Annotated in this window: 51 protein-coding genes and 1 pseudogene (1 of these 52 cut by a window edge); 31 read left to right on the forward strand and 21 right to left on the reverse strand. The window is 60.3% G+C overall.

The window, feature by feature from the left end; all coding sequences use genetic code 11:
* Positions 1–57: 57 nt before the first annotated feature.
* Both HJB89_RS13345 and secB read left to right on the forward strand, forming a co-directional pair.
* Positions 58–564, forward strand: a complete 507-nt coding sequence (locus HJB89_RS13345; protein ID WP_311044053.1) for an FxsA family protein — start codon at positions 58–60, stop codon at positions 562–564.
* Positions 565–665: 101 nt separating this feature from the next.
* Complete coding sequence (secB, locus tag HJB89_RS13350; protein ID WP_054185477.1) at positions 666–1,148, forward strand: protein-export chaperone SecB; 483 nt, start codon at positions 666–668, stop codon at positions 1,146–1,148.
* A gap of 96 nt (positions 1,149–1,244) precedes the next feature.
* Here secB and dnaQ read toward each other — a convergent pair whose 3' ends face one another.
* Genes dnaQ through HJB89_RS13375 form a run of 5 tightly spaced genes read right to left on the reverse strand, consistent with a single transcriptional unit; the run spans position 1,245 to position 4,875 of the window.
* Complete coding sequence (dnaQ, locus tag HJB89_RS13355; RefSeq protein WP_221131586.1) at positions 1,245–1,967, reverse strand: DNA polymerase III subunit epsilon; 723 nt, start codon at positions 1,965–1,967, stop codon at positions 1,245–1,247.
* Positions 1,960–2,571 (reverse strand): dephospho-CoA kinase, encoded by a 612-nt coding sequence (gene coaE / locus HJB89_RS13360; RefSeq protein ID WP_207582319.1) that lies wholly within the window; start codon positions 2,569–2,571, stop codon positions 1,960–1,962. The genes dnaQ and coaE overlap by 8 nt, the downstream gene beginning before the upstream one ends.
* On the reverse strand, positions 2,571–3,428 hold the full coding sequence (locus tag HJB89_RS13365; protein WP_221141371.1) for a shikimate dehydrogenase: 858 nt from the start codon (positions 3,426–3,428) through the stop codon (positions 2,571–2,573). The genes coaE and HJB89_RS13365 overlap by 1 nt, the downstream gene beginning before the upstream one ends.
* The gene (locus HJB89_RS13370; RefSeq protein ID WP_207582317.1) at positions 3,421–4,020 is read right to left on the reverse strand and encodes a Maf-like protein; all 600 of its coding nucleotides are present in this window, start codon (positions 4,018–4,020) and stop codon (positions 3,421–3,423) included. Before HJB89_RS13370 ends, HJB89_RS13365 begins: the two co-directional genes overlap by 8 nt.
* A 33-nt stretch (positions 4,021–4,053) precedes the next feature.
* On the reverse strand, positions 4,054–4,875 hold the full coding sequence (locus HJB89_RS13375) for a pyruvate, water dikinase regulatory protein (RefSeq protein ID WP_207582316.1): 822 nt from the start codon (positions 4,873–4,875) through the stop codon (positions 4,054–4,056).
* 77 nt (positions 4,876–4,952) lie between these two features.
* Here HJB89_RS13375 and HJB89_RS13380 point away from each other — a divergent pair, with 77 nt between their 5' ends.
* The 9 genes from HJB89_RS13380 (at position 4,953) to HJB89_RS13420 (ending at position 14,132) form a co-directional block, all read left to right on the forward strand.
* Positions 4,953–5,201 carry a hypothetical protein gene (locus HJB89_RS13380; protein WP_221150046.1) on the forward strand — a complete coding sequence of 83 codons (249 nt, stop codon included), beginning with the start codon at positions 4,953–4,955 and terminating at the stop codon, positions 5,199–5,201.
* 73 nt (positions 5,202–5,274) lie between these two features.
* Positions 5,275–6,321, forward strand: coding sequence for a uroporphyrinogen decarboxylase (gene hemE, locus HJB89_RS13385; protein WP_221150047.1), 1,047 nt, complete (start codon positions 5,275–5,277; stop codon positions 6,319–6,321).
* A 2-nt stretch (positions 6,322–6,323) separates the two neighbouring features.
* On the forward strand, positions 6,324–6,860 hold the full coding sequence (gene hemJ / locus HJB89_RS13390; protein WP_207582314.1) for a protoporphyrinogen oxidase HemJ: 537 nt from the start codon (positions 6,324–6,326) through the stop codon (positions 6,858–6,860).
* A 197-nt stretch (positions 6,861–7,057) separates the two neighbouring features.
* Positions 7,058–8,323: a transcription termination factor Rho gene (gene rho / locus HJB89_RS13395; protein WP_207582313.1), complete on the forward strand. Its 1,266-nt coding sequence runs from the start codon at positions 7,058–7,060 to the stop codon at positions 8,321–8,323.
* Between the two features lie 188 nt (positions 8,324–8,511).
* A complete protein-coding gene (gene mnmE, locus HJB89_RS13400; RefSeq protein WP_221150048.1) occupies positions 8,512–9,822 on the forward strand; it encodes a tRNA uridine-5-carboxymethylaminomethyl(34) synthesis GTPase MnmE in 1,311 nt (436 codons plus the stop codon).
* 69 nt (positions 9,823–9,891) lie between these two features.
* Complete coding sequence (gene mnmG / locus HJB89_RS13405) at positions 9,892–11,769, forward strand: tRNA uridine-5-carboxymethylaminomethyl(34) synthesis enzyme MnmG (RefSeq protein WP_221150049.1); 1,878 nt, start codon at positions 9,892–9,894, stop codon at positions 11,767–11,769.
* 23 nt (positions 11,770–11,792) lie between these two features.
* Positions 11,793–12,410, forward strand: a complete 618-nt coding sequence (locus tag HJB89_RS13410) for a 16S rRNA (guanine(527)-N(7))-methyltransferase RsmG (protein WP_207582310.1) — start codon at positions 11,793–11,795, stop codon at positions 12,408–12,410.
* 19 nt (positions 12,411–12,429) lie between these two features.
* Positions 12,430–13,224, forward strand: a complete 795-nt coding sequence (locus HJB89_RS13415; protein WP_207584403.1) for a ParA family protein — start codon at positions 12,430–12,432, stop codon at positions 13,222–13,224.
* A 26-nt stretch (positions 13,225–13,250) separates the two neighbouring features.
* Positions 13,251–14,132 (forward strand): ParB/RepB/Spo0J family partition protein, encoded by an 882-nt coding sequence (locus HJB89_RS13420; protein WP_207582309.1) that lies wholly within the window; start codon positions 13,251–13,253, stop codon positions 14,130–14,132.
* Between the two features lie 31 nt (positions 14,133–14,163).
* On the opposite strand, the gene holA is transcribed toward HJB89_RS13420, so the two are convergent.
* Genes holA through leuS form a run of 3 tightly spaced genes read right to left on the reverse strand, consistent with a single transcriptional unit; the run spans position 14,164 to position 18,356 of the window.
* Entirely contained in the window at positions 14,164–15,204 is a 1,041-nt protein-coding gene (holA, locus tag HJB89_RS13425) for a DNA polymerase III subunit delta (protein WP_221150050.1), read from the reverse strand.
* Positions 15,205–15,214: 10 nt separating this feature from the next.
* Positions 15,215–15,736 carry an LPS assembly lipoprotein LptE gene (gene lptE, locus HJB89_RS13430; RefSeq protein ID WP_207582307.1) on the reverse strand — a complete coding sequence of 174 codons (522 nt, stop codon included), beginning with the start codon at positions 15,734–15,736 and terminating at the stop codon, positions 15,215–15,217.
* Positions 15,726–18,356 carry a leucine--tRNA ligase gene (gene leuS / locus HJB89_RS13435; RefSeq protein ID WP_221150051.1) on the reverse strand — a complete coding sequence of 877 codons (2,631 nt, stop codon included), beginning with the start codon at positions 18,354–18,356 and terminating at the stop codon, positions 15,726–15,728. Before leuS ends, lptE begins: the two co-directional genes overlap by 11 nt.
* A 201-nt stretch (positions 18,357–18,557) precedes the next feature.
* Here leuS and HJB89_RS13440 point away from each other — a divergent pair, with 201 nt between their 5' ends.
* The 3 genes and pseudogenes from HJB89_RS13440 to HJB89_RS13450 all read left to right on the forward strand — a co-directional run.
* Positions 18,558–19,217: a YggS family pyridoxal phosphate-dependent enzyme gene (locus HJB89_RS13440; protein ID WP_221150053.1), complete on the forward strand. Its 660-nt coding sequence runs from the start codon at positions 18,558–18,560 to the stop codon at positions 19,215–19,217.
* A gap of 112 nt (positions 19,218–19,329) precedes the next feature.
* Complete coding sequence (locus tag HJB89_RS13445; RefSeq protein ID WP_221150054.1) at positions 19,330–21,240, forward strand: propionyl-CoA synthetase; 1,911 nt, start codon at positions 19,330–19,332, stop codon at positions 21,238–21,240.
* Positions 21,233–21,331: pseudogene (locus tag HJB89_RS13450) on the forward strand (flagellin); the annotation flags it as partial. The gene HJB89_RS13445 and the pseudogene HJB89_RS13450, both read left to right, overlap by 8 nt.
* Before the next feature lie 79 nt (positions 21,332–21,410).
* Here the strand turns inward: HJB89_RS13450 and HJB89_RS13455 are convergent.
* On the reverse strand, positions 21,411–22,115 hold the full coding sequence (locus HJB89_RS13455) for a DUF1013 domain-containing protein (RefSeq protein ID WP_007632151.1): 705 nt from the start codon (positions 22,113–22,115) through the stop codon (positions 21,411–21,413).
* A gap of 229 nt (positions 22,116–22,344) precedes the next feature.
* Between HJB89_RS13455 and acs the strand changes: the two genes are divergently transcribed.
* Entirely contained in the window at positions 22,345–24,300 is a 1,956-nt protein-coding gene (gene acs / locus HJB89_RS13460; RefSeq protein WP_221150055.1) for an acetate--CoA ligase, read from the forward strand.
* A gap of 185 nt (positions 24,301–24,485) precedes the next feature.
* Here the strand turns inward: acs and HJB89_RS13465 are convergent, their stop codons facing one another.
* Positions 24,486–24,710 (reverse strand): DUF1674 domain-containing protein, encoded by a 225-nt coding sequence (locus HJB89_RS13465; RefSeq protein WP_207582303.1) that lies wholly within the window; start codon positions 24,708–24,710, stop codon positions 24,486–24,488.
* Positions 24,711–24,820: 110 nt separating this feature from the next.
* Between HJB89_RS13465 and htpX the strand changes: the two genes are divergently transcribed.
* From htpX to purH, 4 genes are all read left to right on the forward strand, one after another.
* Positions 24,821–25,783 carry a zinc metalloprotease HtpX gene (gene htpX, locus HJB89_RS13470; RefSeq protein ID WP_207582302.1) on the forward strand — a complete coding sequence of 321 codons (963 nt, stop codon included), beginning with the start codon at positions 24,821–24,823 and terminating at the stop codon, positions 25,781–25,783.
* A complete protein-coding gene (locus HJB89_RS13475) occupies positions 25,774–27,162 on the forward strand; it encodes an RsmB/NOP family class I SAM-dependent RNA methyltransferase (protein ID WP_221150056.1) in 1,389 nt (462 codons plus the stop codon). The genes htpX and HJB89_RS13475 overlap by 10 nt, the downstream gene beginning before the upstream one ends.
* A gap of 172 nt (positions 27,163–27,334) precedes the next feature.
* Entirely contained in the window at positions 27,335–29,008 is a 1,674-nt protein-coding gene (locus HJB89_RS13480; protein WP_221150057.1) for a heparinase II/III family protein, read from the forward strand.
* Positions 29,009–29,159: 151 nt separating this feature from the next.
* Entirely contained in the window at positions 29,160–30,773 is a 1,614-nt protein-coding gene (gene purH / locus HJB89_RS13485; protein ID WP_207582299.1) for a bifunctional phosphoribosylaminoimidazolecarboxamide formyltransferase/IMP cyclohydrolase, read from the forward strand.
* Between the two features lie 74 nt (positions 30,774–30,847).
* Here the strand turns inward: purH and HJB89_RS13490 are convergent, their stop codons facing one another.
* Both HJB89_RS13490 and HJB89_RS13495 read right to left on the reverse strand, forming a co-directional pair.
* Positions 30,848–32,236 (reverse strand): MFS transporter, encoded by a 1,389-nt coding sequence (locus tag HJB89_RS13490; RefSeq protein WP_221131594.1) that lies wholly within the window; start codon positions 32,234–32,236, stop codon positions 30,848–30,850.
* Between the two features lie 24 nt (positions 32,237–32,260).
* Positions 32,261–37,036, reverse strand: a complete 4,776-nt coding sequence (locus HJB89_RS13495; protein WP_221150058.1) for an NAD-glutamate dehydrogenase — start codon at positions 37,034–37,036, stop codon at positions 32,261–32,263.
* 275 nt (positions 37,037–37,311) lie between these two features.
* On the opposite strand from HJB89_RS13495, the gene pdxY reads away from it, so the two are divergent.
* The 3 genes from pdxY to HJB89_RS13510 all read left to right on the forward strand — a co-directional run bounded on the left by pdxY (position 37,312) and on the right by HJB89_RS13510 (position 40,629).
* A complete protein-coding gene (gene pdxY / locus HJB89_RS13500; protein ID WP_207582296.1) occupies positions 37,312–38,187 on the forward strand; it encodes a pyridoxal kinase PdxY in 876 nt (291 codons plus the stop codon).
* Positions 38,188–38,258: 71 nt separating this feature from the next.
* Positions 38,259–38,900, forward strand: a complete 642-nt coding sequence (locus tag HJB89_RS13505) for a carbonic anhydrase (protein WP_207582295.1) — start codon at positions 38,259–38,261, stop codon at positions 38,898–38,900.
* Positions 38,901–39,009: 109 nt separating this feature from the next.
* The gene (locus HJB89_RS13510) at positions 39,010–40,629 is read left to right on the forward strand and encodes a GGDEF domain-containing protein (RefSeq protein WP_207582294.1); all 1,620 of its coding nucleotides are present in this window, start codon (positions 39,010–39,012) and stop codon (positions 40,627–40,629) included.
* A 51-nt stretch (positions 40,630–40,680) separates the two neighbouring features.
* Here the strand turns inward: HJB89_RS13510 and HJB89_RS13515 are convergent, their stop codons facing one another.
* The 3 genes from HJB89_RS13515 to HJB89_RS33605 form a co-directional block, all read right to left on the reverse strand.
* A complete protein-coding gene (locus tag HJB89_RS13515; protein ID WP_207582293.1) occupies positions 40,681–41,502 on the reverse strand; it encodes a lytic transglycosylase domain-containing protein in 822 nt (273 codons plus the stop codon).
* 271 nt (positions 41,503–41,773) lie between these two features.
* The gene (locus HJB89_RS13520) at positions 41,774–42,808 is read right to left on the reverse strand and encodes an aspartate-semialdehyde dehydrogenase (RefSeq protein WP_207582292.1); all 1,035 of its coding nucleotides are present in this window, start codon (positions 42,806–42,808) and stop codon (positions 41,774–41,776) included.
* A 111-nt stretch (positions 42,809–42,919) separates the two neighbouring features.
* The gene (locus HJB89_RS33605; RefSeq protein ID WP_207582291.1) at positions 42,920–43,132 is read right to left on the reverse strand and encodes a hypothetical protein; all 213 of its coding nucleotides are present in this window, start codon (positions 43,130–43,132) and stop codon (positions 42,920–42,922) included.
* Between the two features lie 87 nt (positions 43,133–43,219).
* On the opposite strand from HJB89_RS33605, the gene HJB89_RS13530 reads away from it, so the two are divergent.
* The 5 genes from HJB89_RS13530 (at position 43,220) to HJB89_RS13550 (ending at position 49,675) form a co-directional block, all read left to right on the forward strand.
* Entirely contained in the window at positions 43,220–44,974 is a 1,755-nt protein-coding gene (locus HJB89_RS13530; protein WP_221115395.1) for an alkaline phosphatase, read from the forward strand.
* A 201-nt stretch (positions 44,975–45,175) separates the two neighbouring features.
* A complete protein-coding gene (locus HJB89_RS13535; protein WP_221131599.1) occupies positions 45,176–45,637 on the forward strand; it encodes a hypothetical protein in 462 nt (153 codons plus the stop codon).
* Positions 45,638–45,643: 6 nt separating this feature from the next.
* Complete coding sequence (locus tag HJB89_RS13540; protein ID WP_207582288.1) at positions 45,644–46,336, forward strand: ABC transporter ATP-binding protein; 693 nt, start codon at positions 45,644–45,646, stop codon at positions 46,334–46,336.
* Positions 46,333–47,601 carry an ABC transporter permease gene (locus tag HJB89_RS13545; RefSeq protein WP_221150059.1) on the forward strand — a complete coding sequence of 423 codons (1,269 nt, stop codon included), beginning with the start codon at positions 46,333–46,335 and terminating at the stop codon, positions 47,599–47,601. The genes HJB89_RS13540 and HJB89_RS13545 overlap by 4 nt, the downstream gene beginning before the upstream one ends.
* A gap of 187 nt (positions 47,602–47,788) precedes the next feature.
* Positions 47,789–49,675: an MFS transporter gene (locus HJB89_RS13550; protein ID WP_207582286.1), complete on the forward strand. Its 1,887-nt coding sequence runs from the start codon at positions 47,789–47,791 to the stop codon at positions 49,673–49,675.
* A gap of 34 nt (positions 49,676–49,709) precedes the next feature.
* On the opposite strand, the gene lpxE is transcribed toward HJB89_RS13550, so the two are convergent.
* Together lpxE and leuB are read right to left on the reverse strand one after the other, a co-directional pair.
* Positions 49,710–50,462, reverse strand: coding sequence for a phosphatase PAP2 family protein (gene lpxE / locus HJB89_RS13555; RefSeq protein ID WP_207582285.1), 753 nt, complete (start codon positions 50,460–50,462; stop codon positions 49,710–49,712).
* A 278-nt stretch (positions 50,463–50,740) separates the two neighbouring features.
* A complete protein-coding gene (gene leuB / locus HJB89_RS13560; protein WP_207582284.1) occupies positions 50,741–51,853 on the reverse strand; it encodes a 3-isopropylmalate dehydrogenase in 1,113 nt (370 codons plus the stop codon).
* A 168-nt stretch (positions 51,854–52,021) separates the two neighbouring features.
* On the opposite strand from leuB, the gene HJB89_RS13565 reads away from it, so the two are divergent.
* Positions 52,022–52,954, forward strand: a complete 933-nt coding sequence (locus HJB89_RS13565; protein WP_207582283.1) for a pyridoxal-phosphate dependent enzyme — start codon at positions 52,022–52,024, stop codon at positions 52,952–52,954.
* A gap of 61 nt (positions 52,955–53,015) precedes the next feature.
* Here the strand turns inward: HJB89_RS13565 and leuD are convergent, their stop codons facing one another.
* From leuD to HJB89_RS13580, 3 genes are all read right to left on the reverse strand, one after another.
* A complete protein-coding gene (gene leuD, locus HJB89_RS13570) occupies positions 53,016–53,624 on the reverse strand; it encodes a 3-isopropylmalate dehydratase small subunit (RefSeq protein WP_164007297.1) in 609 nt (202 codons plus the stop codon).
* A gap of 236 nt (positions 53,625–53,860) precedes the next feature.
* A complete protein-coding gene (locus HJB89_RS13575; protein ID WP_207582282.1) occupies positions 53,861–54,283 on the reverse strand; it encodes a glyoxalase/bleomycin resistance/extradiol dioxygenase family protein in 423 nt (140 codons plus the stop codon).
* Positions 54,284–54,392: 109 nt separating this feature from the next.
* The gene (locus tag HJB89_RS13580; RefSeq protein WP_164007301.1) at positions 54,393–54,626 is read right to left on the reverse strand and encodes a hypothetical protein; all 234 of its coding nucleotides are present in this window, start codon (positions 54,624–54,626) and stop codon (positions 54,393–54,395) included.
* A gap of 140 nt (positions 54,627–54,766) precedes the next feature.
* On the opposite strand from HJB89_RS13580, the gene HJB89_RS13585 reads away from it, so the two are divergent.
* On the forward strand, positions 54,767–55,672 hold the full coding sequence (locus tag HJB89_RS13585) for a CoA ester lyase (protein WP_221115401.1): 906 nt from the start codon (positions 54,767–54,769) through the stop codon (positions 55,670–55,672).
* Positions 55,672–55,878 carry a DUF1737 domain-containing protein gene (locus tag HJB89_RS13590; RefSeq protein WP_207582280.1) on the forward strand — a complete coding sequence of 69 codons (207 nt, stop codon included), beginning with the start codon at positions 55,672–55,674 and terminating at the stop codon, positions 55,876–55,878. The genes HJB89_RS13585 and HJB89_RS13590 overlap by 1 nt, the downstream gene beginning before the upstream one ends.
* Positions 55,879–55,901: 23 nt before the next feature.
* Here HJB89_RS13590 and HJB89_RS13595 read toward each other — a convergent pair whose 3' ends face one another.
* Positions 55,902–56,339, reverse strand: a complete 438-nt coding sequence (locus HJB89_RS13595; RefSeq protein WP_164007305.1) for a metallopeptidase family protein — start codon at positions 56,337–56,339, stop codon at positions 55,902–55,904.
* Between the two features lie 161 nt (positions 56,340–56,500).
* Between HJB89_RS13595 and HJB89_RS33230 the strand changes: the two genes are divergently transcribed.
* On the forward strand, positions 56,501–56,625 hold the 5' portion of the coding sequence (locus HJB89_RS33230; RefSeq protein ID WP_246762705.1) for an ImuA family protein. It continues 820 nt past the right edge of the window; only the first 125 of its 945 coding nucleotides appear in the window; its start codon is at positions 56,501–56,503; the stop codon falls past the right edge of the window.

Genomic DNA, 56,625 nt, shown 5'->3' on the forward strand with positions numbered 1-56,625 from the left:
TGGCTGGCATCTTCGCCAGCGCCAAGAGGAGACCGGCAAGCCCGGGACATGACGACCATGCGTTTTTCGATCCTGCCAGCTTTCATTCTGCTGCTGCCACTCGCCGAAATTGCCGGTTTCGTCGTCGTCGGCCGGGCAATCGGATTGTGGCTGACGCTCGCGCTCGTGATGCTGGGCGTCGTTCTCGGGATGGTTCTGCTGCGCCGGCAGGGCATCGGTATTTTGCGCCGCATGTCGAGCGAAGGACGAAACGGGGTGATGCCGGGGCGCGACCTGTTGCGGCCGGCGATGAACGTCGTTGCCTCGCTGCTCTTGATCATTCCCGGCTTTCTCACCGATATCATCGCGATCCTCATTCTCATCCCGCCGGTGCGCGAGTTCCTCTGGCAGGCAATCGCCAAACGCTTCGTCGTCGTCAATGCCAAGGGCGGCTTTTCTGCCGGCCCGCAACCCGATTTCCGCGACCGCAAGCCGAACTCGAAGGTGGTCGATCTCGATGACGAGGACTATCATAGGGAGCCGGACCGCAACTCGCCGTGGTCCGGCAAACATCTCGGCGATTGAGGCGCTTCGACCGATCAACCGCGGCAAGCGCCCAGGGTTGTAAGCCCCTCCCTGAAATGTTAGATGGCGGCACCATTCCCATGCCCCTCGAGGAAAAGCCAATGGCAGACGATAACAACAGCAACGGTGCGGCCAGCCCCACCCTTTCGATCCTTGCGCAATATACCAAGGATCTCTCCTTCGAAAATCCGGGTGCGCCGCGTTCGCTGCAGGCCCGCGACAAGGCCCCGACGATCAACATCAATGTGAACGTCAACGCCAACCCGCTTTCGGATACGGATTTCGATGTCGTGCTGTCGCTGAATGCCGAAGCCAAGGACGGCGACAAGACGGTTTTCCATACCGAACTCGCCTATGGCGGCGTCTTCCGCGTTGCCGGCTTCCCGCAGGAACACATGCTGCCGGTTCTCTTCATCGAGTGCCCGCGCATGCTCTTCCCGTTTGCCCGCCAGATCATCGCCGACGTCACCCGCAACGGTGGTTTCCCGCCGCTGATGATCGACCCGATCGACTTCACGCAGATGTTTGCCCAGCGCGTTGCCGAAGAACAGGCCCGCGCCAAGGTAGAAGCCGTTCCGAACTGAGCGGATCTTTCATCTTGGAAATGTCGATGCCCGGGCTGGTCCCGGGCATTTTCAATTGAGGCTGGTTCAATTGAGGCCGGTTTAATTGAGGCCGGTTTAATTGAGGCTGGCGTATTTCGCCCAGATGCCTTTTTCACCAAGCTTGGCGACAAGCGCCTCATGCGCCTGCGCCTCGGATGGGCTCAGGCGGGGGCCAAGCGGGCGGGGCCGCTCAAGCACTCCGGCAATCACCACACCGTCTTCCTCCGCCCCATCGCCGCGGCCGTTCTGACCAGATGTAGCGCTCATGCTCAGGCCGAAAGCTGCCTGCCTGCCGCCGATCATCTCGATATAGACTTCGGCGAGCAGTTCGGAGTCGAGCAGCGCGCCGTGTTTGGTGCGGTGCGAATTATCGATGCCGTAGCGCCGGCAGAGCGCGTCCAGCGAATTCGGCCCCATCGGATTCTTGCGCCGGGCCATCGACAGCGTATCGACGACCCGCTCCGGCAGGATCGGCGGCAAACCGATCCGCGCCAATTCGGCATTGATGAAACCCATATCGAAGGTGGCGTTGTGGGCAATCCACTTCGCATCGCCGAAGAAGGTAAGGATTTCTTCGGCGACCTCAGCGAAAGGCTTCTTGTCCTTCAGGAATTCATCGGTGATGCCGTGCACGGCGAGCGCATCCGGGTGAACCTTCTGATCGCCGGGATTGATGAAGATATGGATCACGTTGCCGGTCGGAAAATGGTTGAAGAGCTCGATGCCACCGATTTCGATGATACGGTCGGCGCGGTTGTCGAGACCGGTGGTTTCCGTATCGAAGATGATCTCACGCATTCCGGAAATCTCCCTTGGCAATCCGCGTTTTCAGGTCGGCGACGATATCGAGCACCCGTTTTTTCGTGACCGCGATCCTCTGGCTGCTGTCGATCAGATAATCCGCCCGGTGGCGTTTTTCCGTGTCCGGCGTCTGGCGTGAGAGAATCATCTCGAATTTTTCCTCGGTCATGCCTTCCCGCGCAAGCACCCTCTCGCGTTGAATCTGTGGATCGGCGCTGACGACGACGATGACATCCACTCTTTGCTCAGCGCCGGTTTCGAAGAGCAAAGGAATATCGAGCAATACCATCTCCGCGCCGGCAGCGCGCTGCCGCGCCAGAAATTCCGCCTCACGCTTGCGAACCAGCGGATGGACGATCGCTTCCAAGCGCTTGAAGCCATCCGGATCGAGAGCAAGCTGGCGGCCGAGTTCATGTCGGTCGACCGCTCCATCCTTCATCGTTCCAGGAAAAGCAGCATCCACCAGCGGTGCGGCCTCGCCGGTATAGAGATCGTGGACCACCGCATCAGAATCGTTCAACGGGATTCCCGCCTCGGCGAAGAGCTTTGCCGCCGTCGATTTTCCCATGGCGATGGAGCCGGTAAGACCAATCGTCAGCATCAGTGAGCTTCCATATCGGCGATGATGAGTGCACGCAGTGCCGCGTCGACGACGGGACGCCGGCCGAACCATTTCTCGAAGCCGGGCACGGCCTGATGCAGCAGCATGCCGAGACCATCGACGATGGAAAATCCCTGCTCTTCCGCCTGTGCCAGGATCGGTGTTTTCAAAGGGACATAGACGATGTCGGTCACGACGGCATCGGCTGAAAGCGGCGTGAAGTCGAGTTGTGGCGCCGGCTCGCCGTCCATGCCGAGCGAGGTGGTGTTGATGAAGAGGCCGGCACCCTTCATGACTTCGGCAAGTGCTGCGGCCGGGTGGGCATAAACCTTCGGGCCAAAACGATCTGCCAGTTCACGCGCCCGTTCGACGGTGCGGTTGACGACGTGGATCTCTCTGAAACCGCGGTCACGGACCGCCTGGATGATCGCCCGGCTGGCGCCGCCGGCGCCAAAGACGACCGCCGTCTCATGCCGGTCCCAGCCCGGATGGCGTTCGTCGAGATTGGCGATAAAGCCGCGACCATCGGTGTTCGTCGCGTGCAGGGCGCCATCCTCCAGCCAGAGCGTGTTTGCGGCGCCGAGCTCACGCGACAGCGCGTCGGGTTTATCGGCAAGCCGGAATGCCAGTTCCTTGTGGGGAATGGTGACATTGCCTCCGGCAAAGCCGGAACTGCCATCCTTCAGCGAACGGATGAAATCGGCAAAGGCCTCGGGGGCTACTTCATGCGCGCAGTAGCTGCCTGGCAGGCCGAGCGTCTTTAGCCAATATCCGTGGATCAACGGCGAGCGCGAATGCTTGATGGGAAAGCCCGTGACAAACGCTTTCGGCCCGAATGTTTCACGTGAATCACCCATCGATCGCTCCGAGGTCTCGCAATTTTTCCAGAAGCGGCAGCATCGGCAGGCCGAGAATGGTGAAATAATCCCCCTCGATCTTCTCGAACAGCTGAATGCCCTCCCCCTCCAACTGATAGGCGCCGACGCTGGAAAGCGCCCGTTCGCCGACCCGCGCCAGATGTCTGGCGATGAAATCCGCCGCCAAGGGCCGCATCGTCAGCTCCGCATGGGCGAGATGTTGCCATAGGACCGCGCCGTTGCTGACGATCGCGACAGCACTGTTCAACCGGTGGGTTAGGCCGGACAGGGCCTGAAGGTGGTTGGCGGCGTCGACCATATCAAGCGGCTTGTGGAAGACGCGGTCGCCGAGCGACATTGTCTGATCCGAGCCGATGATCAGTCTATCCGGAAAACGGCTGCTGACATCCTCGGCCTTGGCCTTGGCCAGGACGAGGGCCACCGCATCCGGCTTGGCGCCGGCTTCTTCCAACGGCGCTTCGACTGCCCGTTCATCGATGCTTGCGGCATGCGCCTCGAAGGATAGACCGGCATTTTCCATCAGCATCCGCCGAAAGGGGCTTGACGATGCAAGGATGAGTTTCTGCGTCATGGGTTCCTCGGAGTGCCGGCTGCCGGTCAGCGCTTAGCGCAGCTTTGGGCGCAGGGCAACGATGGCCGCGGCGGTTTCCTCGATTGAGCGGCGAGTGACGTCGATCAACGGCCAGTTATGGCGAGCGCAGAGCGAGCGGGCATATTTCAGCTCCTCGGAAATCGAAGCGCGATCGGTATAGTGTTCGCGATCGAAGCCATGCGTGGCGCCGAGTATGCGATTTTCCCGCACCTGGGAAATACGGTCGGTGGTGGCGATCAGGCAGACGATCAGCGGTTTGGTGGCGATGAACAGGCTCTCTGGCAACGGCACACCATAGACGATCGGAATGTTCGCCGTCTTGATGCCGCGGTTGGCGAGGTAAATACTGGTCGGTGTTTTCGAGGTGCGGCTGATGCCGATGATGACGACATCGGCATCGTTATAATCATCCGGCATCTGACCGTCATCATGATCCATGGTGAAATTCAACGCTTCGATACGCGCGAAGTAGCCGGCATTCATCACATGCTGGGCTCCGACCCGACGGCTTGATGGGGCACCGAGATAGATCTGGAACGCATTCATGACCGGCTCCAGCACATTCACCGAGGCAACGCCCATCTCGACGCAGCGCTCATCGATCAGGCTCGCAAGCTCCCGGTCTACGATCGTATAGAGCACGATGCCCGGTGCATCGTCGATCGCCTGCAGAACCGGCAGCAGCTGCTTGCGATTACGGATCAGCGGATAGACATGTTCGATCGGCTGGGCGGATCGGAACTGTGCCGATGCGGCGCGGCCGGCGGAGATCAGAGTCTCTCCCGTTGAGTCAGAAATCAGATGCAGATGAAAGAAGTTCGTTCTGTTCTCCACGTTATTTTCCGCTGCCTGTTGAAAAGACTGGATGAAACAGAGCTAAGGCGGCGAGGCAGTGTCGGGCAAGGGAAAACATGGCTGCTTATCCACATTTCGAATTTTGCGGATCGGTTTCTGCCGGGTTTGTGGAAAACGGGGAACAGCTGGATTTGTCGAGAACAGGTCCACAGTTTATCCACAAGCATCGGGAAATCGTCCGTCCGCAAGGATCTGAAATCATTTTCAGATTCAGCTTCTCCCCGGACTTTTGGCCAAATGACAAAATCCTTCCGATGTTTTTTGCCCGCGCGCGACAAATGGCATCGGCGGTGGATGGATTTTAATCCTTGATAGACACCGACTCTAAGAAATAGAAACCTTTTAAAATATCTTTGATTTTTTATAGGGAAGAAGCGCTTGAACGACACGCGCCGAAAGATCATGAGGGTTCTCGAGGGCGAAAGCCTCTCCCCTCCTCCCCTCTGGCTGATGAGGCAGGCGGGACGTTATCTCCCGGAATATCGGGAGACGCGGGCAAAGGCAGGAAGTTTTCTCGATCTTTGCTATACGCCCGATTACGCCGTCGAAGTGACATTACAGCCGATACGCCGCTATGGCTTTGATGCGGCCATCCTGTTTTCCGATATCCTCGTCATCCCCGATGCAATGAAGCGGAATGTGCGGTTCACGGAGGGCCGTGGCCCGGAGATGGATCCGATCGATGAAGACGGTATCGGCAGGTTGAATGGGGAAGCGGTTGTCGATTATCTCAGCCCGGTTCTGGAGACGGTGCGACGGCTGCGAGAGGGGTTGCCAGCCGAAACCACCCTGCTCGGCTTCTGTGGCGCGCCCTGGACGGTTGCGACCTATATGATTGCTGGACACGGCACGCCGGATCAGGCCCCTGCCCGTCTCTTCGCCTACAGGCATCCCCGCGCCTTCGAACATCTGCTGATGCTGCTTGCCGACGTCTCGGCCGATTATCTCGTCGCTCAGATCGATGCCGGCGCCGACGCTGTGCAGATCTTCGATTCCTGGGCTGGCGTTCTCGGCGAGAGAGAGTTCGAGGCCTTCGCGATCAGGCCGGTTGCGCGAATGATCGCTTCGGTCAAATCCCAGCGACCGCACGCCCGCATCATCGCCTTTGCCAAAGGTGCCGGCTACCAGCTGAAGACATATCGGCAGAAAACGGGCGCGGATGCGATCGGTCTCGACTGGTCGGTGCCGTTGGCCTTTGCCGTCGAACTTCAAAAGGACGGACCGGTTCAGGGCAACCTCGATCCAATGCGCGTCGTTGCCGGCGGCCGGGCTCTGGAAGACGGTATCGACGATATTCTGCAACACCTCGGCCACGGGCCGCTGATCTTCAATCTCGGTCATGGCATCACACCGCAGGCCGACCCCGAGCATGTGCGCCGGCTGGTCGATCGCGTTCGGGGCGGCTGGATGCGAGGCGGGAAGTGATGATGGAAAAGCAGACCGATCGCAGGGCCGGCAGCTACGCCCGCCGGCGTGCGCATTTTGCGCTGGCCTTCTTCGCGCTGATGGCGGTCGGACTTTTTGCCTGGAACCCGGATAATCTCTATCTCTGGATCAAGGCGCTGCATATCATCGCGGTGATTTCCTGGATGGCCGGGTTGTTCTACATGCCGCGGCTGTTCATCTATCACACCGATGCCGAACCGGGTTCGGTGCAATCGGAAACCTTCAAGGTGATGGAACGCCGGCTGCTTCGAATCATCATGACGCCGGCGATGATGTTGACCTGGATTTTCGGCCTCTATCTCGCCTGGTCTGTCTATGGATTCCAGGGCGGCTGGCTGCATGCCAAGATCGGTCTCGTCGTGCTGCTGACCGGTGTTCATATGTTCTTCAGCCGCGCCGTCAGAGCCTTCGAACGGGACGAGAACCGCCGCTCCGCACGCTATTGGCGGTTCATGAACGAGGCACCGACACTGCTGATGATCGCAATTGTGATTCTCGTCGTGGTGAAGCCGTTCTGAGGCAAACTCGCCTCCCGGTTAAATTTGCTTCATTTTAAGCAGCCCTCTTGCGGCGGCGATTGCGAGTCGCTATTTTCCGCGCATCTCATCTACGTGGCATGTGTGTAGAGTTCAGTCGTTTGCGAGCCCTTCGCAGTACCGAATACGACCCAACATCGCCTTCCCCCTTCGAAATTGAAAAGAGTATTGGTCACTTCATGGCTGAAATGAAGCTTCAGGAACTCAAGAGCAAATCCCCGACGGATCTTCTGGCTTTCGCCGAATCGCTCGAGGTCGAGAATGCCAGCACGATGCGCAAACAGGAATTGATGTTTGCCATCCTCAAAATGCTTGCTAGCCAGGATGTCGAAATCATTGGTGAAGGCGTCGTCGAAGTGCTGCAGGATGGTTTCGGCTTCCTGCGTTCCCCTAATGCAAACTACCTGCCGGGTCCGGACGATATTTATATCTCTCCGTCACAGATCCGCCGTTTCTCGCTGAAAACGGGCGATACGGTCGAAGGCCCGATCCGCGGGCCGAAGGAAGGCGAGCGCTATTTCGCGCTGCTCAAGGTCAACACCATCAATTTCGATGATCCCGAAAAAATCCGTCACAAGGTTCATTTCGACAATCTGACGCCGCTCTATCCGAACGAGCGCTTCAAGATGGAACTCGATATCCCCACCACGAAAGATCTGTCGCCGCGTGTGATCGACCTGGTGGCGCCGCTCGGCAAGGGTCAGCGCGGATTGATCGTCGCACCGCCGCGCACCGGTAAGACCGTGCTGCTGCAGAACATCGCCCATTCGATTACCGCAAACCATCCGGAATGCTATCTCATCGTTCTGCTGATCGATGAACGCCCCGAAGAAGTGACCGACATGCAGCGCTCCGTCCGCGGCGAGGTCATCTCCTCGACCTTCGACGAACCGGCTGTGCGTCACGTCCAGGTGGCCGAGATGGTCATCGAGAAAGCCAAGCGCCTTGTCGAACATGGACGCGACGTTGTCATCCTGCTCGACTCGATCACCCGTCTGGGCCGTGCCTACAACACCGTCGTTCCCTCCTCAGGCAAGGTGCTGACCGGCGGTGTGGACGCCAACGCACTCCAGCGGCCGAAGCGCTTCTTCGGCGCGGCGCGTAACATCGAGGAAGGCGGTTCGCTGACGATTATCGCAACGGCGCTGATCGATACCGGCAGCCGCATGGACGAAGTGATCTTCGAAGAATTCAAGGGTACCGGCAACTCCGAAATCGTCCTCGATCGCAAGGTCGCCGACAAGCGCATCTTCCCGGCGATGGACATCCTGAAGTCCGGCACGCGTAAGGAAGACCTGCTTGTTCCACGTCAGGATCTGCAGAAGATCTTCGTGCTCCGCCGCATTCTCGCGCCGATGGGCACGACAGATGCAATCGAATTCCTGATCGACAAACTCAAGCAGACGAAGACCAATTCCGACTTCTTCGACTCGATGAATACGTAGTCCTTAGCCGGATTCATCTAGAGCGCGTCCGATTGATGCGCCTTAGATGCATGGCGTTATCCTGGAACCGGCACACGCTTCCGGATGACATGCGTTCATGAGAGCTGGAGGCATTGTCATGATGTCGCCAGCTTTTTCTATTTGAGAGGATCGATTCAGATTCCAACCGACGGAACAGCGACAAGGCCATGGCGAACGATACGATATATGCGCTCTCGAGCGGTGCCCCACCGTCGGGCGTTTCGATCGTTCGCATCAGCGGCCCGTCGACTAGGGATCTGTTGACCGAGCTTGTCGGATCGGTTCCGGCAGGCCGATATGCGACCTACCGAACGATTCGGATTCGTAACAAACAGCCGATCGACAATGGCCTGGTGCTGTTTTTTCCTGGCCCGCACTCGTTCACCGGCGAGGACGTTGCCGAGTTGCAGATCCATGGCAGCAAGGCCGTGCTGGCGGCGCTATTTCACGCCTTTGCCGATGTTCCAGGTGTTCGCATGGCGGTCGAAGGTGAATTCTCGCGCCGGGCTTTTGAAAATGGCAAACTTGATCTGGTCGAGGTCGAAGGGCTTGCCGATCTGATCGGCGCCGAAACCGAGATGCAGCGACGCCTTGCGATCGAACAGAGCGCCGGCGGGCTTTCGGCTATTTACGATTCGTGGGCGGAACGATTAACCCGTGCCAGGGCGTTGGTCGAAGCGGAACTTGATTTTCCCGACGAGGACGACGTTCCCGGTTCGGTGTCCGATATGGTCTGGACCGATATGGAGACGCTTCGGCGCGATATTGAACATCACCTGGCAGCGACTTCGGCCGGCGAGGTTATCAGGGATGGCTTCAAGGTCGTCATTGCCGGCGCCCCGAATGCGGGAAAATCCAGCCTGCTGAACGCTCTGGCGCGCCGCGACGTGGCGATCGTGACGGAGATGGCCGGAACTACGCGCGATGTCTTGCAGGTCGATCTCGACATTGGCGGCTACCTGATAAAGCTCTACGACACTGCGGGCCTGCGAGAGGCGGATGACAGGGTTGAAATAGAAGGCGTGCGCCGCGCCCGCCTTGCACTGCGCGACGCTGACCTCGTTCTGTTGCTCGTCGACATGGTCAACCCCGTCGTCCCTGATGACTTGGACCCGGCGTCTTCGCATGTTACGGTCGGCACGAAGAAGGATCTTATTGATACCTCGGATCATTACGATCTGCAGATCTCGACGGCGACAGGCGATGGCTTGCCGGAATTGCGGCGGTTGATTGGCAACATTGTTGCCGAGCGTTTTGGCGGTCTGTCCATGGCGATCCCCAGCCGCCAACGGCATAAGGATTCGCTGGCGAAATGTTTGTCGGCGGTAGAGGCAGCGATTTCGGAAACAAACGTGAGTCTTGAGCTACGTACCGAGCAGCTTCGAATTGCCGCCGAGTTTCTTGGCAGAATTACCGGCAGAGTGGATGTCGAACAGTTGCTCGGGGTGATCTTCTCGGAGTTTTGTATCGGCAAATGATTCACGTGAAACGCTGAGGCATATATGCGCGGTTTCACGTGAAGCGCCTGCCGGGTATGGAGTTGATATATGACTGACAATGTCTACGACGTGATTGTCATCGGCGGCGGCCACGCGGGGTCAGAGGCTGCCAATGCAGCTGCGCGCCTCGGCGCAAGAACCGCCTTGGTGACGCATAAACGCGACACGATCGGTATCATGTCATGTAATCCGGCGATCGGTGGGCTGGGCAAGGGCCATCTGGTTCGCGAGATCGACGCCATGGATGGCCTGATGGGGCGTGTCGCCGATGCCGCCGGCATTCAGTTCCGGATACTGAACAAGAAAAAGGGCGCAGCTGTCCGGGGACCGCGGACGCAAGCCGATCGAAAACTCTATCGTCTGGCCATGCTGGCGGCGATCGAAGCGACACCCGGTCTGGAGATCGTCGAGGGCGACGCGTTCGATCTGGATGTGACCGATGGGCGGGTTACCGGCGTCATCATGAAGGACGGTCGGACCTTGAGGTCACCGGCGGTCGTTCTGACAACCGGCACTTTTCTTCGCGGCCTTATTCATATTGGTTTGGAGAAGACGCCGGCTGGTCGTGTCGGGGAAGCGCCGTCGATCGGGCTATCGGCGACATTGGCCAGGCTTGGATTGCGGTTGGGACGGTTGAAGACGGGCACACCGGCGCGGCTGGACGGAAAGACCATCGACTGGCAAGCTGTCGGTCGACAAGGTGCTGACGAGGAGCTGGTTCCCTTCTCCTTGATGACCGACGCGATCACCACCGAGCAGGTCGAATGCGGGGTGACCAGAACCACTGAAGCGACACACCGGATCATTGTCGATAACATCATGCGATCGGCAATGTATTCCGGCCAGATCGAAGGCGTCGGGCCTCGCTATTGTCCTTCCATCGAGGACAAGTTGGTCAAATTCGGAGAGCGGGATGGACACCAGGTCTTCCTTGAGCCCGAAGGTTTGGACGACGATACCGTCTATCCAAATGGCATCTCGACATCCCTGCCAGCTGAAGTACAGGCTGCATTCATCAAGACAATCCCCGGCTTGGAAACAGCGAGAATCATTCAACCCGGTTATGCGATCGAATACGATCATGTCGATCCAAGGGAGTTGACGCCGTCGCTCGAGGTCAAGCGGCTGAGAGGCCTATTTCTCGCCGGTCAAATCAATGGCACTACCGGCTATGAAGAGGCGGCCGCACAAGGTTTGGCCGCCGGGTTAAATGCTGCACTGCGAAGCAGCGATTCGGATCCGTTTCATTTTAGCCGCACAAATTCCTATATCGGGGTGATGATCGATGACCTCACCTCTCGTGGCATTACGGAACCGTACCGAATGTTCACATCGCGCGCCGAATATCGGCTGACTTTGCGGGCTGACAATGCCGATGTGCGCTTGACACCTCTGGCGATGCAGCTTGGATGCGTGAGCAGCGAACGAAGGCAGCGATTCACCCGTTATCAAACCGACATCGATACAGGTCGGGCGCTGTTACAGTCGCTGACGGTTACACCGACCGAGGCGCGACACGCAGGTTTGAACATCAATCTCGACGGTCAGCGGCGAAGCGCCTATGACCTGCTCTCTTATCCGAATTATGATTTCGATGCCCTTCGAAATGTTTGGCCCGAGAAGTTCGGTACGATTGTGCCTAAGGTGGCGGAAGCATTGGAAATCGAAGCGGGCTATTCCGTTTATTTGGATCGTCAGGCCGCGGCGATTGCCGATCAGCAGCGCGATGAAGAACGGCACATACCGGCCGATTTCGACTATGCCTCGCTCTCTGGCCTCTCGAACGAGCTTAAGTCGAAGCTTGGTGCTGCCCGCCCGTTTAACATTGCCCAGGCTGCAATTGTTGAAGGCATGACCCCCGCGGCAATCGCATTGCTGCTCGTGCACTTACGTCGACGCCAGCCTTTCTCGCGTCATAGCGCCTGACAACAAGATTTGAGAGTCTTAGAATGGAATTAAACGGTTTGCGTGTTTCACGTGAAACACAGGAACGGCTGCAACATTTTGCGGCGCTCTTTCAAAAGTGGGCAAAGACCATCAATCTGGTGGCGCCGTCGACGCTCGGCGACCTCTGGGACAGGCACATTGCGGACAGCAGCCAGGTGTTTCAGATCCATCCCAAGCCGACGACCTGGGTCGACCTCGGGAGCGGAGGTGGCTTTCCAGGCGTCATCACGGCGATCTTTCTGGCCGAACTTCGGGATGGTTGGGTGCATCTGGTCGAGAGCAATCATAAAAAGGCGGCCTTCCTCAGAACTGCGTTGCGCGAGACACATGCGCGCGGGAGCGTGCACAGCATTCGAATCGAAGATGCGCATGCTGAGATCGGCGGATGCGGGGCTATTTCAGCTCGGGCGCTTGCCGACCTCGACGGTCTCATGGGATATTCCGCCCCGTGGATGTTGGATAAGGAAGACTGCCGCGGTTTTTTTCATAAAGGCCGGGATTACCTGAGGGAAATCGACAAAGCACGTGGTCGGTGGGAATTCGATCTGTTAGAACATAGAAGCGCCGTCGAGCATGAATCTGTTGTATTGGAAATATCGAATCTCCGGCGCTTGGTTTAACAGATCGGATATTGCGGCAATGGCTGGCGAACGACACCGGATTATCACCATCGCAAATCAGAAGGGTGGGGTTGGCAAAACAACCACCGCAATCAATCTCGCAACAGCGCTTGCTGCTATTGGCGAGCGCGTCCTGATCATCGATCTCGATCCGCAGGGTAATGCCAGCACCGGCCTCGGGATCGACCGCCGCGATCGCAAGCTTTCCTCTTATGATCTGATGATCGGCGAGCGCGGAATCACTGAGGTGACGCTCGAGACAGCCGTTCCCAATCTGTCTATCGTTCCTTCGACGATGGATCTTCTCGGTGTCGAGATGGAGATCTCCCAGCAGAGCGATCGGGTGTTCAAGTTGCGCAAGGCCCTGTCTTCGCCCGAGGCACAGGCGTTTTCGTATATTCTTCTCGATTGCCCGCCCTCGTTCAATCTGCTGACGATGAATGCCATGGCGGCCGCGCATTCGGTGTTGGTGCCGCTGCAATGCGAATTCTTTGCTTTGGAGGGATTAAGCCAGTTGCTTGAGACTGTCAGCCAGGTTCGGCGGACGGTTAACCCACGCCTGGATATTCAGGGAATCGTCTTGACGATGTTCGATGCGCGCAACAATCTTGCCCAGCAAGTGGTCAATGATGTACGCACTCATCTCGGGGAAAAGGTTTACCACACGTTAATTCCGCGCAACGTGCGGGTTTCCGAGGCGCCCTCTTACGGCAAGCCGGCTATTCTCTATGATCTGAAATGCGCGGGCAGCCAGGCCTATTTGCAACTTGCCTCGGAGGTCATCCAGCGCGAGCGCCAGAGACTGGCGGCGTGATTATCATTTCAGAGGTAATTTAGGTCATGAATGACGATGTATCGAAAAGGCGATTGGGCCGCGGCCTTGCGGCTCTGATTGGCGAAATGGATCAGCCTGTCCCGGTTGAAGCTGACCGGACGATCAGTGCCGACAGGATGATCCCGATCGAATTCGTCAGTCGTAACCCCCGCAATCCTCGTCGTTTCTTCGATGATACTGAACTGCACGATCTTGCCAGTTCCATTCGTCAACACGGCATCGTTCAGCCAATTGTCGTACGGACGATGGACCGCGATCGCTATGAAATCATCGCTGGCGAGCGACGCTGGCGTGCTGCCCAGCTTGCCGGGCTGATTGACATTCCCGTCATTGTCCGCGACGTGGATGACAAGACGGCGCTAGAGATCGCCATTGTCGAAAACGTACAGCGCGCGGATCTCAATGCTCTCGAAGAGGCGTTGGGCTATGAGCAACTTATTGCTGAGTATGGCTATACGCAGAACGACCTTGGCGAGATTATCGGCAAGAGCCGCAGCCACGTGGCAAATTCGTTGCGCCTGTTGAAGCTGCCCGATCCGGTTCGCGACCTTCTTGCAGCCGGCAGCTTGTCGGCTGGGCATGCACGGGCGCTGGTTTCGACGCCTGACCCGACAGGTCTAGCCCGTACGATCGTTGCCAAGGGCATGTCGGTGCGCGACGCGGAAAAGCTGGCGCAGAATAATATCAAGGCGCAATCGGAGCCGCAACTGGCCGTCTCTCGGCGAGATCAGAAGGATTCTGACACGCTGGCCTTGGAGCGGACCCTTTCCGATGCACTCGGCCTCGATGTTGCGATTAATCACAAGACCAGCGGCGGCCAGATCAAAATTTCCTATAAGTCGCTAGAGCAACTCGAAGAAGTCTGCCGTTTGCTTGAGAGACGCTAATGCACGCCGCCCGAAATTCCGGGATAGCGCGTTAGGCAGATTTACGCCCGGATTGAAGGGTGGTGGAGAGAAGCGTTTGCATCGCAACGCTATCCTCCAGAACCTGTCGCCGTCGGCTCTGCAAGATCGCGGCCTGCAGACGATTGGATTCACGAGCGATGCTTTCCGCTGTCCATTGGCGTAGCGCCTGTTCGATGATCGGCTTGCGGCGGAAATGCAGGTGACGACCCATGGTCTGCATGATCTGGGGCGCCTGCAGGCGCTTTTCTTCCATTTCGGCGCGCATCGTATCGAGAAGCTGAAACTGTTTCAGGCATGCCTGGAGCACGAGAAAGATCGCGGTTTTCGAGCTGCTGATCTTCTGCATGGCGTGCATAAAACCGTTGAGATCGCCACTCAGGATAGCGTCGACCGCATCGTCAACGGAGATCGCACTGGCATCACCGATTATTTCGGTAACGTGATGTTCCTCGACCGTATCGAACCCGCGACAATAAAGGGCAAGCTTGCGCACCTCGTTGCGTGACGCGATGCGGTCACCGCCGATCAATGCGATCAGCGCCTGGCGCGCAGCCGGGGTGATGCCGAGCTTCTCCGCGCCGAGTTCAACGTCGATCAGGGCATTCAGGGCACGGCTGTCATCGGCGTAAGACGGGATCGTCATGATCGATCGCGCGGCCTCGGCCGTCTTGCGCAGCAAGGAGCCCTTCTTCAAGTCACCAGCCTCGACAATCAGATGGGCGGCTTCAAGTGGCTTTTCAGCCAGCAACGCTAAGGGATCGACAAGATATTTTTCATTGGCGGCGCCGCGGATCCAGATCAGCTTCTCACCGCCAAACAGCCCGATAGACTGAGCTTCGTCGAGCAGCCGTCCCGGATCCTTCTGCAGGTCGCCGATATCGAGCTTGGTCAGCGAGAAGGGATCATCGAGGGCGACACCGGTCTCGCCGGCAAGCAGAGCAGCACGCTCAGAGACGAGGCCGCGGTCGGGGCCATAGATGACGAATATCCGATAGTTCCGCACCGATTTCTGCAGGAAGGTCTCGAATTCGTGGGATTTTAACTCTGCCACATCACCGCCCTCAGCGGCTGAGCGCAGCGGCGATATCGGCTCCCACGAATTCCGCCACCTGATCCGCCGCGCGGTTCTGGGCATCACGGATTGCCCGCTGCTTGGCAAACTCCTGGTCAGGGAAATCCACCAGCGCCGTGGTTGCACGGCTGCCAGCCTTGATGACGTGATTATCGGTCGCTGCGCGCAGCGTATAGGTGACGCTGACGGTCACACGACCGGCTCGCGAGGTATCGGCCGAATCCCGAAGCAGAGTATCGGCGACAGACGAAGTTGTATGCATCTCGACCTGAAATTCCGGCTTTTCAGGTTCGCCGGCCCCACGCGAGGCTATAAAAATCAAGCGATTGCGGACTTGCTGCTCGACCCGGCTGCCTGCCGGGGAAAAGCCGACCGAGGAAAGCTTTTCGGTGAGACCGGAATTTTCCGAGTAGAGCGGCCGAACCTGGCAGGCAGAGAGAAAAGCCGTGGAGGCCAGGATCATGGCGATGCCGGCATTGCGGACCAGCTTGTAAGCGATATCAGACGACAATGTTTACAATCCTTTGGGGAACCACGATGATCTTCTTCGGTGCCTGTCCGTTGAGCGCGTTTTTCACCGCATCCAGCTCCAGCACGGCGTCGGTGACGGCATTCTGATCTGCGTCGCGAGAAATTGTCAATTCAGCGCGTTTCCTGCCGTTGATCTGTACGGGCAGGACGACATCATTTTCGATGACGAGCGTCTCGTCGTATCGCGGCCAGTCGGTTCGGGCAAGCAGCCCTTCATTGCCGAGTGCCGTCCAGCATTCCTCAGCCAGATGCGGCGTCATCGGCGCGACCAGCTGGATCAGGATCTCGGCGGCATCACGCACTGCTGCGCGATAGGTGACATCACCCTCGCCCGTCGCAACCCTGGTCATCGGCGCGGCCAGCGCGTTCACCAGTTCATAAATTCGGGCGACCGCCTTGTTGAACCAGAGCTTGTCATAATCGTTTTCGACAGCCTTCAGCGTCTTGTGAGCGGCCTGCGAAATCGACAGCGCTTCCCCCTCGGTTGCCGGCGCAGGCGCGACGGTCGAGAGTGCCTCCGCGGCTTCAGAAATCAACCGCCACAGACGTTGGGTGAAACGGTGGGCGCCTTCGACGCCGGCCTCGGACCAGATGACATCACGCTCCGGAGGGGAGTCGGACAGAACGAAGAAACGGGCGGTATCGGCGCCATAGGAGGCGATGATATCGTCGGGGTCGACGACGTTCTTCTTCGATTTCGACATCTTCTCGATCGAGCCGATCGCGACTTCTTCGTTGCTCGTCAGGAGAAAAGCCCGGCGTTTGCCGTCAAGCTCGTCGATGCGGATATCGGCCGGTGCCACCCACTCGCGGCCGGCGCCGGCGTCACGGCTATAGGTTTCATGGACCACCATACCCTGGGTGAAGAGACCCTTGAAGGGTTCGGTGGCGGCAACATGGCCGGTCTCGCGCATGGCGCGGGTGAAGAAGCGGGAATAGAGCAGGTGCAGAATCGCGTGCTCGATGCCGCCGATATACTGGTCGACCGGCAGCCAGCGGTTAGCCGCCTCAGGATCGGTCGGTTTTCCCTCCCAGGGCGCGGTAAAACGGGTGAAATACCAGCTCGAATCGACGAACGTATCCATCGTATCCGTCTCGCGGCGGGCGTCCTTGCCGCAGGTCGGGCAGGAGACGTGCCGCCAGGTTGGATGACGGTCGAGAGGATTGCCCGGCTGGTCGAAGGTGACGTCGTCGGGCAGCTTGACCGGCAGGTCCTTCTTCGGTACCGGCACGACGCCGCAATCATCGCAGTGGATGACCGGGATCGGGCAGCCCCAATAACGCTGCCGGGAAATGCCCCAGTCGCGCAGACGGAAATTGACCTTGCGCTCGCCCTGCGGCGTATTGCCCAGCGAAGCGGCCGACAGCCGGTCGGCAACAATATTGAAGGCTTCCTCGGTCGTCTTGCCGTCGAGGAAGCGCGAATTGATCATCACACCCTCGCCGTCATAGGCGGTGTCGCCGACGTAAAAGCTTGCCGCATCGCCATCCCTCGGCATGACGACAGGCACGACCGGTAGGCCATATTTCCGAGCAAAATCAAGGTCGCGCTGGTCGCCCGCGGGGCAGCCGAAGATCGCGCCCGTGCCATAATCCATCAGGACGAAATTGGCGATGTAGACCGGCAGCTCCCAGGAGGGATCAAGCGGATGCCGGACGCGGATACCGGTATCCATGCCCTTCTTCTCGGCGGTCTCGAGGGCGGCGAGCGACGTGCCGGCGCGGCGGCACTCCTCGCAGAAGGCTTCGATCTCCGCGTTCTTAGCGGCGGCATCCTTTGCCAATGGATGATCGGCGGCAATTGCCAGGAAGGAGGCGCCGAAGAGCGTGTCCGGCCGAGTCGTATAGACGGTGACTTCGCTTTCGCCGGCAGGTGCCGTTTCCGGCACGATCTCCCAGCGGATCGTCAAGCCTTCCGAGCGGCCAATCCAGTTCTTCTGCATCAGGCGCACTTTTTCCGGCCATTGGTCGAGCGTATCCAGCGCGTCCAGCAGGTCCTGGCTGAAATCGGTGATCTTGAAGAACCATTGCGTCAATTCGCGTTGTTCGACCAGTGCGCCGGAGCGCCAGCCGCGGCCATCGATCACCTGCTCGTTGGCGAGCACGGTATTGTCGACGGGGTCCCAGTTGACCTTCGACTGCTTGCGGTAGACCAGGCCCTTCTCCAGGAAATCCAGGAAGAGATGCTGCTGATGCTGGTAATATTCGACATCGCAGGTGGCGAATTCGCGGCTCCAATCCAGCGACAGCCCCATGGCCTTCAGCTGCGCCTTCATCGAGCCGATATTCTGGTAGGTCCAGGAGGCCGGATGCACGCCGCGCTCCATGGCGGCATTTTCCGCCGGCATGCCGAAGGCGTCCCAGCCCATCGGATGCAATACGTTGTAGCCGCGGGCGCGTTTATAGCGGGCAACGACGTCGCCCATGGCGTAATTGCGGACATGGCCCATATGGATGCGCCCCGACGGATAGGGGAACATTTCGAGGACGTAATATTTTTCGCGCGGATCGGAATTGTCGGTCTCGAAGACCTTGTCTTCATTCCATTTCTGCTGCCAGCGGGGCTCGGCGTCGCGCGGATTATAACGTTCGGTGGCCATGGTATTCGAAATTCCGGAAAATCAGGGGAGGTTGGTCGAGACCTTCACCATGAAACCACCGTAGCGTCAAGTTTTGCAGGCGCTGCAAGCGGCTGATCTTCATCCCGGCTGGGGGATTTCGCGAGAGCGGGTCTTGGCAAGCACAGATTGGCTGGTTAGTTCATTGCCAATCCTTTCATGCTGGTATGTCGAGGCAGAACGATGGAACTTCAAGAGCGCTTGAACGACGTGCGGTCGCGGATTGCGACTGGGGAACGCCAGGCGGGTCGTCCGGCTGGTTCCGTTCAGCTCGTCGCGGTGTCGAAGACCTTCGAGGCGGAGGCGATCGGCCCGGCCATCGAAGCCGGACAGTGTGTCTTCGGCGAGAACCGGGTGCAGGAAAGCCAGGGCAAATGGCCGGCGCTGAAGGCCGAGCGGCCGGATATCGTGCTGCACCTGATCGGACCTCTGCAGTCGAACAAGGCGGCGGATGCGGTGGCGCTCTTCGATGTCATCGAGACGGTGGACCGGGCAAAGATCGCCCGCGCGCTTGCCGAGGAAATGAAGCGGCAGGGCAAGACGACGCGGCTCTACGTCCAGGTCAATACCGGGCTCGAACCGCAGAAGGCCGGTATCGCTCCTGACGACACACCAGCTTTCGTCACCCTCTGCCGCGAAGAACTCGGTCTTTCCATCGAGGGTTTGATGTGCATTCCGCCGGCCGAGGAAAATCCTGGGCCGCATTTCGCCTTGCTGGCAAAGCTCGCGCTCAAATGCGGGGTCGAAAAACTGTCCATGGGCATGTCGGGCGACTATGAGACGGCGATCGCCTTCGGCGCCACCAGCGTGCGCGTCGGATCGGCGATTTTCGGCGTGCGCTAAAGCAGGCCGGCCCGCCCTAAACTCATCCTGTTCCGATACGCTGCTTTGGTCGGGCTTCCCGTCCCGCCCTCCCCCGCTTAGATTGAGGCTTGCATGTCCTGGGGAGGAGCAGATGCAGAACGGCTATGATCAGGCCTATGCGGCTTGGAAACGCGATCCCGAAGCCTTCTGGCGCGAAGCAGCCGACGATATCGACTGGTTCAAACCGCCTGAACAGGTATTTTCATCCGACGAAGGCGTCTATGGCCGTTGGTTCTCAGGGGCCGAAACCAATACCTGCCACAATTGCCTGGACCGGCATGTGGCGGCCGGGCGCGGCGGCGAGACGGCGGTGATCTTCGACAGTGCGATGACCGGCGAGAAGCGCCGTTTCAGCTACGACGAAGTCCTTGACGAGGTAAAAGCCATCGCCGCGACACTGATCGACCTCGGCATCGGTAAAGGCGATCGTGTCATCCTCTATATGCCGATGGTCCCACAGGCCGTGTTTTCGATGCTTGCCTGCGCCCGCATCGGTGCCGTTCACTCGGTCGTCTTCGGTGGCTTTGCCGCCAGCGAGCTTGCGGCCCGTATCGATGATTGCGGTGCGAAGCTGGTGATCACCGCGAGTTGTGGGCTCGAGCCTGGCCGCATCGTTGCCTACAAGCCTCTGGTCGACCAGGCGATCGAGATCGCGCATTCGAAGCCGGAGCGCTGTCTGGTGCTGCAGCGGCCGGAGCTTCGGGCAGATCTCGCCGGAGGTCGCGACCAGGATTTCGAGGCGGCGGTGGCGCGGCATCGCGGCGCCGAGATCGACTGTGTTCCGGTCACGGCGACCGACCCGCTCTACATCCTCTATACCTCGGGTACCACCGGGCAGCCGAAGGGCGTCGTGCGCGACAATGGCGGCCATCTGGTCGCGCTCAATTGGTCGATGCGGAATATCTATGGCTTGAAGCCGGGAGAGGTCTTCTGGACGGCTTCGGATATCGGCTGGGTCGTCGGACATTCCTATATTGTCTATGCCCCGCTGATATCGGGCGTAACCACGGTGATCTACGAGGGAAAACCGGTCGGCACGCCGGATGCCGGGGCATTCTGGCGCATCGTTTCGGAGCATAAGGTGCGTGTTCTCTTCACCGCGCCAACGGCATTCCGCGCCATCCGACGGGAAGACGGTGACGGTGAACTGTTGCGCCTATATGCGATGCCGGATTTACGGGCGCTGTTTCTTGCCGGCGAGAGGGCGGACCCGGAGACGCTGAAATGGGCGGAGCGCATGCTCGCCATACCCGTCATCGATCACTGGTGGCAGACGGAGACCGGCTGGCCGATCGCAGCCAATCCGCTCGGCCTCGGCGCCCTTCCCGTCAAGCATGGTTCGCCGGCGCTGCCGATGCCCGGCTATGACATTGCGGTGCTCGACGATGCCGGCCATTCGACCGAGGCGCGGACGCTCGGCAATATCGTCGTGAAGCTGCCCCTGCCGCCCGGTTGCCTGCCGACCCTCTGGAATGCCGACGAACGTTTCCGATCGGCCTATCTCGACGAGTTTCCGGGCTACTACAAGACGGCCGACGCCGGTTATATCGACGAGGATGGCTATCTCTTCATCATGTCGCGCACCGACGACATCATCAATTGCGCCGGTCATCGGCTCTCGACCGGGGCGATGGAGGAAGTCTGCGCCCGCCATCCCGATGTCGCCGAATGCGCGGTGATCGGCGTGATCGATACGTTGAAGGGCCAGGTGCCGTGCGGTTTCCTGGTGCTGAAACGGAATGTTTCCCGCGACACGATGGCAATCGAATCAGAGGTCGTGGGGATGATTCGCGATTCGATCGGACCTGTCGCCGCCTTCAAGATGGCCATCATCGTCAACCGTTTGCCGAAGACCCGCTCCGGCAAAATCCTGCGCGGCACGATGCAGAAGATCGCTGATGGCATACCCTGGAAAATGCCTGCAACCATCGATGATCCAATGGTTTTAGAGGAAATTTCCGAGGCGCTGCGCCAGCGCGGTCTAGGTTCCCTGCCGATGTGAATCGTTGCAGACGCAGCAGCAGCTTGCCATCCAGTCACTCTCGATCGCCAACAGCTCGGCGCAGAACATCTTCACCCTGTTCCGCAGCTAATTCGAAACAGGCAATCCGCAACAAAAAACCCCGCCGGTCAGCTCATACCGGCGGGGTTTTTCATGAGATCGTCGATGCCTCAGTACTGATCGTCGTCTTCGTCCTTCGGCGCCGAGCGCAGCGAACTCAGCTTGCGGAAGACGGCATCGGCGTCGATTTCCTTTTCCTTTTCCTCCTCGCGCTCGTAGCTCGGGGTCAGGCGCTCGGTTTCCTGAGCGGATTGCAGCGTCGCGCCGAGCTCGGCGGCGGTCGGCAGCGGACGGCCCTTGGAAGCCTTTTCCACTTCCATGTCGAGATCGATCTGGCTGCAGAGGCCGAGCGTTACCGGATCCATCGGCGCCAGATTGGCGGAGTTCCAGTGGGTGCGCTCGCGGATCTGCTCGATGGTCGATTTCGTGGTGCCGACGAGGCGGGAAATCTGCGCGTCCTTAAGCTCCGGATGGTTGCGAACGAGCCAGAGAATAGCGTTCGGGCGGTCCTGACGCTTGGACACCGGCGTATAACGCGGGCCGCGGCGCTTGGATTCCGGCACCCGCACCTTCGGTTCGGAAAGCTTCAGCTTGTGGTTCGGATTGGCTTCGGCGCGGGCGATCTCGTCGCGGGACAGCTGTCCGGTCGAGATCGGGTCGAGGCCCTTGATACCCTGCGCCGCTTCGCCATCGGCGATTGCCTTGACTTCGAGCGGATGCAGTTTGCAGAACTGCGCGATCTGATCGAAAGACAGTGCCGTATTGTCGACGAGCCAGATGGCTGTCGCCTTCGGCATGAGCAGTGTTTGAGCCATGGATATAGTCCTTCTATCGTCCGCGCCGGTCGCGGTCCGTGGATTGTCACCACAATGTCCGGGAAATATGCCGCTATATAACCGCACTGTCGCAGAATTGCAATTCTTCCGAAATCAAATGACCTTTGTCTAATTGCCGTGGCGATCCGAGCTGCTATGAATTGCCGTGATTTGAATCCGGGCCCTAAAACTCACCTGGCCCGTCGCATGTCCCATGAGGAGGAGTTGCATGTCGGAGAAGATCTATCCGGTCACGAAGCCGGTGAAGGCGCGCGCCCTGATCGATAAGGAAAAGTACCTGAAATGGTACGAGGAAAGCGTCGAGAACCCCGACAAATTCTGGGGCAAACACGGCAAACGGATCGACTGGTTCAAGCCCTATACCAAGGTCAAGAACACGTCCTTTACCGGCAAGGTCTCGATCAAGTGGTTCGAGGACGGTCAGACCAACGTCTCCTACAATTGCATCGACCGCCATTTGAAGACCAATGGCGATCAGGTGGCGATCATCTGGGAAGGCGACAATCCTTATATCGACAAGAAGGTCACCTATAACGAACTCTACGAGCACGTCTGCCGGATGGCGAACGTGTTGAAGAAGCACGGTGTCAAGAAGGGCGATCGCGTCACAATCTACATGCCGATGATCCCGGAATCGGCCTATGCGATGCTTGCCTGCGCCCGCATCGGCGCGGTGCATTCGGTGGTCTTCGGCGGCTTCTCGCCCGAGGCGCTGGCCGGACGCATCGTCGACTGCGAATCCACCTTCGTCATTACCTGCGACGAAGGTCTGCGCGGCGGCAAGCCGGTGCCGCTGAAGGACAATACCGATACGGCGATCCATATCGCGGCCCGCCAGCATGTGCATGTCAGCAAGGTGTTGGTGGTGCGCCGCACCGGCGGCAAGACCGGCTGGGCGCCCGGCCGCGATCTCTGGCATCATCAGGAGATCGCGACGGTGAAGGCGGAATGCCCGCCGGTGAAGATGAAGGCGGAAGATCCGCTGTTCATTCTCTATACCTCAGGCTCGACCGGCAAGCCGAAGGGCGTGCTGCACACGACGGGCGGTTACCTCGTCTATGCGGCGATGACGCATGAATACGTCTTCGATTACCATGACGGCGATGTCTACTGGTGCACGGCCGATGTCGGCTGGGTCACTGGCCACTCCTATATCGTCTATGGGCCGCTCGCCAATTGCGCGACGACGCTGATGTTCGAGGGCGTGCCGAATTTTCCGGACCAAGGCCGTTTCTGGGAAGTCATCGACAAGCACAAGGTCAATATCTTCTATACGGCGCCGACGGCGATCCGTTCGTTGATGGGCGCCGGCGACGAGTTCGTCACCCGTTCCTCGCGAGCGTCGCTGCGCCTGCTTGGCACCGTCGGCGAGCCGATCAACCCGGAAGCCTGGGAATGGTATTACAATGTCGTCGGCGACAAGCGCTGCCCGGTCATCGATACCTGGTGGCAGACGGAAACCGGCGGCCACATGATCACGCCGCTGCCTGGCGCCACCGATCTGAAACCCGGCTCGGCGACGGTGCCGTTCTTCGGCGTCAAACCGCAGCTGGTCGACAATGAGGGCAAGGTGCTGGAAGGCGCTGCCGACGGCAATCTCTGCATCACCGATAGCTGGCCCGGCCAGATGCGCACGGTCTATGGCGATCATGATCGCTTCATCCAGACCTATTTCTCCACCTACAAGGGCAAGTATTTCACCGGTGACGGCTGCCGGCGCGATGCCGATGGCTATTACTGGATCACCGGTCGTGTCGACGATGTGCTCAACGTCTCCGGCCACCGGCTCGGCACCGCCGAGGTGGAATCGGCACTTGTCTCGCACAATCTGGTTTCGGAAGCCGCGGTCGTCGGTTATCCGCATGCGATCAAGGGCCAGGGGATCTATTGCTATGTGACGCTGATGGCCGGCCATGAGGGTACGGATGCGCTGCGCCAGGATCTGGTGAAACACGTGCGCGCCGAAATCGGCCCGATCGCGCAGCCGGACAAGATCCAGTTCGCGCCCGGCCTGCCGAAGACCCGCTCCGGCAAGATCATGCGCCGTATCCTGCGCAAGATCGCCGAAGACGATTTCGGTGCTCTCGGCGATACCTCGACGCTCGCCGATCCAGCCGTCGTCGACGATCTGATCGCCAACCGGCAAAACAAGGCGACCGCCTGAGATATCGAGCCGTTCCGGCCCAGGTTGCTGGGACGGCTCACCTTACTTCCACAATTGGATGCGTGGCCAGCCGTTCAAGAGAAAGTCGCCGGCAAGACTACGTTAGCCGGATTCTCGGCAAATGAACCAGCATTTCGCCGAGCGCATGCGCGCATCCAGGTCCCGACCGAGGCGAGAAAATTTACCTAGAAATCGATTGCCCGGCCATTGATCTCATAATCGCCGAAGCGGGCCGGCTCGGCTCCGCCGCGGCCGCCGGTCTCCGGCGGCAGCTCCGGCGGCTTCTGGTTCTTTCGCCGCTCCTCGGCTTCGGCGAGCGCACGTTCGGCAGCCGGGGACAGCATCCTGCGCGGCGGCTCCGATCCCTCGGCCGTCGGCGTTTCGCTATTGTCGTTATCGGCGTCCTGCATGGCATCTCCTGCCGGAAAATATTGAAAATGGCTGGCGAATAACCAAATCATAATGCGCCGGCGGCGGGATTGAAAGCTTGTGACGGCGAAATCGGAGATGGAGATCCGCAATGAACCTCGTTCGCACTGCCATGTTGCTTGCCTTCATGACGGCGCTTTTCATGTTTGTCGGCTTTCTGATCGGCGGTCGCGCAGGCATGATGATCGCATTCGTCATCGCCGCCGGGATGAACTTCTTTTCCTATTGGAATTCCGACCGCATGGTGCTTTCGGCCTATCGCGCCCAGGAAGTCGATGAACGCAACGCGCCGGAATTCTTTGCGATCGTGCGGGATCTCGCCCGCAATGCCGGCCTGCCGATGCCGAAGGTCTATCTCTACGACAGCCCGCAGCCGAATGCCTTCGCCACCGGCCGCAATCCCGACAACGCAGCCGTCGCCGCTTCCACCGGCCTGCTCAGCGCTTTGTCTGCCGAGGAGGTCGCGGCCGTGATGGCGCATGAGCTGGCCCACATCCAGAACCGCGACACGCTGACGATGACGATCACGGCAACGCTTGCCGGGGCGATCTCGATGCTTGGCAATTTTGCTTTCTTCTTCGGCGGCAACCGTGAAAACAACAACAATCCCCTTGGATTCGTCGGAGTTCTCCTTGCTATGATCGTGGCGCCGCTTGCCGCCATGCTGGTGCAGATGGCGATCAGCCGGACGCGTGAATATTCGGCGGACCGCCGGGGCGCCGAAATCTGCGGCAATCCGCTCTGGCTGGCTTCGGCGCTCGGCAAGATTGCCCGCGGCGCTGCCCATGTGCCGAACGCGGATGCCGAGCGCAACCCGGCGACGGCGCATATGTTCATCATCAATCCGCTCTCCGGCGAGCGTATGGACAATCTGTTTTCCACCCATCCAAACACGGAAAACCGCATCGCTGCGCTACAGGACATGGCGCAGGGCGGCATGAACGTCTCGACGCCGCCGGTTCGGGCTGCTAATCCGTCGCGCAAATCGCGCTCTGTTCCGGATACGGGTCTTGGTCGCGGTGGTTCGCAACCGCCAAAAGGTCCATGGTCTTGAATTCAGACGGCACAAAGAAACCATTCCGCAAGCATAAGCCGTCCACCGAGCGATCTGCGCCGGCCAAACCCGGAATGCAGGCGCGGGCTGCGGCGGCAAAAATTCTTGCGGCCGTCGTCGATCGCAGACTACCGCTCGACGGCGCTCTCGACCATGAACATGGCAATCCGGCCTACCGGGCGCTCGGCGAAAACGACCGGGCGCTTGTCCGTGCCATCCTGAACACGACGCTGCGCCATCTGCCGCGCATCGATGCCGCGATTGCAGCGCTGCTGGAATCGCCACTGCCGGAAGGGGCGCGGGCGCTGCACCATGTGCTTGCAATCGGGGCGGCGCAGATTCTCTATCTCGACGTGCCGGATCATTCGGCCGTCGATCTTGCCGTCGAGCAGGCCAATCAGGATCCGCGTAATCGGCGTTTTGCCAAGCTGGTCAATGCCATTCTCCGCCGGCTCGGCCGCGAGAAGGAGCAGGTGCTCGACAAGATCGGCCAGGTCGCGCCGATGCCGGCCTGGTTCATCGCCAGGCTGGAAAAAGCCTATGGCCGGGACGCGGCGCTGGCGATTTCGGAATCTCAGCTTCAGCCGGCAGCGATCGACCTGACCGTCAAGTCCGACCCCGAAGGCTGGGCAAAGCGGCTGCACGGCGCTGTCCTGCCGACCGGCAGCGTGCGGCTTGCCGCCTTCGATGGCGGCATTCCTTCGCTCCAAGGCTTCGACGAGGGCGCGTGGTGGGTGCAGGATGCGGCTGCAAGCATCCCGGCTCAGCTTTTCGGCGATCTCTCGGACAAACGGACCGCCGATCTCTGCGCCGCGCCGGGGGGCAAGACGGCGCAGCTCATTCTTGCCGGCGGCGCAGTCACCGCACTCGACCAGTCGGAAAGCCGGCTGAGACGGCTGCGGTCGAACCTCGACAGACTCGGTTTGAAGGCGGAGACGATTGCAGCAGATCTGACGACGTTCGAGCCGGCGGAGCGTTTCGATGCGATCCTGCTCGATGCCCCCTGCTCGTCCACCGGCACGACACGCCGGCACCCCGACGTGCTTTGGACCAAGGGAGCTGAGGATATCGCCAGGCTGGCGGCGCTGCAGGAACGGCTGCTGCGTCATGCGCTGACCCTGCTGAAGCCGGGCGGCACGCTGATTTTTTCGAATTGTTCGCTCGATCCTGTCGAGGGTGAGGACGTCGTTGCCCGTGTTCTTGCCGACACCGGTGCGGTCCAGCGTGTTCCGATCGATCCCGGTCGCTGGCCGGGCCTTGAAGCGGCGATCACGCCGCTCGGTGAATTCCGCACGCTTCCGACCATGCTGAAAATGCCCGATGGCATCGCCTCCGGCCTTGACGGCTTCTATGCCGCCGTGCTGCGGCGCGTGGCCTGATTGCGGGCTTGGGTGCCCGGTGTCAGGCAGGTCCCGTCCAAAAACCGCAGCGATCCCAGCTAAGCATGAATTTGCGTATATTCTAACCTTGTCACGAATTAATTCATTGCGGACGATGAAATCGGCCACTTTTCACCTATTCTTAACCACGAGGGTCAATAGACAATAGAATATGCAGTCCGGTCGGCGTTTTGCGAGCATGTATGTTCGGGAGGCTTGGCGGCGCGCCTTGCGCCGCGTCGCGTTGCTGCGCCTGAAGCTCCTCCGCCATTCGATCAACGCGCCCGAGCGTCTCATCGTCGCGCCGACCGATCTCCGCAGCATCGATTCGCATGTGGCCGACGAAATCCTCAACGGACGGTTTCTCCTGGCCGGGCGGATGTTGGAAACGAGTGGAAAGTCACCCTTCACCTTCACCCTGCCCTCGCGCCCCTTCGCCATCCGCCTTCACAGCTTCGGCTGGCTCCGGCACATGCGGGCGAACAAGACGGAGCGCAGCTCGGCTGCAGCCCGTGCGATCGTCGACAGCTGGCTCTCCATCCATGCCGGCCGCATGGAGGGGATTGCATGGGAGACCGACGTCACCGCCCAGCGCGTCATCGCCTGGCTGTCGCATTCGCCGGTGGTGTTGCAGAATGCCGACCGCGGCTTTTATCGCCGCTTCATGAAGTCGCTGGCGTTCCAGGTGAGGTTCCTGCACCGCATGGCGCCGTATACGCTTGGCGGTCTGGAGCTGTTTCGGCTGCGTATCGCGCTCGCCATGGCCTCGGTTGCCATGCCTGCCCGCGCATCCACGCTCAGAAAGGCGGCGCAGGCGCTCGACCGCGAATTCGATAGCCAGATTCTGCCGGATGGCGGCCATATCTCGCGCAATCCGCGCGTCGGCCTGGAATTGCTGCTCGATCTGCTGCCGCTAAGGCAAACCTATGTCAATCTCGGCCACGACCTGCCGCAGAAGCTGATTTCCGGCATCGACCGCATATACCCGGCATTGCGGTTCTTTCGCCATCAGGACGGGGATCTGGCGCTGTTCAACGGGGCGACCTCAACGTTGGCAAACGAGCTGATCTCCGTACTGCGCTATGACGAGACCGCCGGCCAGCCGTTCAAGGCCTTGCCGCATTCCCGCTATCAGCGGCTTTCCGGGGGAAAGACAGTAATCATTGCCGATGCCGGCACGCCGCCTTCGGGAGGCGCACTTCGGACCGTACATGCCGGTAGCCTCTCCTTCGAAATGTCGTCCGGCCGTCACCGTTTCATCGTCAATTCCGGTTCGCCGAAATTTAACGGGCACCGTTATGTCCAGATGGCGCGCACGACGGCGGCGCATTCGACGGTTATCCTCAACGACACCTCGTCCAGCCGTTTTTCGCCCTCGCCTTTCCTCAATCACGCGATCACCGAACCGGTGAGAACAGTCACCGTCGAGCGTTCCGAAACGGAGGATGGGCGCGACGGCATCAAGCTTAGCCACGACGGTTATCTCAGAGCGTTCGGGTTGTTGCATGAGCGTGAGCTGACACTCAATGCCGCAGGCTCGATCGTCACCGGCCGCGACCGGCTCGTCGTCCGGGAAGGATATGAGCATGACGAGCCGCTGAAGGCTGTCGCCCGTTTTCATATCCATCCGTCGATCGTCCTACATCAGGGTGACGGCGAGTCCGTGCTGCTGACGGCGCCAGACGGTGAAAGCTGGCTGTTTTCCGCACCCGGCAATGAAGTGCTGATCGCCGAGGACATCTTCTTTGCCGACAGCTCCGGCATTTGCGGTTCGGACCAGATCGAAATCGACTTCGATCTTGCCGAGAAGACGGAAATCCGTTGGTTTTTGTCCCGTAAGGGATAGCACCTGTTTGCGCGGCGACGAAGCTGTGCTAACGCGGCCTCAGAATGCGAGCGTCCTGGAGCAGGATGGTCTTGGGCCCACGTCGGCCTGAAATCCGAATCCTGCTCTAAATTAAGCGGATGTCTCCCGAAGCCCGGATGGAGAAGGTTTCATGGCCGTCATTTCCAAGAAAATCCCCGCCCCCGACAAGATCGAAATCAAGACCGCCCTCCTCTCCGTCTTCGACAAGACCGGGATCGTCGAACTGGCCCGAGCACTGTCTGCCAGAGGCGTGCGACTGCTCTCGACCGGCGGCACCTTCAAAGCGATCGCTGCTGCCGGCCTTGCGGTCATCGATGTCTCCGAAATCACCGGTTTTCCCGAGATCATGGACGGGCGGGTCAAGACGCTGCATCCGACGGTGCATGGCGGCCTGCTGGCGATCCGCGACGATAGCGAACACCAGGAGGCGATGAAACAGCATGGCATCGAGGCCATCGACCTCGCCGTCATCAACCTCTATCCCTTCGAAGAAGTGCGCGCCGCCGGCGGTGATTATCCGACAACCGTCGAGAATATCGATATTGGCGGGCCGGCGATGATCCGGGCATCGGCCAAGAATCATGCCTATGTGACGATCCTGACCGATCCGGCGGATTATGCCGAGTTCACAGAGCAGCTTTCCGCAGATGAGGGCAAGACCGCCTATGCCTTCCGCCAGCGCATGGCCGCCAAGGCCTATGCCCGCACTGCGGCCTATGACGCTATGATTTCCAACTGGTTCGCAGAAGTGCTGTCGATCGACACGCCTCGCCACCGCGTTATCGGCGGCGCGCTGAAGGAAGAGATGCGTTACGGCGAAAATCCGCACCAGAAGGCGGCCTTCTACGTCACCGGCGAGAAGCGCCCGGGTGTTTCGACGGCTGCCCTCCTTCAGGGCAAGCAGCTCTCCTACAACAATATCAACGATACCGATGCCGCCTATGAGCTGGTCGCCGAATTCCTGCCTCAGAAGGCGGCTTGCGCCATCATCAAGCATGCCAATCCCTGCGGCGTCGCCACCGGATCAAGCCTGGTCGAGGCCTATCGGCGGGCACTCGCCTGCGATAGCGTTTCCGCCTTCGGCGGCATCATCGCGCTCAATCGGACGCTGGATGCCGAAACGGCCGAGGAGATAGTCAAGCTCTTCACCGAAGTGATCATCGCGCCTGATGTCACGGAGGAAGCGAAGGCGATCGTCGCCCGCAAGCCGAACCTGCGGCTGCTGTCTGCCGGCGGCCTGCCCGATCCGCGCGCCGCGGGCCTGACAGCAAAGACCGTTTCCGGCGGCCTGCTGGTCCAGAGCCGCGACAACGGCATGGTCGAGGATCTGGAGCTCAAGGTCGTCACCAGGCGGGCGCCGACGGCGCAGGAGCTTGATGATATGAAGTTCGCCTTCAAGATCGGCAAACATGTGAAATCGAACGCCGTGGTCTATGCCAAGGACGGCCAGACGGCCGGTATCGGCGCCGGCCAGATGAGCCGTGTCGATTCCGCCCGCATCGCCGCGCTCAAAGCCGAAGAGGCGGCCAAGGCGCTCGGCCTTGCCGTGCCGATGACGCATGGTTCGGCCGTCGCCTCCGAAGCCTTCCTGCCGTTTGCCGATGGTCTTCTGTCGATGATCGCTGCAGGCGCGACGGCGGTTATCCAGCCGGGCGGCTCGATGCGCGACCAGGAGGTCATCGATGCCGCCGACGAACATGGCATTGCGATGGTCTTTACCGGCATGCGCCATTTCCGGCACTGAATGCGTGGCGGAAATGCTCTATCTCTTTGTTTTTACCCAATTCCGGATGTAAAATCATCCCGTCCCAGGTATTGCTAGGCCCGATCGGCCGGATAGGGCGTGCGGACGAGCAGCACCAGGCCGCCGGCGAGAAACAGGATCAGCGTTGCCATTCCAAGCCGCGGTGATCCACTCATATAGGTGACCAGCGAGAAGAGCAGCGTCGCCATGAAACTCGTGGCGCGCCCCGAAAGCGCGTAGATGCCGAAATAGCGACCGGCTTCCTCCGGGCTGACGCTACGGGCGAGATAGGAGCGCGAGGAGGCCTGCACCGGCCCGAAGGCAAACCCGATCAACAGACCATAGAGGATATAGGCCTTTTCCGCCGCAGTGCCGAAGAGGCCGCCGGAATCCGCCGTCGGCAGCGGCATCAGTCCGAACAGGGTATAACCCGGCCCTGTCGAGATGATGCCGATGGTGGCGAGGAGCAGCATGGTGAGGCTGATGACGACGGTCACCTTCGACCCGACACTCTTGTCGATACGCCCGGCAATCAGGCAGCCGAAAATCGCGACGACGTTGAGGATGATGCCGTAGATGCCGATCTCGATCGTTGCCCAGCCGAACATGCCGGCCGCGAAGATGCCGCCGAGGATCAGCAGCCCGTTGACGCCGTCCTGGTAGATCATCCGGGCGATGAGGAATTTGAGGATGCCGCGGCGCTCCTTCAGTTCACCAAGCGTGTTTCTCAGCTCTCGCAGGCCCGAACGGACGGCGGTGCCGAAGGGAAGACCCCTGCCGACATCCGGCGTGAAGAAGAACATCGGCAGGATGAAGATCAGATACCAGACGGCCGAGATCGGCCCGGTGATGCGTGCATCCTCTCCGGTCCGAGGATCGAGACCAAATAGCGGATCGAGGCCTAGGATGGTCTTGCCGGTCTCGGGGCTTGCCGCCAGCAACGTGACGACGGCGATGAGCACGATGATGCCGCCGAGATAACCAAGCCCCCAGGCGGTGTTGGAGAGCTTGCCGACCTCGTGCTTGGCGACCAGGCGCGGCATCATCGAATCGTTGAAGACGATCGAAAACTCGGCCGAGATCGAGGCGAGGATCATGAAAATCGCGGGATAAATAACAGCCGAGCCGGGGGCTGCGAACCACAGGCAGAAAAGGCTGGCGATCTTGATGATCGCAAAGAAGCCGATCCAGGGTTTGCGTGCGCCTGACTGGTCGGCGATCGAGCCGAGAATGGGCGAGAGCAGGGCGATGATCACCGATGAGATCGTCGCCATGTTGCTCCACGTCGTCTGCGCGGAAACGGGGTCATCGGTCAGGCGGGAAACGAAATAGGGTCCGAAGATGAAGGTAGTGACCACGGTAAAGAAGGGCTGGGCTGCCCAATCGAAGAACATCCACCCCCAGATGCCCTTCTCCGTGGCCTTCGGGGGCTGCGTTCCTGTCCAGTCAATGCGATTCAACATCCGCTCCTTTTTCAGCGGACTGTCTCACCTCACCCGGTCGCGCGCAAGATCGGTCAGGATACCTGCAGCAACGGTAATACGCGCAAGGTTAGGATCGCCGCTGTCGCTGAGGCTCGAAAGCTCTTCGACGATGCGGTTGATGCGGATACGATCCTGCGCATGCCAAGCCTGAACCGGAAGCTTCTCCTTGCCGTGATCGGACAGGGCCGAGATGACGATGTCGCGTCTTGCGCTGGCGATCTGGTCGATGCTGCGGGCAAGCGCCAGGTTCTCGTAATGGTCGGAAGTGAGGATCCGCCCGCCCGCTGCCAGCAGCCGGGCAATGCGGAAAGTCTGCGACACTGCGAAGTAGTTTTCGGCGGCCCGCACTAAGGTCTCGCCGGTGCGCTCGGCAATCTGCATGATCTCCGGCACCAGCGCAAAACTTTGGAGATTGGCGATCTCGGCTGCGAGTTTTTCGGGCACGCCTGCCTGACTATACTCCGCCTGCCGGGCGGCGGCATCGCCGGCCGATTGTTCGGCAAAGGCAGGCCTCAGCTTCTTCAAGGCAGCCTGGAGCCGGCTAATCACCTCCGCCATATCGGCCTTGGTCATGCCGGTCTTCAAGAGCAGGCGTGTCAAGACGGTAAAGCTATGGCTTATTTCCTCGTAGATGCGGTTCTGCATCTCGCCCGATATCCGGCCGTCGAGCGCATCCGTTTCGGCCCAGAGCCTGTTCAGGTCGAAACCGTCGCGGGCAACGATCGCCGCGCGCACCACCTCCGGTGCCGAGGCCGCCGTCGCGTCCATCATGGCGACGGTGAAGCTCGGCCCGCCGCGGTTGATCGCCTCGTTGGCAAGCACGGTCGCGACAATTTCGCGCTTCAGCCGGTGGCCGGCGATATCGCCGGCATTCGACTTCTGCATCTTGACCGGGAAATAATTCAAAAGCGTCGCGGTAAAATAGGGATCGTCCGGCAGATCGCTGGCGGCCAGCGCATCGAAGAGCACGATCTTGGCGTAGGATACCAACACGCCGATTTCCGGCCGCGTCAGCGGCTTGCCGGCGGCATAGCGTTCAGCAAGGCTCTGCTCGTCCGGCAAAGTCTCGACCTTGCGGTTCAGCTGGCCGGCGGCCTCGAGCACGCTCATGAAACGGCCGAGTTCGAGACCGTTTGCCGTGCCCTTGCGTTCCGTCAGCGAGATCGCCAGCGACTGCAGGTAGTTGTTGCGTAGCACCAGGATCGCCACTTCGCTGGTCATCGAGGACAGAAGCTGGTCGCGTTTTGCCCGCGTCATGCGCCCGTTATGCATGGCGGCTGCCAGCGCGATCTTGATGTTGACCTCGACGTCCGAGGTGTTGACGCCGGCCGAGTTGTCGATGGCGTCGGAATTGCAGCGCCCGCCCTTGAGACCATAGGCGATGCGGCCCTTCTGGGTGACACCGAGGTTTGCGCCCTCGCCGATCACCTTGGCGCGCACTTCGGCCGCCGTGACGCGGATCGGGTCGTTGGCGCGGTCGCCAACTTCGGCGTCGGTTTCGGGCGCCGCTTTCACATAGGTGCCGATGCCGCCGAACCAGAGCAGGTCGACCGGGCTCTTCAAGATCGCCGTGATGATTTCGAAGGGCGTCGCCACGGCCTTGTCGAGGCCGATCGCGGCAACCGCTTCCGGGGTCAGAGTGACCGATTTCGCCGCGCGGGAGATGATCATCGCACCTTTGGAGAGCACGGTTTTGTCGAAATCCTGCCAGCTTGACCGCGGCAGGTCGAAGAGACGCTGGCGCTCGGCCAGCGTCTTTTCCATATCGGGATCGGGATCGATGATGATGTCGCGGTGGTCGAAGGCGGATATGAGGCGGATCTTCGGAGAGAGCAGCATGCCATTGCCGAAGACGTCGCCGGACATGTCGCCGACGCCGGCAACGGTGAAGGGCGTCGTCTGGATGTCGATGTCCATTTCGCGGAAATGGCGCTTGACGGTTTCCCAGGCGCCGCGGGCAGTGATGCCCATCTTCTTGTGGTCGTAACCGGCCGAGCCGCCGGAGGCGAAGGCATCGTCCAGCCAGAAGCCGGCTTCTTGGGCCAGCGCATTGGCGGTATCGGAGAAGGTTGCGGTGCCCTTGTCGGCGGCGACGACGAAATAGGGATCGTCACCATCGAGCCGAACGGTGTCCTTCGGCGCCACAATCTCGGCGCTCGATATATTATCGGTGATCGACAGCAGCGTGCGGATATAGGTCTTGTAAGCCTCGCGGCCGGCATTGAAGATCTCGTCGCGGCTGCCGCCGATGGGGAGCTTCTTCGGATAGAAGCCGCCCTTGGCGCCGACCGGCACGATGACCGCGTTCTTCACCTGCTGGGCCTTGACGAGGCCGAGCACCTCGGTGCGATAATCCTCGGCACGATCCGACCAGCGCAGGCCACCGCGCGCCACCTTGCCAAAGCGCAGGTGCACGCCTTCGACTTCGACGCCATAGACGAACATTTCGCGGAAGGGTTTCGGCTGCGGCAGGCCGTCGACCAGGTGCGGATCAAGCTTGAAGGCCAGCATCGACTTTGGGGAGCCGTCTGGATTCTTCTGGAAATAATTGGTGCGAAGCGTCGCATCGACGATATTGACGTAACGGCGCAGGATACGGTCGTCGTCAAGACTCGGCACGTCGGCAAGCTCGGCCTCGATCGCCTGGTGCAGGTCGGCAAGCTTCTTGAGGCGGGCCTTCTCGGAAAGCGTGGTATCGAGCGTGTCGTGGAACAGCCGGAAGATGGCGGCGGCGACAGCAGGATATTTGTCGAGCGTGGTTGCGATGTAATCCTGCGAATAGGCAATGCCGGCCTGGCGGAGATAACGTGCATAGGCGCGCAGCACGTTCGTCTCGCGCGCTGAAAGCCCGGCCGAAAGGATCAGCCGATTGAAGCTGTCATTGTCGATCGTGCCGGCGAAGGCGGCGACGAAGGCTTCTTCGAGGGCAGCGCCGTAGCGCTGCAGGTCTATGTCGCCACCATTGCGGGCCTCGAGCTCCATATCGTGCAGCACGACGAGTTTCGTTTCTCCATCGGCGGCCGGCACCCCAATGTCGAAGGTGCGTTCGCTGACGACATTGAAGCCGAGATTTTCCAGAAGCGGTACGCGGCGCGACAGCGCCAGCTGGCCGCCGGCGTGGAAGATTTTCAGCGAGAGGATGCGGCCCCGTTCTTCCGGACGATGGTAGAACTGGATGCGAAGCGGCTCGCCAGCGGCGCAGGCGCCGATATCGGCGAGGTCGGCAACGGTTTCCTCCGGAGTGAAGGAATCCTGGAAGGCCTGGTCGACCGATATCTTCGGCGCCTTGGCCCCGGCCAGCGCCTCGAAACGGTCGTCCCAACGGGCGGTGATTTCGCGGATCACCTGCTCGAGCTTTGCCTGCGGAATACGCGGCGTCTTGCCGCCGGAGCGGCCGATGATGAAATGCACGCGCGCCACGCCGCCTTCCGGGAAAGCCGGATAATAGGCGGAGACACGACCGTCATAGACAGTCTTCAGATAGGTGCCGATCCGCTCGCGGACGATCGAGTCGTATTCCTCGCGCGGCACGTAGATGATCACCGAGACGAAGCGGTCGAAATGGTCGATGCGCGGCAGGACACGCACGCGCGGACGGTCGGCCAAGTCATTGATCTGTTCGGCAAAATTTGCAAGCAACGTGGTGTCGATCTGGAAAAGGTCGTCGCGCGGATAAGATTCCAGCGTGTTGTCGAGCATGCGGCCGGAATGGCTCATCGGGTCGAAGCCGAAATGCTCCTTCACCTTTTCGATCTTGGAACGCAGCAGCGGGATTTCAGAGGCGAGCGACGTATAGGCCGTCGAAGTGAAGAGCCCGACGATGCGCAGTTCGCCGGTGACGTTGCCCGCAGCGTCGAAACGTTTGACGCCGACATAATCCATATAGGCCCGGCGATGGACGATCGATTTCACATTTGCCTTGGTGACGATGAGGAAATCGGGGCCGTCGAGGAAGGCCAGGATCTCAGGCGTCGTCGTCACGGCGTCCTTGCCGGTGCGCAACACCAGCACATCCGGGTTGGAGAGCATGCCGAGGCCAGCACCCTTGTCGCGTTCGACCCTGGCATCGGAACCTTTGCCGGAATAGACATATTCACGCATCCCGAGGAAAGTGAAATTCTCATCGCGCAGCCATGTCAGGAAGGCGATTGCCTCATCGCGATCAGCCTTCTTCCGGGTGGTGCCGTTGGCTGAGAGCTCGGCGATCACCCCGTCGATCTTGGAAAGCATCGGCTTCCAGTCGGACACCGACAGGCGGACCTGCTCGAGCACGGTTTCGACACGTTTGACGAGATCTGCGGCCTGGGCGAAGTTGAGCGGCGCAATGTGGAGCTGGATATGGCTGACGCGGTTGGCCGGGTCGCTCGGATGATCGGCGGAATAAATCGCCGGCGCCTTACCTTTTTCCATGATCAGGATGGGATGCACGGCCATGAACAGGTCGCGATAGGTGCTCGTCACTTCACCCATGACCGATTCAAACAGAAAAGGCATGTTCCGGTCGGTGACCGATAGCACCGAAACGGCAATGCCATCTGGCGTCACATCGGCAATGGTGTCGATGCCGACACGAGGCGCCTTGCCATTCCAGGCGGCAAGTTCCTTTGCCGAATGCACGGCGGAGAGCGCCAGCATCTCAGGCGTATAGAGTTCGAGATCGTCATTGCTGGCCCGGCCGAAGAGTATTTCCGGATCGAGATGCGCCTCGCCCGTCGCCTTGGCGATCTTGCGTGCGCTTTCGATCTGCTTTTCCCGTTTCGGATTGTTTCTGGCAGCCATGGATCGCCTCCCGCAATGGACTGATTTTCTGCAAGCTAACAGAAGATTCTTCGAAAAAATCTCTAAAATGGAGGCCCGAACGATTGTCTTGATGCTTTTTTGACCCTCAAAATAGGAAATGAAGAGGGATTTTTTCGCTTTCCTGGCCAAAACGAACGGGGAAGCCTCTTTTTAGTTTTCGTTTCGCCTACATTTCCATGCCCACGTGAAGAATGGTTGACAGCGCGCCGTCAAAAAGATCATCAAAACGCGATCATCATTCGGACCTCGGTATCATGTCGGAAAATGCAGCGGGCGCAGTCATTGTCATCTCCAGTCATGTGGTGCGCGGCTCGGTCGGCAACCGGGCGGCGGTCTTTGCACTGGAGACGCTCGGTCATCCTGTCTGGGCGCTGCCGACCATCGTGCTTCCCTGGCATCCCGGCCACGGCCGCTCGACGCGGCTGACATTTGCGGAAGCGGATTTCGACGCGGCGATCGACGATCTAATCCGCGCGCCCTGGATCGGCGAAGTCAGGGCGGTGCTTTCGGGCTATTTCGGCAATGCCGCCCAGGCGCGTTCCGTCGCCCGGCTGATCGCTGCGCTCCGGCAAGATAATCAGGAACTGCTTTATGTCTGCGATCCCGTCATGGGCGATCTCGGCGGCCTCTACGTGCCGGAAGCGACCGCAGAGGCTATTCGCGATCATCTCATCCCGCTCGCCTCGCTGGCGACGCCGAACCGCTACGAACTCGCATGGCTTTCGGGGGCAGCGCTTGAAGACAACAGCGCGATCATGGAGGCGGCGCTGGCGCTCGGACCATCGCGCATGCTCGTCACCTCGGCCGTGCCGATGATGGCGGGCGGTACCGGCAATCTCTATCTTTCCGGCCGTCACGCGCTTCTTGCCGAGCACCGCGTCGTCGAAAATCCGCCGAATGGGCTCGGCGACCTGCTTGCTGCCGTCTTCCTGTCGCGCCTGCTTTCCGGCCTCGAGGACGAAAAAGCGCTTCAGCTTGCCACCGCCAGCGTCTTCGAGGTGCTTGCGCGCGCCGTCAAGCGCGGCAGCAACGAATTGATGTTGGCAAGCGATGCTTCCAGCCTTTCGACGCCGATGGCCATGGTGCAGATGCGCCGGCTCGTGCATCCGGCGCAGCGGCGGAAAAAATGACACATCGGCCAATGCGTTCATTTTGCAGTGCAGCAGTTGATCTTGTCTTCCGCGCGCGCTAATCCAGAAGCATGCAGCGTTTTCCAAATCCTCTTCTGGACGGCTATCGCAACTTTATGAGCGGACGTTATGCCGACGCCCGCGACAGGTATCGGCAGCTTGCCGAAAACGGTCAGAGTCCCCATACGCTGGTCATTGCCTGTTCGGATTCACGTGCGGCACCGGAGCTGATCTTCGATGCCGGCCCGGGCGAGCTCTTCGTCATTCGCAACGTTGCCAACATGGTGCCGCCTTACGAGCCGGACGGTCACTTCCATTCGACGTCGGCCGCGCTCGAATTTGCCGTGCAGGCGCTGAAGGTCTCGGATATCGTCGTGATGGGCCATGGCCGCTGCGGCGGAATCCGTGCAGCGCTCGATCCGAACGCCGAGCCGCTGTCGCCCGGCGATTTCATCGGCCGCTGGATGTCGCTGGTCAAGCCCGCCGCCGAGCAGATCCAGAGCAACGATGTGATGACGGCGGCCGAGCGGCAGACGGCGCTGGAGCGTGTCTCGATCCGCAATTCGATCGACAATCTCAGAAGCTTTCCCGACATCAAGGCGCTCGAGGAAGCAGGAAAAATGCACCTCCATGGCGCATGGTTCGATATCTCCACAGGCGAACTCTGGGTGATGGATGCTGAGACTCGTGACTTCATTCGTCCAGAAATCTAGGGCCAGAAATCTAGGGATCCGCCGCTTTATCAGTTTATTAAGAATTGCTGCTAAGATGCCGTCAATTGGTCGCGCACGACCGACGTTTTGATCACCGTGGCGATTGGCGATGAAGTTCGAAACCATCAAAAGGGTTATCCTGGCCGCCATCATGCTGCCCTTCGTCTTCATGCTCATTGAAGGCGTCGTCGTCATAAGGTCTTCGCTCAGACAATACAGGGATCTCGAAAAGGACAGGCAGTTCGCCGACGTGCTTGCCCGCGGCGGGTCGATCGCCGCCACGGAGATCCTGAGTGAAATTGGCGCCACCCGCCTCTACCTCGCACGTCCCAACAACGCGACTGCCGCCGACATGCAGAGAAGCCGGGTGACGCTCGATCGCGAGCGCTTGGCCTTCTATGCCACGCTGCCCTCCCGCGATGCGCTCGACCCAGGGCTGGCCGGCGAATTATCGATTCTCAGCCTTGCCTATAGCCGCATCGTTGCCGCCCGCAACGCCGTCGACCAGGGCCTTTACGCCGGCAGCGATCCCGGTTCTATCTACTGGTATGCAGCTCTCAAGCAGCTTGCCGTCGTCGACACGCTTTCACCACTGATCAGCGATCCGGTGCTGCTTGAGAAATCCAACCAGCTGATGGGTATTCTGCTGACCTATTACGGCGAAAGACTGATTACCGGCGTCGGCACCCGCTACCTCGATCACCGTGTTTCCGCGCGGTTTCCGGTGGAGCTGTTCGTACAGGGCAAGGTAATGCTCGGTGAGGGCATGGACCACATGGTCTTTCATTCCACGGCGCCGATCGTGCGCGACATCGTTGCCTATCTTGCCCGTAGCGACCAGGTGAAGGCGAATGCGATCACCGATGCGATCCTTGCCGGATCGCAGCCGACGCGCGTAGTGCGCGACGTCTGGGCTACTGCGCAGAGCGAACGCATGATCTTCCTGCAGCAGAAGATGGTCGAGGCCGCAAAAGATATTCATGAGACCGGCGAAAACTTGTCGACGCGCGCGCATATACATCTGACGCTGATCCTGGGGCTGTGTGCCGGCCTGTTGCTTCTCGCCACATTGGTGATGACGCTGGCGGCAAGGGGCCTGCGCCTGATCGACCGGCTGACGCGGGATCGCGAGACACTGGTCAGCGAGTTGCGCAACGCCGCCCAGACCGATCTTCTGACTGGCTTGTACAACAGGCGCGGCTTCGAGGTCGCCGCATCGGCGCTTCTGACGCAGGCCGAGCACGGGTCGCGCTGGATCTCCGTCGTCCTCTTCGACCTCGATCATTTCAAGAAGGTCAACGATATCAACGGGCATGATGCCGGCGATGCCGTGCTCCGGCAGGTCGCGGGCGTCGCGCGTCAAAATTTTCGCTCCTTCGATCTGCTGGTGCGCCATGGCGGCGAGGAGTTTTTGGCGCTTCTGCCGGATTCGACGCCTGACGATGCTGCAATCATTGCCGAGCGCGTGCGGCTGGCGATCGAAGCGGCGGAAATATCTTTGGAGAGCGGCGATGTTCTCAAGGTGACGGCGAGTTTCGGATGCGCCGGCCGGGCAAATGAAGCCGCCAACCGGAACTTCGAGGATCTGGTTAAACGCGCTGATCTGGCGCTCTATGCCGCCAAGGCCTCCGGCCGCAACTGCGTCGTTTCGGGACCGATCGTGCAGGCGCCGGCGAAGGAGGAGCGACGCAAGAAGGCGTCGGGCGGCGGTTTTGATACCCGAACATGAAAAACACCGCATGTCGCAGCGGCGTTTTCGGGTATCGTTGTCGATGAGGGCCTATTTGCCGTCGATCTGCTGGCCGATATAGGCGATCGCCTGCTGGTAGACGCTGGCGGCGTTCCAGCCCTGGATGGCGACGAAATTCGGCTCTCCGGGCTGATAGCCGGCGCCGGCGCTCCAGCCATGGCCTTTGAGGAAATTCGCAGTCGAGGCCAGGGCATCGGCGCGGGAACCGACCATGTCGACGCGGCCGTCGCCGTCGCCATCGGCGCCGAAGCGTACGACATTGCGCGGCAGAAACTGCGTCTGGCCGATTTCACCGTGGGCAGCACCCTTGGCCTGCGGGCTCAGATAGCCCTCGGAGACGAGCTGGAGCGCGGCATAGAGCTGGTCGGTGAAATAGTCCGAACGACGGCAGTCATAGGCAAGGGTCGAAACAGCCGACAGCGTATGCTGGTTGCCCATATAGCTGCCAAAACCGGTCTCCATGCCCCAGATCGCGATCAGCGGGCCGGACGGAACGCCGAAACGGCGTTCAATCGAGGCAAAAAGTGCCTGGTTGGCGGCCTTCATGCTGCGGCCGCGGGAAATGACGGTGGCACCGCCGCGCTTCTGCATGAACGCGTCGAAGGAGAGTTTGAAGCTCTTCTGGCCGCGGTCGGCGGCGATCGTCGGTTTGTTGTAATTGACGTTGGCGAAGGCGCGGTCGAGGACCGAGCGGCTGACGCCGTTTGCCGCCGCTTCCTGCTTGAAGTCGGCGACCCATGCACTGAAACCGCTGCTATTGTTGCCGCATTGGGCGCCCTGGGCCGCTGCCGGCAGCGCGTGGAGGACGCCGGCTGCCATAGATGCGGCCAGAAGGAATGTTGTCATGCGCATGAGAAACCCCGCTCCGGTCTGCTGAAGCGCGCCGCGGCCATCAGAACCATGCGACGCGCCTTAAATCTTTGTTCTGTTCATGCCTTTGTCCCAAAACCGCTATCGGTTTCGGGCGGCATAGCTTGGCTTGACGCCAGGCAGAATGCCAGCCGACGGCGATCTTGTCACGATCACCTTTCAGTAAGCGCTTATGGATAAGGGCGCTTACTGTTCGGCAAAAAGCCCTGCCTTCATCAGCAGGGCTTTAGCATATTATGGTTTACAAATGGTATCAGGCGGCCTGCTTGCGCGGTTTGACAAGGCCACGATTGACGAGCAGCTCAGCGATCTGGATGGCGTTCAATGCCGCACCCTTGCGCAGATTGTCGGAGACCACCCAGATGTTGAGGCCGTTTTCGACCGTCGCATCTTCGCGGATGCGCGAGATGTAGGTCGCGTCCTCGCCGGCGGATTCATAAGGCGTGATGTAGCCGCCGTCCTCGCGCTTGTCGATGACGAGGCAGCCCGGCGCATCGCGCAGGATGTCACGGGCCTGGTCGGCGGTGATCTCGTTTTCGAACTCGATATTGACCGATTCCGAATGGCCGATGAAAACCGGCACGCGCACTGCCGTGCAGGTCACCTTGATCTTCGGGTCGAGCATCTTCTTCGTCTCGGCCAGCACCTTCCACTCTTCCTTGGTGTAGCCGTCTTCCATGAAGCTATCGATGTGCGGAATGACGTTGAAGGCGATACGCTTGGTGAACTTCTTATTTTCGATCGGATCGGCGACAAAAACGGCGCGTGTCTGATTGAAGAGCTCGTCCATGCCGTCCTTGCCGGCGCCGGAGACCGACTGGTAGGTCGAGATAACGACACGCTTGATCTTGGCGAAGTCATGCAGCGGCTTCAACGCCACCACCAGCTGGGCAGTCGAGCAATTCGGATTGGCGATGATGTTGCGCTTGGTGAACAGGCTGATGGCATCCGGGTTCACTTCCGGCACGATCAGCGGCACGTCGGCGTCGTAACGCCAGGCCGAGGAATTGTCGATGACAACGCAGCCCTGCTGGCCGATCTTCGGCGAGAACTTCTTGGAGATCTCACCGCCGGCCGACATCAGGCAGATGTCGGTATCGGAGAAATCGTAATTCTCCATATTGGATACCTTCAGCGTCCGGTCACCGTAGGAAACTTCGGTACCCTGCGAACGCGAGGAGGCAAGCGCCACGACCTCATCGGCGGGGAAGCCCCGCTCGGAGAGGATGTTGAGAATCTCCCGGCCGACGTTTCCGGTCGCTCCCGCAACTGCTACTTTGAAACCCATTTCTCAAGCTCTCTTTCTCTTCTCTCCTCTTTTCCGGTGAGGGGAAAGGCGCGACGGATCGCGTCTTCCTGTCCCCAGCCGAGCCGGGGAGAGAGCGGCAGGCCAGAGACATCAGACGGTTTTCGTCGTCGTTTTGGCCTTGGTTTTGGCAGAAACCGGAACGGCAATGTCCACCCCGGCAAACTGTGCCCGGTCATTGCGGTCGGCAATGGCATGTTCGTCGTGAACCATGGAGATTCCTTTTCCGTTGTTGCTCTTAGAAGGTTTTCCACAGGAGTCAAGGTTTTTGCGGTCAGAGCCGGACGGCGAAAGCGGCGGCCACAATGCTGCGACATTTTGTCATGCCGCTGTCATCCTCGAGAGATATCCCGGCCCGGTTGTTACTGTCTGCAACGAAAACGGGGGTTTTCCATGCGTACGCTTCCTGCCGCTTTTGCGGCCACCACCATCCTTGCGGGCGCCGCTCAGGCGACGACGGTCTATCCGCTTGATCGCGCGACGATTCTTGCCGGTTCGCCATTCGATTTCAAGGTCGAACTCAACAAGCAGGTCAAGCCCGAAGACGTGAAGATCACGGTCAACGGTCAGGACTACAAAACCGTCCTCGGGGGCGAGGCACGGTTCGTCGAGCTGGAAAAGGGCAAGGATGACAAGGCTCTCGGCTCCGCTCTCCTGCTGCGCGGCCTGAAGATTTCCGCTCCAGGCGCCTACAAGGTCGAGGTCGCTGCCGGCGACGAAACGAAATCCGTCACCTGGAACGTTTACGAAACCGCTGGTCAGCCAAAGGCTAAGAACATCATCTTCCTGCTCGGCGATGGTCTTTCCGTCGCGCATCGCACCGCCGCCCGCATCATGTCCAAGGGCATGACCGAAGGTAAGGCGAATGGCCGTCTGAACATGGACGATCTTGATCGCATGGCCTTTGTCGGCACCTCGGCGACGAATGCCGTTGCCACCGACTCCGCCAACACCATGTCGGCCTACATGACGGGCCACAAGACGGCCGTCAACGCGATCGGCGTTTACGCGGACCGTACGCCGGCCTCGCTGGACGACCCGCGTGTCGAAACCTTCGCGGAAGCCGTTCGCCGCATGACCAAGAAGTCGATCGGCATCGTCGCAACCGCCGAAGTCGAAGACGCCACGCCGGCTGCTGTTGTTTCCCATACCCGTAACCGCAATGACAAGGCCGACGTCGTCGGCATGCTGCTCGACGTCAAGCCTGAAGTCCTGCTCGGCGGCGGCTCGGCCTATTTCCTCGGCAAGGAGGTCGCCGGTTCCAAGCGCAAGGACAACCAGGACTACATCAAGCTGTTTCAGGATGCCGGTTACAAGCTTGCGACCGACAAGAACGAGCTCGCAGCCAATGCGTCGGCCGAAGGCAATCTCCTCGGGCTCTTCCACACCGGCAATATGGACGTGACGCTCGACCGCGAGTTCCTGAAGAAGGGCACCGTCGACAAGTTCCCGAACCAGCCGGGTCTCGTCGCCATGACCAAGGTTGCGATCGACCGCCTCTCCAAGAATCCTGATGGTTTCTTCCTGATGGTCGAAGGTTCCTCGATCGACAAGATGTCGCATCCGCTCGATTGGGATCGCGCCGTCGTCGAAACCATCGAATTCGACCAGGCGATCGGCGTCGCCCGCGAATTCCAGAAGGCTCATCCCGATACGCTGATTGTCGTCACCGGTGACCATACGCATGGTGTCTCGATCATCGGCACCGTCGATGATGAGAAGCCCGGCACCGAAATGCGCGAAAAGGTCGGGACCTATGCTGAGGCTGGTTTCCCGAACTACAAGGACGAAAACGGCGACGGATACCCTGATAAGATCGACGTCAGCCGCCGCTTGTTTCTAAGTGCCAATAACGGCCCTGACCACTACGAAACCTTCCGTCCGAAGCTCGACGGTCCCTTCGTTCCGGCCGTCCAGAACGAAAAGAAGGAATATGTCGCCAACGAACAGTACAAGGATGTTCCCGGCGCGGTCTTCGTTCAGGGCAATCTTCCGAAGAGCAGCGAGAGCGGCGTCCATGCGGTCGACGACGTCGTCCTGCAGTCGGCCGGCCCGGGCTCGGAAGAGTTCCATGGCTACCTCGAACAGAGCGACGTCTATCGCGTGCTCGCCGACACCTTCGCTCTCGGCGCCAAGCAGACGAACTGATCGCAAGCCGATCCGGCAAGGCCGCTTGGCGGCCTTGCCTTTCTTGTCGATTATTATCCGGCCGGCTACAGCGCCGCGCGTCTTTTCAGATGCGCAAAGGACGCTGTAACACTTTGAATCTACGCATCGTGCTTTCTGAAAATCGATTCCGATTTTCAGGCCGATGCGCTAACGGCCGGGATTTGCTTCCTGGAGGTCGCTATGGATATATTCTCTTCGCTGCATCTCAGCCGCCGCCGGCTGATCGGCGCCGCCGTTGCGCTTCCTTTTACCGCTTCCGTCGTTCGCGCTGCCGATCCCTCGCTCTCCTTCGACGAGCTCTATGGCAAGTTCGGGGTACTCGGCCTTGAATTCTCCGACAAGGTGAAGCGCCTCGCCGGGCAGGAAATCAGCATGAAGGGCTTCATGGCGCCGCCGCTGAAGGCCGAGGCGCAGTTCTTCGTGTTGACCGAAGTGCCGATGTCGCTCTGCCCCTTCTGCTCCTCGGATGCGGACTGGCCGGATAATATCGTCGTCGTCTATCTCTTGGAGAAACAGACCTTCGTGCAGCCGCGCCAGACGATCGAGGTGCGCGGCACGCTGGAATACGGCTCCTGGACGGATCCGGACACCGGCTTCGTCAGCCTGTTGCGTATCCGCCAGGCCGAATATTTTTCTGTCTGATCCGATATGCTCGCTCTTGATATCGAAAACCTTGACGTCACCTTCTCGGGCCTGTCCTCGCCGGCGCTGGCAATCGGTCGTCTTTCGATCGACGCCGGCAGCAGGGTCGCCATCACAGGTGCGTCCGGCTCCGGCAAGAGCACCTTCGTCAATATCGTTGCCGGGCTGGAGCGAACACGCCGGGGCCGCATCCGCTGGAACGGCGAGGATATCGCCAGTTTTTCCGAGAGCCGGCGCGATCGGTTCCGCGCCGCCAATATCGGCCTGGTCATGCAGGAGTTCTATCTCTTCCCCGGCCTGTCGGCGGTGGAAAACGTGCTTTTGCCGGCGCGGCTTGCTTGGGCCGCCACCCCCGCCGTCATCGAGCGGGCGCATGCGCTTTTGAGTTCGGTCGATCTTTCCCGCCCAGGCCAGAAGATCGAAACCATGTCGCGCGGCGAGATGCAGCGCGTGGCGATCGCCCGGGCGCTGCTGCGCAAGCCCGGCGTCATCATCGCTGACGAGCCGACAGCGAGCCTTGATGCCGAAAGCGGCGAGACGGTCGGCGATCTCATCCTCGATCTTGCCGCGGCCGAAGGCAGCACGCTGATCATCGTTTCGCATGATCTGCGCCTGGCCAGCCGCCTCGACCGGCGCATCACCTTCGGCTCCGGCCGGATCAGCGACGATTCCGCTGCAGCGGCGGGAGAGGCTGTATGATCCGCTTCATCCTTGCCGATCTTCGCCGCCTCTGGGCGGGGTCGCTGGTGGTCGTGCTGCTGGTGGCGCTGGCGACGGCGCTCGGCGTTTGCGTCGTGCTGCAGGAGCGGGCGCTTCGTCTCGGCAGCGCGCGCGCCGCCGACAAGTTCGATCTCGTCATCGGCGCAGGCGGCAGCGAGACGCAGCTGGTGCTGTCCTCCGTCTTCCTGCAGCCCTCGCCTTTGCCGCTGATGCCGGGTGACGTGCTGGTCAGGCTCGCCGCCGATCCCCGTGTCGACTGGGCAGTCCCGATCGGCTTCGGTGATTCCTTCTCCGGCTATCCGATCGTCGGCACGACGGTGACGCTGGCGGACAAGCTGTCCGGCGGCTTTGCCGAGGGTACGGTTTTCGCGCGCGAGGGGGAGGCAGTGATCGGCTCCGCCGTCAAGCTTTCGCTCGGGGCTGAGATCAAGCCGATGCACGGTTCGGTGGAAGAGGGCGGCGAGACCCATACCGAACTCGTTTATCATATCGTCGGCCGCTTGCGGCCGACAGGCACCGCCTGGGACCGGGCCATTCTGGTTCCGATCCAGGCTGTCTGGCATATCCATGGTCTGGGGGCGAGCGAGCATGAAAGCGCCGGGGTGACCGGACACGATCATGAGCATGCCGGCGCCGATCCCCACCAGCATGAGCATCACGGCGAGATCGACCCGGATGCCGTACTTGACGAGAAATGGGCTGCAGATGCTCCGGGCCTTCCCGCCATTATGGTAAAACCGAAGACGATCGCCGATGCCTACAAGCTGCGGCAGGACTATCGCAGCGGCAATACCGTCGCCGTCTTCCCCGGCGAGGTGCTGACCAATCTCTACGCCACGCTCGGCGACGCCAAGCAGATCCTCGTCGCGGTCGCTGCCGGCGCCCAAGCTCTCGTCGCAGCCTCGCTGGTGCTGGTCACGGTCATCCATATCGGCCAGCGCCGCCGCCAGATCGGCGCGCTGAGGGCCTTCGGCGCTCCGCGCGGCGCGATTTTCGGCATCGTCTGGTTGGAGTTCTTCTTCGTGGTGGCAGTCGGCATCGGGCTCGGATTTGCACTTGGGTTTGCCGCGGCGCTGACCTTGTCCGCCATGGTCTCGCAGACGAGCGGGATGGCCATGCCGGTCGGCTTCGTCCGTGACGACGCCGGGCTTGCGGCGGTGCTGCTCGTCTTTGCCACAATTCTTGCCGCGCTGCCGGCAGTGCTCGCCTACCGGCAATCGCCGGCGCAAGCGCTGAGGGCGTAACCTGGGCCGGAGGATCGCGTCGCTGGCTGCCAAAGCTCGCCCCCGTTAGACTAAAGTCATAATCCCAAAGCCTCTCTCTTTTTGATCTGTCGTTTCTGGCACACTCTCGTCAGGCGTGTCGCGGCCAGGGGTCTGCTTTGAGGAGAGTAGGTCGCGCGCGTTTTCATCACTCTGTGGAGGACAGACAATGGCAAATGTCGCAAGCATCGACGGCGCGAAGGCCGGTCCGATGACGAGGGAGGAGAAGAAGGTCATCTTCGCTTCTTCGCTCGGCACCGTTTTCGAATGGTATGATTTCTATCTCTATGGTTCCCTCGCCACCTATATCGGCGCGACCTATTTCACCCAATATCCCGAGGCGACGCGCAACATCTTCACGCTGCTCGCCTTTGCCGCCGGCTTCCTGGTGCGTCCCTTCGGCGCGCTGGTGTTCGGCCGTCTCGGCGATCTGGTCGGCCGCAAATATACCTTCCTGGTGACGATCCTGATCATGGGTCTGTCGACCTTTCTCGTCGGTATCCTGCCGGGTGCCGCCACCATCGGCATCGCGGCGCCGATCATCCTGATCGGGCTGCGCCTGCTCCAGGGTCTGGCGCTTGGCGGTGAATATGGCGGTGCTGCCACCTATGTCGCCGAACATGCGCCGAACGGGCGCCGCGGTTATTTCACGTCATGGATCCAGACGACGGCGACGCTCGGCCTGTTCCTGTCGCTGATCATCATCGTCCTGGTGCAATATCTGATGGGCGCGGTTCAATTCGCTGCCTGGGGCTGGCGCATTCCGTTCCTGGTATCGGTCGTTCTGCTCGGCGTTTCGGTCTGGATCCGCTTGAAGATGAACGAATCGCCGGCGTTTCAGAAGATGAAGGCGGAAGGCAAGGGCTCCAAGGCGCCGCTAACCGAAGCCTTCGGGACATGGAAAAATGCCAAGATCGCGATCATCGCGCTTCTCGGCGCCACCATGGGCCAGGCGGTCGTCTGGTACGGCGGCCAGTTCTATGCACTGTTCTTCCTGCAGAACGTCCTGAAGGTAGACCTGCAGTCGGCCAATATCATGGTCGCCATCGCGCTCTTCCTCGCGACGCCATTCTTCGTCATCTTCGGTGGCCTCTCCGACAAGATCGGCCGCAAGCCGATCATAATGGCGGGCCTTCTCATCGCGGCGGTGACCTATAATCCGCTGTTCAAGGCGATGACCTGGACGGCGAACCCGGCGCTTGCCGAAGCACAGGCCTCGATCCGGGCAACGGTTACGGCCGATCCGACGGATTGTAAATTCCAGTTCAATCCGACCGGCACGTCGAAGTTCACCAATTCCTGCGACGTGGCGACGGCATTCCTGACGAAAAACTCGGTGCCTTATGATGTCGTTCCCGGCCCCGCCGGTCAGCCGGCAACGGTGAAGGTCGGCAACGGGACGATTACGAGCTTCGACGTCGTCGCCGCCGGCGACAAGGCCAAGGGCATGACCGCCGCCTTCGAGAAGGGCGTCAACATCGCGCTCCACGATGCCGGCTATCCGCTGAAGCGCGGCGCCGTCAAGGTGCCGGATGCCAAGCTCGATGCCTTCATCGCGGCCAATCCGGAACTGTCGCTCAACGCCGATACCGTGCGCGCCGGCGAGAAGGAAACTGTACCGGCGGCGAAGCTGGTCGAGACCAAGCTGCTGACGGCGGATGAGGCCAATGGCGTCACCGACATGGCGGTCTACAACGTCGCCAATGGCGGCAGCTTCGCCATGACCGCCGACCCTGCCCGGGTCAATTGGACCGGTACGATCGCCATATTGTTCGTGCTCGTCCTCTATGTGACGATGGTCTACGGACCGATCGCCGCTCTGTTGGTCGAGCTCTTCCCGACCCGCATCCGTTATACCGGCATGTCGCTGCCCTATCACATCGGCAACGGCTGGTTCGGCGGCTTGCTGCCGGCGACGGCCTTCGCGATGAGCGCAGCTGCGGGCGATATCTATTACGGTCTCTGGTACCCGATCGTCTTTGCGTCGATCACGCTGGTGATCGGCCTACTCTTCCTGCCGGAAACGAAGAACAGAGATATCCACGCAATGGATTGATCTGCGTTCAAACTTGACGAAAAAGGCCCGGCCCTCACAAGGCGCCGGGCTTTCCTATGTCAGGGAACAGTTGCTTCGACAGCGGCCATCCATCCGGCGCCAGTTTGAAGAGCAGGCCGCAGCGAGCAAAGACGATCGCCGTCAGCAGCGAGAACCAGGCGCCGAAGGCAAGGCCGGCGATGACGTCGCTCGGATAATGGGCGCCGACCATGACACGCGTCATGCCAAGCCAGATGGCGCCGGCGATGAAGACAATGCGGTAGCGCGGAAACAGCAGGGCAAATGCGGCGAAGAAGGCACCGACCGTGGTGGAATGGCCGGACGGGAAACTTTCGAAAGCGGCGTGGCCTGAAAAAGGCGTGAAGGAAAACATGCCGTAGTCGTGAAAATGATCGGGACGCGCCCTGCCGATTGCCCGCTTCAGCAGATTGGCGAGAAGCCCGGAGAAGACGACTGTGGCAAAGAGGTAGGCGCCGATCCAGCTGACATATAGCGCCTGTGCCTTGGAGCGCGCCGTCTTCACAAGCTTGTAGCCCGCCCGGCCCTGAAAGAACAGCAGGATGCTGGTGTAGATCAGCCAGGCGGAATCGCCGAAACCGGTCATCAACTCGCCGAGATGCTTCACTGGCGCGGGCACTTCGCTGGCGCCGATCGGCGCATCGAAGAGCAGCATGGAGAGGATCACGGCATTGAGCGTGATAAAGAGGCAGGCCTGCCAACGCAGAGGCGGCATGCCGACGCCGCTCCGGCGCCAGCGCCTGTCCAGGGAAGCCCAAAATGCCCGCATTGCCGTCGTCCGTTCGAATTTTGCCCTACAGCGCCGCCCGTCTCTTCAGACATGCAAAGGACCCTGTCGAACTTTGAATTGGCGCATAATCCATTGCGAAAATCGCTTCCGATTTGGGGTTAGCGCTCGCTGAAATCCGGCGCAAAAATACACGAGATTGTGGCCGAGAATAGTCCGTTTCGGAGAATTCGACCGAGCGGCTTGCGACTCCTCGGCCGTGGATTAAAAAGCCCTTCGCATCCGGGATGCGAAGGGCTGGAACTGTTTCACGTGAAATATCAGGCGGAAAGCGTCTTGAACTCGCCGAGAATCGCATCGCCCATCTCGACGGTGCCGACCTGCCTTGCGCCATCGGCCATGATGTCGCCGGTGCGGATGCCCTTGTCGAGCACGTTGGCGATCGCCTTTTCCAGGTCGTCGGCTTCCTTCACCAGGTTGAAAGAGTAACGCAGGCACATGGCGAAGGAGGCGATCATCGCGATCGGATTGGCGATGCCCTTGCCGGCAATGTCGGGGGCCGAGCCGTGCACCGGCTCGTAGAGCGCCTTGCGCTTGCCGGTCTTGCCATCAGGCGCACCGAGCGAGGCCGACGGCAGCATCCCGAGCGAGCCGGTCAGCATGGCGGCGACGTCGGAGAGCATGTCGCCGAAGAGATTGTCGGTGACGATGACGTCGAACTGCTTGGGCTGGCGTACCAGCTGCATGCCGCCGGCATCGGCCAGCATGTGTTCGAGCTGGACGTCGGAATATTTCGCCTTGTGCGTCTCGGTCACCACCTGGTTCCAGAGCACGCCAGACTTCATGACGTTGCGCTTTTCCATCGAGCAGACGCGGTTCTGCCGCGTGCGTGCCATTTCGAAGGCGACGCCGGAGATGCGCTCGATCTCGTAAGTGTCGTAGACCTGCGTGTCGATGCCGCGCTTCTGGCCGTTGCCGAGATCGATGATCTCTTTCGGCTCGCCGAAATAGACGCCGCCCGTCAGCTCGCGGATGATCAGAATATCGAGGCCTTCGACCAGTTCCGGCTTCAGCGACGAGGCCGAGGCAAGAGCCGGATAGCAGATGGCGGGGCGCAGGTTCGCAAACAGCTGCAGATCCTTGCGCAGCCGCAACAGGCCGGCTTCCGGGCGCACTTCGTAAGGCACGCTATCCCATTTCGGGCCGCCGACGGCACCGAAGAGAACGGCATCGGCGGCAAGCGCTTTCTGCATGTCGGCTTCCGAGATCGCCGCGCCGTGGGCATCATAGGCAGAGCCGCCGACAAGGCCTTCGTCGGTGACGAAACCGCCATCCATCGCCTCGTTCATATAGGCGATGATCTTGCGGACCTCGCCCATGGCCTCGGGACCGATGCCGTCACCCGGCAGCAGGAAAAGATTGCGCACAGTCATGAAACCCTCCTGGGAAAAACAAGTTGCGGTTTCTTAGACCCCGGAAATGGGCATTTCAAGCGAGAGAAGGGATGAATCGGTACGCTTCGCTTTGAGCTGCGACGGTTGCTCCTGTGCCCGCAAAAGGATTAGAACCGGTCAGCCACCTTTATGTCCCCGGATGTTCCCATGCCTTCAGCACCCCTCCATCTCGATACGCCCTTGGTTCAGACAGCACCAGGCTACAGCGCCAGCGGCAAACCGCTCTGGCTGAAGCTCGATGCGCTGCAGCCTTCCGGCAGCTTCAAGCTGCGCGGCGTCGGCCGGCTTTGCCAGTACGAGGTGGAAAATGGTGCGCGCGAGATCTTCTGTGCGTCCGGCGGTAATGCCGGCATTGCCGCCGCCTATGCCGGCCGGGCGCTCGGTGTGCCGGTCACCATCGTCGTGCCGGAGACGACGGCCGCCGATGTGCAACAGACGATTGCCGCAACGGGCGCGAAAGTGCTCGTTCATGGTTCGGTTTTCGACGAGGCCAATGCCCATGCGGTCGAACTCGCCCGCAGCCGCAAGGCGACCTATGTTCACCCCTTCGACCATCCGCTTCTGTGGGATGGCCATGCGACGCTGATCGACGAGGTGGTGGCGAAGGGTGCGAAATTCGATTGCGTCGTCACCAGCGTCGGCGGTGGTGGGCTGCTTGCCGGCATTGTCGAGGGGTTGAAGCGCAACGGGCTTTCCGATGTGCCGGTGATCGCCGTCGAAACCGAAGGGGCGGCCTCGCTGAATGCCAGCCTCGAAGCGAATGAGCGTATCACTCTTGCCGCCATAACCTCGATTGCCACTTCGCTCGGCGCGCGGCAGGTGGCGCAGCATGTCTTTGACCTGCCGAAGCAGCATCCGATCGAAAGCATTGTCGTCAGCGACGCCGATGCCGTTGCCGCCTGCCTGAAATTTGCCGATGCGCAGCGCATTCTGGTCGAGCCGGCCTGCGGTGCGGCACTGGCCGTTGCCGATGTGCATGCCGGGCTGCTCGCGCGCTTTAACAATCCGCTCATCGAAGTCTGCGGCGGCATCGGCGTGTCGCTCGAAAAGCTTAAGGGCTGGAAAGAGAAGTTTCTCTGATCTGAGATCAAAGAAAAAGCCGGGCGAAGCCCGGCTTGATCGATAATTTATTGGAGAGCACTTAGGCCGCCCAAGGGTGCGAAGCGGCGTTCTTCTTTTCGAAGCTGTCGATCGCCCTGCCCTTTTCCAGGGTCAGGCCGATATCGTCGAGGCCGTTCAGCAGGCAGTGGCGCTTGAATTCGTCGAGATCGAACTTGATCAAGCCACCATCGGGGCCGGTGATCTCCAGGTTCTCAAGGTCGATGGACAGGATGGCATTGGAGCCGCGCGAGGCGTCGTCCATCAGCTTGTCGAGATTTTCCTGGCTGACCATGATCGGCAGGATGCCGTTCTTGAAGCAATTGTTGTAGAAAATGTCGGCGAAGCTGGTCGAGATGACGCAGCGGATGCCGAAATCGAGGAGCGCCCAGGGCGCGTGCTCGCGCGAGGAGCCGCAGCCGAAATTGTCGCCGGCAACCAGGATCTTGGCATCACGGTAGGCCGGCTTGTTCAGCACGAAATCGGGGTTTTCGGAGCCGTCCTCGTTGTAGCGGGCTTCGGCGAAAAGGCCGGTGCCGAGGCCGGTGCGCTTGATCGTCTTCAGATAATCCTTCGGAATGATCATGTCGGTGTCGACGTTGACGACCGGCAGGGGCGCTGCAACGCCCGTGAGCTTCACGAATTTATCCATGACCCATGCTCCATTTCAGCAAATCTACTTCCTGATTTTGCATCTAGTCCAGTTTTCCGCCGAAATGAAGGAGAATCTTTCTAAAGCGTGTCACGATCTTTCAGATGGCTTGTCACGCTTTAGGTCTTTGCTTCCCGCATGTCGTCATCGCAAAAACCGCTGCACACTTTTGCGCGACATGCTTTAGATGGCGGCCACGCGACGTTTCGCGCGGCCTGCCCTCTGCGTACGTGCCGTTACTTGGTCGGTGCGTTCAGGCCCCAGAGGACGCCGAACGGGTCGCGAAGCTGGCCGTAGCGGTCGCCCCAGAACATCAGTTCGACCGGCATGACGACCTCGGCACCGGCGGCGACAGCGCGCTCCCACCAGAAATCGATATCGTCGATAACCAGCTGGATGGCGAAGCCTTCATGGCCTTTGAAGGGATGGCCGTATTCGGGATAGGCATCCGACAGCATGAGGGAACTGCCGTTGATGTAGAGATGCACATGCATCGTCCGGCCGCTCTCGTCGACCGGCACGATATAGGCTTCTTCGGCGCCGAAGGCTTTTTTGTAGAATTCCGCGGCTTTGACCGCGCCACCGACCGTCAGATAGGGAAGTAGGCCATTCTTGACCGGCGGCATCTTGACCGGATTGTTTTCCGTCGTCGCATCCATGCTCGTCCTCCATTCGTTGTGAAGCGCCGGCAGAATGCCCGGCTGCTTCAAAGACGTATGATGGAAGCATGATGCGACAATGTCGGTCGGCTTTTTTAGCGAGAGCTGCTCAGAGATCGATAATCGTGCCGCGGCCGTCGTTCCAGATGCGCATCTCCGGCTTACCGTTGTTTGCCTTGGCGCGGACTGGAGCGGGCTTCATCTTCATCGAAAGCGCGCGTCCGACCATGAGCACGGTCAGGATGCCGCCGACGGCAAGCGTCACCGAGAAGGTGAAAAGCAGCATGGCCACGAAAACGGTGGCGCCGGCAAGCATGAAGAAGATGGAGCGAATGTTCTGCATGGGTTTGAGACCTTTCTTCGGAAAGGAATGTGGTCCTTCTTTTTCCTCTCTGCAAGGCAAGCATGGCTTTTTGTTGTTCTGCGCGTCGTTCCGGGGCGGGCTGCTTGCTTCGGCCTTCAAAGCTTGGCACTAATTCAGCCATGAGCCGAAACCCAGCGACCCGCTCCGTCCGCCTGCGCCGTTCGGTGCTGAGTGTGCCCGCCATCAATCTGCGTGCCCTCGAAAAGACCCATGCGGTCGATTGCGATGCGGTGATCTTCGATCTCGAAGATTCCGTGGCGCCGGAAAAGAAGGGGCAAGCGCGGGAAAACCTGAGGCGCTTCTTTTCGGATCGGCCGCTCGAAAACAAGGAGCGGATTATCCGCATCAACAGCCTGTCATCGGATTTCGGGCCGGCGGACATGGAGCTGGTGACGGCGCTTGGTCCCGATGCTGTGCTGCTGCCGAAGGTCGACGAGCCGCAGGATATCACTGATATCAGCGACTTTCTCTTCGAAGCGGATGCAGCGGAAGATCTGCGCATCTGGGCGATGATCGAGACGCCGCGCGGCATCCTGAATGCAGCGGCAATCGCGGAAGCGGGACGCACGACGGGCTCGCGGCTCGATTGCCTCGTCGTCGGGCTCAACGACCTGCGCAAGGAAACGGGCGTGCTGGCCCAGCCGGGGCGGACCTATCTCGTGCCATGGCTGATGCAGGTCGTCCTGGCGGTCAGCGCTTACGGGCTCGATGCAATCGACAGCGTCTTCAACGATTTCAGGGACGAACAGGGTTTCGATGCCGAATGCCTGCAGGGCCGGGCCATGGGTTTTGCCGGCAAGATGCTGATCCACCCCACCCAGATCGAGCCTGCCAACCGCCATTTCGGCCCGGATCCGGCGGCCATTGCGGAAGCAGAGGCGATCATATCAGCCTTTGCCGACCCCGCTTCCGATGGTTTGAACGTCATCAATTCAGGTGGGCGGATGATCGAGCGGCTGCATCTTGTCCAAGCCGAAGCTCTGGTTCATAAAGCTCGCCTGATTTCTGCAAGAAAGCCCGCCTGATGAAACTCTACCGCTTCCTGACCGGTCCCGACGATGCTTCCTTCTGCCACAAGGTCACCGCCGCCCTCAACAAGGGCTGGTCACTGGAGGGCTCGCCGACATATGCCTTCAATGCCGCGACCGGCGCGATGCAGTGCGGCCAGGCCGTCGTCAAGACTGTCGAAGGCAAGGATTACCATCCCGAGGTGAAGCTCTCCGAGCAATAGCTCGTTCTGCCGGACACCCGGCTTCAGCGATCGGCGGCTTCCTCGGCGCTTTCCTCGATCCGCTCCATATCATCGTCGCTCAGCCCGAAATGGTGGCCGATTTCGTGGATCAGGACGTGGGTGATGATGTCGCCGAGCGTCTCGTCATTCTCAGCCCAGTAATCGAGAATAGGCCGCCGATAGAGGCGGATGCGGTTGGGCATCTCGCCGGTTTCCACTGTGAAACGTTCGGAAATGCCCCTGCCCTCGAAAAGACCAAGCAGATCGAAAGGGGTTTCCAGCGCCATGTCCTCGAACACGTCGTCATCGGGGAAATCTTCGATCTCGATCGTCAGGTTGGTGGTCAGCTGGCGGAATTCTTCCGGCAGATGGCTGTAGGCCTCCATGGCCAGCGACTCGAAGGCGCTTATCGTCGGCGCATGGCGGTCCCGCCAATCATCGCTCTGGTCTATGCGGGCCATGAATAATCCTTCCTTTGCGGGCCATATAGAACCTTTATCGCCGATTTTCGAGTGCGGAATCAAAGGCAGGAATAAATTCATATAAAATGGCCGTTGACTCTTCATTAGCTCTCTGGAATCTATAAGAACATAACAGGAACAAGACGGATTGGAGAAACGCCATGGCGCAGCACGCCCTGGCGCGCGAGCGGCTTTTTGCGCTCCGCGAAACCATCGCCAGACTAGAGGGGAAGCCGGCGCCGGCGCTTGCGGCGGCCGAGCGGGAAACCCTGGCGGAAGGCGGCAA

Origin of the sequence: Rhizobium sp. NZLR8 (assembly GCF_019685025.1) — a bacterium.
GTDB lineage: Bacteria > Pseudomonadota > Alphaproteobacteria > Rhizobiales > Rhizobiaceae > Rhizobium.

What these genes read in the sequence shown, in the direction of transcription:
- HJB89_RS13595 (WP_164007305.1), bottom strand. Translation starts at nt 56,339, where the DNA reads ATGGCCCGCATAGACCAGAGCGATGATTGGCGGGACCGCCATGCGCCG.
- secB (WP_054185477.1), top strand. Translation starts at nt 666, where the DNA reads ATGGCAGACGATAACAACAGCAACGGTGCGGCCAGCCCCACCCTTTCG.
- mnmG (WP_221150049.1), top strand. Translation starts at nt 9,892, where the DNA reads ATGACTGACAATGTCTACGACGTGATTGTCATCGGCGGCGGCCACGCG.
- HJB89_RS13490 (WP_221131594.1), bottom strand. Translation starts at nt 32,236, where the DNA reads ATGTTGAATCGCATTGACTGGACAGGAACGCAGCCCCCGAAGGCCACG.
- lpxE (WP_207582285.1), bottom strand. Translation starts at nt 50,462, where the DNA reads ATGCGGGCATTTTGGGCTTCCCTGGACAGGCGCTGGCGCCGGAGCGGC.
- coaE (WP_207582319.1), bottom strand. Translation starts at nt 2,571, where the DNA reads ATGCTGACGATTGGTCTTACCGGCTCCATCGCCATGGGAAAATCGACG.
- HJB89_RS13580 (WP_164007301.1), bottom strand. Translation starts at nt 54,626, where the DNA reads ATGCAGAACATTCGCTCCATCTTCTTCATGCTTGCCGGCGCCACCGTT.
- HJB89_RS13590 (WP_207582280.1), top strand. Translation starts at nt 55,672, where the DNA reads ATGAAACTCTACCGCTTCCTGACCGGTCCCGACGATGCTTCCTTCTGC.
- HJB89_RS13380 (WP_221150046.1), top strand. Translation starts at nt 4,953, where the DNA reads ATGGCTGCTTATCCACATTTCGAATTTTGCGGATCGGTTTCTGCCGGG.
- HJB89_RS13410 (WP_207582310.1), top strand. Translation starts at nt 11,793, where the DNA reads ATGGAATTAAACGGTTTGCGTGTTTCACGTGAAACACAGGAACGGCTG.
- HJB89_RS13510 (WP_207582294.1), top strand. Translation starts at nt 39,010, where the DNA reads ATGAAGTTCGAAACCATCAAAAGGGTTATCCTGGCCGCCATCATGCTG.
- HJB89_RS13455 (WP_007632151.1), bottom strand. Translation starts at nt 22,115, where the DNA reads ATGGCTCAAACACTGCTCATGCCGAAGGCGACAGCCATCTGGCTCGTC.
- HJB89_RS13475 (WP_221150056.1), top strand. Translation starts at nt 25,774, where the DNA reads ATGGTCTTGAATTCAGACGGCACAAAGAAACCATTCCGCAAGCATAAG.
- pdxY (WP_207582296.1), top strand. Translation starts at nt 37,312, where the DNA reads ATGTCGGAAAATGCAGCGGGCGCAGTCATTGTCATCTCCAGTCATGTG.
- HJB89_RS13445 (WP_221150054.1), top strand. Translation starts at nt 19,330, where the DNA reads ATGCAGAACGGCTATGATCAGGCCTATGCGGCTTGGAAACGCGATCCC.
- HJB89_RS13565 (WP_207582283.1), top strand. Translation starts at nt 52,022, where the DNA reads ATGCCTTCAGCACCCCTCCATCTCGATACGCCCTTGGTTCAGACAGCA.
- leuB (WP_207582284.1), bottom strand. Translation starts at nt 51,853, where the DNA reads ATGACTGTGCGCAATCTTTTCCTGCTGCCGGGTGACGGCATCGGTCCC.
- HJB89_RS13415 (WP_207584403.1), top strand. Translation starts at nt 12,430, where the DNA reads ATGGCTGGCGAACGACACCGGATTATCACCATCGCAAATCAGAAGGGT.
- HJB89_RS13370 (WP_207582317.1), bottom strand. Translation starts at nt 4,020, where the DNA reads ATGACGCAGAAACTCATCCTTGCATCGTCAAGCCCCTTTCGGCGGATG.
- HJB89_RS13495 (WP_221150058.1), bottom strand. Translation starts at nt 37,036, where the DNA reads ATGGCTGCCAGAAACAATCCGAAACGGGAAAAGCAGATCGAAAGCGCA.
- hemJ (WP_207582314.1), top strand. Translation starts at nt 6,324, where the DNA reads ATGGAAAAGCAGACCGATCGCAGGGCCGGCAGCTACGCCCGCCGGCGT.
- rho (WP_207582313.1), top strand. Translation starts at nt 7,058, where the DNA reads ATGGCTGAAATGAAGCTTCAGGAACTCAAGAGCAAATCCCCGACGGAT.
- HJB89_RS13365 (WP_221141371.1), bottom strand. Translation starts at nt 3,428, where the DNA reads ATGGGTGATTCACGTGAAACATTCGGGCCGAAAGCGTTTGTCACGGGC.
- HJB89_RS13585 (WP_221115401.1), top strand. Translation starts at nt 54,767, where the DNA reads ATGAGCCGAAACCCAGCGACCCGCTCCGTCCGCCTGCGCCGTTCGGTG.
- mnmE (WP_221150048.1), top strand. Translation starts at nt 8,512, where the DNA reads ATGGCGAACGATACGATATATGCGCTCTCGAGCGGTGCCCCACCGTCG.
- purH (WP_207582299.1), top strand. Translation starts at nt 29,160, where the DNA reads ATGGCCGTCATTTCCAAGAAAATCCCCGCCCCCGACAAGATCGAAATC.
- HJB89_RS13530 (WP_221115395.1), top strand. Translation starts at nt 43,220, where the DNA reads ATGCGTACGCTTCCTGCCGCTTTTGCGGCCACCACCATCCTTGCGGGC.
- HJB89_RS13345 (WP_311044053.1), top strand. Translation starts at nt 58, where the DNA reads ATGCGTTTTTCGATCCTGCCAGCTTTCATTCTGCTGCTGCCACTCGCC.
- leuD (WP_164007297.1), bottom strand. Translation starts at nt 53,624, where the DNA reads ATGGATAAATTCGTGAAGCTCACGGGCGTTGCAGCGCCCCTGCCGGTC.
- HJB89_RS13545 (WP_221150059.1), top strand. Translation starts at nt 46,333, where the DNA reads ATGATCCGCTTCATCCTTGCCGATCTTCGCCGCCTCTGGGCGGGGTCG.
- HJB89_RS13465 (WP_207582303.1), bottom strand. Translation starts at nt 24,710, where the DNA reads ATGCAGGACGCCGATAACGACAATAGCGAAACGCCGACGGCCGAGGGA.
- HJB89_RS13535 (WP_221131599.1), top strand. Translation starts at nt 45,176, where the DNA reads ATGGATATATTCTCTTCGCTGCATCTCAGCCGCCGCCGGCTGATCGGC.
- htpX (WP_207582302.1), top strand. Translation starts at nt 24,821, where the DNA reads ATGAACCTCGTTCGCACTGCCATGTTGCTTGCCTTCATGACGGCGCTT.
- HJB89_RS13505 (WP_207582295.1), top strand. Translation starts at nt 38,259, where the DNA reads ATGCAGCGTTTTCCAAATCCTCTTCTGGACGGCTATCGCAACTTTATG.
- HJB89_RS13440 (WP_221150053.1), top strand. Translation starts at nt 18,558, where the DNA reads ATGGAACTTCAAGAGCGCTTGAACGACGTGCGGTCGCGGATTGCGACT.
- HJB89_RS13520 (WP_207582292.1), bottom strand. Translation starts at nt 42,808, where the DNA reads ATGGGTTTCAAAGTAGCAGTTGCGGGAGCGACCGGAAACGTCGGCCGG.
- leuS (WP_221150051.1), bottom strand. Translation starts at nt 18,356, where the DNA reads ATGGCCACCGAACGTTATAATCCGCGCGACGCCGAGCCCCGCTGGCAG.
- HJB89_RS13540 (WP_207582288.1), top strand. Translation starts at nt 45,644, where the DNA reads ATGCTCGCTCTTGATATCGAAAACCTTGACGTCACCTTCTCGGGCCTG.
- HJB89_RS13550 (WP_207582286.1), top strand. Translation starts at nt 47,789, where the DNA reads ATGGCAAATGTCGCAAGCATCGACGGCGCGAAGGCCGGTCCGATGACG.
- HJB89_RS13420 (WP_207582309.1), top strand. Translation starts at nt 13,251, where the DNA reads ATGAATGACGATGTATCGAAAAGGCGATTGGGCCGCGGCCTTGCGGCT.
- dnaQ (WP_221131586.1), bottom strand. Translation starts at nt 1,967, where the DNA reads ATGCGTGAGATCATCTTCGATACGGAAACCACCGGTCTCGACAACCGC.
- HJB89_RS13515 (WP_207582293.1), bottom strand. Translation starts at nt 41,502, where the DNA reads ATGCGCATGACAACATTCCTTCTGGCCGCATCTATGGCAGCCGGCGTC.
- acs (WP_221150055.1), top strand. Translation starts at nt 22,345, where the DNA reads ATGTCGGAGAAGATCTATCCGGTCACGAAGCCGGTGAAGGCGCGCGCC.
- HJB89_RS13575 (WP_207582282.1), bottom strand. Translation starts at nt 54,283, where the DNA reads ATGGATGCGACGACGGAAAACAATCCGGTCAAGATGCCGCCGGTCAAG.
- HJB89_RS13480 (WP_221150057.1), top strand. Translation starts at nt 27,335, where the DNA reads ATGCAGTCCGGTCGGCGTTTTGCGAGCATGTATGTTCGGGAGGCTTGG.